At 49.2% G+C, this 57671-nt stretch carries 51 protein-coding genes and 1 riboswitch (1 of these 52 running past the window's edge); of the genes, 46 read left to right on the forward strand and 5 right to left on the reverse strand.

Annotated elements, in window-relative coordinates; translation table 11 throughout:
* From ACI4N7_RS02740 to ACI4N7_RS02780, 9 genes are all read left to right on the forward strand, one after another.
* Window positions 1–410 (forward strand): LysR substrate-binding domain-containing protein (locus ACI4N7_RS02740; RefSeq protein WP_439731841.1); only part of this gene is annotated, 410 nt, incomplete at its 5' end.
* Between the two features lie 308 nt (window positions 411–718).
* Window positions 719–2218 carry a trigger factor gene (tig, locus tag ACI4N7_RS02745; protein ID WP_439731842.1) on the forward strand — a complete coding sequence of 500 codons (1500 nt, stop codon included), beginning with the start codon at window positions 719–721 and terminating at the stop codon, window positions 2216–2218.
* 169 nt (window positions 2219–2387) lie between these two features.
* Window positions 2388–2993, forward strand: coding sequence for an ATP-dependent Clp endopeptidase proteolytic subunit ClpP (gene clpP, locus ACI4N7_RS02750; RefSeq protein ID WP_439731843.1), 606 nt, complete (start codon window positions 2388–2390; stop codon window positions 2991–2993).
* A gap of 12 nt (window positions 2994–3005) precedes the next feature.
* The gene (gene clpX / locus ACI4N7_RS02755) at window positions 3006–4241 is read left to right on the forward strand and encodes an ATP-dependent Clp protease ATP-binding subunit ClpX (RefSeq protein WP_439731844.1); all 1236 of its coding nucleotides are present in this window, start codon (window positions 3006–3008) and stop codon (window positions 4239–4241) included.
* A 140-nt stretch (window positions 4242–4381) separates the two neighbouring features.
* Window positions 4382–6715, forward strand: a complete 2334-nt coding sequence (lon, locus tag ACI4N7_RS02760; protein WP_439731845.1) for an endopeptidase La — start codon at window positions 4382–4384, stop codon at window positions 6713–6715.
* Window positions 6716–6808: 93 nt separating this feature from the next.
* Window positions 6809–7450, forward strand: a complete 642-nt coding sequence (yihA, locus tag ACI4N7_RS02765) for a ribosome biogenesis GTP-binding protein YihA/YsxC (protein WP_439731846.1) — start codon at window positions 6809–6811, stop codon at window positions 7448–7450.
* Entirely contained in the window at window positions 7443–7940 is a 498-nt protein-coding gene (locus tag ACI4N7_RS02770) for a hypothetical protein (RefSeq protein ID WP_439731847.1), read from the forward strand. The genes yihA and ACI4N7_RS02770 overlap by 8 nt, the downstream gene beginning before the upstream one ends.
* A gap of 227 nt (window positions 7941–8167) precedes the next feature.
* Complete coding sequence (locus ACI4N7_RS02775) at window positions 8168–9418, forward strand: pyridoxal phosphate-dependent aminotransferase (protein ID WP_439731848.1); 1251 nt, start codon at window positions 8168–8170, stop codon at window positions 9416–9418.
* A gap of 108 nt (window positions 9419–9526) precedes the next feature.
* Window positions 9527–11056, forward strand: coding sequence for an alanine/glycine:cation symporter family protein (locus tag ACI4N7_RS02780; protein ID WP_439731849.1), 1530 nt, complete (start codon window positions 9527–9529; stop codon window positions 11054–11056).
* A 67-nt stretch (window positions 11057–11123) separates the two neighbouring features.
* Here ACI4N7_RS02780 and ACI4N7_RS02785 read toward each other — a convergent pair whose 3' ends face one another.
* A complete protein-coding gene (locus tag ACI4N7_RS02785) occupies window positions 11124–11792 on the reverse strand; it encodes a DUF4405 domain-containing protein (RefSeq protein ID WP_439731850.1) in 669 nt (222 codons plus the stop codon).
* Window positions 11793–11958: 166 nt separating this feature from the next.
* Between ACI4N7_RS02785 and ACI4N7_RS02790 the strand changes: the two genes are divergently transcribed.
* The 9 genes from ACI4N7_RS02790 (at window position 11959) to ACI4N7_RS02830 (ending at window position 21596) form a co-directional block, all read left to right on the forward strand.
* Entirely contained in the window at window positions 11959–13182 is a 1224-nt protein-coding gene (locus ACI4N7_RS02790; protein WP_439731851.1) for an O-antigen ligase family protein, read from the forward strand.
* 501 nt (window positions 13183–13683) lie between these two features.
* A complete protein-coding gene (locus tag ACI4N7_RS02795; RefSeq protein ID WP_439731852.1) occupies window positions 13684–15231 on the forward strand; it encodes a succinate CoA transferase in 1548 nt (515 codons plus the stop codon).
* A 288-nt stretch (window positions 15232–15519) separates the two neighbouring features.
* Window positions 15520–17181, forward strand: coding sequence for an acyl-CoA mutase large subunit family protein (locus ACI4N7_RS02800; protein WP_439731853.1), 1662 nt, complete (start codon window positions 15520–15522; stop codon window positions 17179–17181).
* 64 nt (window positions 17182–17245) lie between these two features.
* Window positions 17246–17644, forward strand: a complete 399-nt coding sequence (locus tag ACI4N7_RS02805; RefSeq protein WP_439731854.1) for a cobalamin B12-binding domain-containing protein — start codon at window positions 17246–17248, stop codon at window positions 17642–17644.
* Window positions 17645–17763: 119 nt separating this feature from the next.
* Window positions 17764–18702, forward strand: coding sequence for a methylmalonyl Co-A mutase-associated GTPase MeaB (gene meaB / locus ACI4N7_RS02810; protein WP_439731855.1), 939 nt, complete (start codon window positions 17764–17766; stop codon window positions 18700–18702).
* Between the two features lie 19 nt (window positions 18703–18721).
* Complete coding sequence (locus ACI4N7_RS02815; protein WP_296958275.1) at window positions 18722–19174, forward strand: VOC family protein; 453 nt, start codon at window positions 18722–18724, stop codon at window positions 19172–19174.
* An 81-nt stretch (window positions 19175–19255) separates the two neighbouring features.
* Window positions 19256–20785 (forward strand): methylmalonyl-CoA decarboxylase subunit alpha, encoded by a 1530-nt coding sequence (gene mmdA / locus ACI4N7_RS02820; RefSeq protein WP_439731856.1) that lies wholly within the window; start codon window positions 19256–19258, stop codon window positions 20783–20785.
* Window positions 20786–20826: 41 nt separating this feature from the next.
* Window positions 20827–21141: a hypothetical protein gene (locus tag ACI4N7_RS02825; protein ID WP_439731857.1), complete on the forward strand. Its 315-nt coding sequence runs from the start codon at window positions 20827–20829 to the stop codon at window positions 21139–21141.
* Between the two features lie 38 nt (window positions 21142–21179).
* On the forward strand, window positions 21180–21596 hold the full coding sequence (locus ACI4N7_RS02830; protein WP_439731858.1) for a biotin/lipoyl-containing protein: 417 nt from the start codon (window positions 21180–21182) through the stop codon (window positions 21594–21596).
* A 250-nt stretch (window positions 21597–21846) separates the two neighbouring features.
* Here the strand turns inward: ACI4N7_RS02830 and ACI4N7_RS02835 are convergent, their stop codons facing one another.
* Window positions 21847–22326, reverse strand: a complete 480-nt coding sequence (locus ACI4N7_RS02835; RefSeq protein WP_439731859.1) for a hypothetical protein — start codon at window positions 22324–22326, stop codon at window positions 21847–21849.
* A gap of 201 nt (window positions 22327–22527) precedes the next feature.
* Window positions 22528–22699: riboswitch (cobalamin riboswitch) on the forward strand.
* A 159-nt stretch (window positions 22700–22858) separates the two neighbouring features.
* Here ACI4N7_RS02835 and ACI4N7_RS02840 point away from each other — a divergent pair.
* The 14 genes from ACI4N7_RS02840 (at window position 22859) to sucD (ending at window position 39383) form a co-directional block, all read left to right on the forward strand.
* Window positions 22859–25138: a methylmalonyl-CoA mutase family protein gene (locus ACI4N7_RS02840; protein WP_439731860.1), complete on the forward strand. Its 2280-nt coding sequence runs from the start codon at window positions 22859–22861 to the stop codon at window positions 25136–25138.
* A 1-nt stretch (window position 25139) separates the two neighbouring features.
* A complete protein-coding gene (gene scpA, locus ACI4N7_RS02845; RefSeq protein ID WP_439731861.1) occupies window positions 25140–27335 on the forward strand; it encodes a methylmalonyl-CoA mutase in 2196 nt (731 codons plus the stop codon).
* A gap of 11 nt (window positions 27336–27346) precedes the next feature.
* The gene (gene meaB, locus ACI4N7_RS02850) at window positions 27347–28522 is read left to right on the forward strand and encodes a methylmalonyl Co-A mutase-associated GTPase MeaB (RefSeq protein WP_439731862.1); all 1176 of its coding nucleotides are present in this window, start codon (window positions 27347–27349) and stop codon (window positions 28520–28522) included.
* A gap of 111 nt (window positions 28523–28633) precedes the next feature.
* Window positions 28634–29242: a peptide-methionine (S)-S-oxide reductase gene (locus tag ACI4N7_RS02855; RefSeq protein ID WP_439731863.1), complete on the forward strand. Its 609-nt coding sequence runs from the start codon at window positions 28634–28636 to the stop codon at window positions 29240–29242.
* A 188-nt stretch (window positions 29243–29430) separates the two neighbouring features.
* Window positions 29431–30186: a 5-oxoprolinase subunit PxpA gene (gene pxpA / locus ACI4N7_RS02860; protein WP_439731864.1), complete on the forward strand. Its 756-nt coding sequence runs from the start codon at window positions 29431–29433 to the stop codon at window positions 30184–30186.
* 89 nt (window positions 30187–30275) lie between these two features.
* Window positions 30276–31478 carry an NRAMP family divalent metal transporter gene (locus ACI4N7_RS02865; RefSeq protein ID WP_439731865.1) on the forward strand — a complete coding sequence of 401 codons (1203 nt, stop codon included), beginning with the start codon at window positions 30276–30278 and terminating at the stop codon, window positions 31476–31478.
* Between the two features lie 15 nt (window positions 31479–31493).
* Complete coding sequence (pxpB, locus tag ACI4N7_RS02870) at window positions 31494–32207, forward strand: 5-oxoprolinase subunit PxpB (RefSeq protein WP_439731866.1); 714 nt, start codon at window positions 31494–31496, stop codon at window positions 32205–32207.
* Window positions 32204–33208 carry a biotin-dependent carboxyltransferase family protein gene (locus ACI4N7_RS02875; RefSeq protein ID WP_439731867.1) on the forward strand — a complete coding sequence of 335 codons (1005 nt, stop codon included), beginning with the start codon at window positions 32204–32206 and terminating at the stop codon, window positions 33206–33208. The genes pxpB and ACI4N7_RS02875 overlap by 4 nt, the downstream gene beginning before the upstream one ends.
* A 2-nt stretch (window positions 33209–33210) precedes the next feature.
* Complete coding sequence (locus tag ACI4N7_RS02880; RefSeq protein WP_439731868.1) at window positions 33211–33633, forward strand: acetyl-CoA carboxylase biotin carboxyl carrier protein; 423 nt, start codon at window positions 33211–33213, stop codon at window positions 33631–33633.
* Window positions 33633–35006: an acetyl-CoA carboxylase biotin carboxylase subunit gene (locus ACI4N7_RS02885; protein WP_439731869.1), complete on the forward strand. Its 1374-nt coding sequence runs from the start codon at window positions 33633–33635 to the stop codon at window positions 35004–35006. The genes ACI4N7_RS02880 and ACI4N7_RS02885 overlap by 1 nt, the downstream gene beginning before the upstream one ends.
* Window positions 35007–35018: 12 nt before the next feature.
* The gene (locus ACI4N7_RS02890; protein WP_439731870.1) at window positions 35019–35807 is read left to right on the forward strand and encodes a putative hydro-lyase; all 789 of its coding nucleotides are present in this window, start codon (window positions 35019–35021) and stop codon (window positions 35805–35807) included.
* Between the two features lie 264 nt (window positions 35808–36071).
* Window positions 36072–36740 carry a TerC family protein gene (locus tag ACI4N7_RS02895; protein WP_439731871.1) on the forward strand — a complete coding sequence of 223 codons (669 nt, stop codon included), beginning with the start codon at window positions 36072–36074 and terminating at the stop codon, window positions 36738–36740.
* Window positions 36741–37271: 531 nt separating this feature from the next.
* Window positions 37272–38468 carry an ADP-forming succinate--CoA ligase subunit beta gene (gene sucC, locus ACI4N7_RS02900; RefSeq protein WP_439731872.1) on the forward strand — a complete coding sequence of 399 codons (1197 nt, stop codon included), beginning with the start codon at window positions 37272–37274 and terminating at the stop codon, window positions 38466–38468.
* Between the two features lie 12 nt (window positions 38469–38480).
* The gene (gene sucD / locus ACI4N7_RS02905) at window positions 38481–39383 is read left to right on the forward strand and encodes a succinate--CoA ligase subunit alpha (protein WP_439731873.1); all 903 of its coding nucleotides are present in this window, start codon (window positions 38481–38483) and stop codon (window positions 39381–39383) included.
* Window positions 39384–39516: 133 nt separating this feature from the next.
* On the opposite strand, the gene ACI4N7_RS02910 is transcribed toward sucD, so the two are convergent.
* Window positions 39517–40902: a PLP-dependent aminotransferase family protein gene (locus ACI4N7_RS02910; protein WP_439731874.1), complete on the reverse strand. Its 1386-nt coding sequence runs from the start codon at window positions 40900–40902 to the stop codon at window positions 39517–39519.
* Between the two features lie 164 nt (window positions 40903–41066).
* On the opposite strand from ACI4N7_RS02910, the gene ACI4N7_RS02915 reads away from it, so the two are divergent.
* On the forward strand, window positions 41067–41858 hold the full coding sequence (locus ACI4N7_RS02915) for a PhzF family phenazine biosynthesis protein (RefSeq protein ID WP_439731875.1): 792 nt from the start codon (window positions 41067–41069) through the stop codon (window positions 41856–41858).
* 100 nt (window positions 41859–41958) lie between these two features.
* On the forward strand, window positions 41959–42189 hold the full coding sequence (locus ACI4N7_RS02920) for an RNA helicase (RefSeq protein ID WP_439731876.1): 231 nt from the start codon (window positions 41959–41961) through the stop codon (window positions 42187–42189).
* Between the two features lie 79 nt (window positions 42190–42268).
* On the opposite strand, the gene ACI4N7_RS02925 is transcribed toward ACI4N7_RS02920, so the two are convergent.
* Entirely contained in the window at window positions 42269–42958 is a 690-nt protein-coding gene (locus ACI4N7_RS02925; RefSeq protein ID WP_439731877.1) for a hypothetical protein, read from the reverse strand.
* A gap of 264 nt (window positions 42959–43222) precedes the next feature.
* On the opposite strand from ACI4N7_RS02925, the gene ACI4N7_RS02930 reads away from it, so the two are divergent.
* The 9 genes from ACI4N7_RS02930 (at window position 43223) to ACI4N7_RS02970 (ending at window position 50438) form a co-directional block, all read left to right on the forward strand.
* Window positions 43223–43810, forward strand: a complete 588-nt coding sequence (locus ACI4N7_RS02930; RefSeq protein ID WP_439731878.1) for a phosphatase PAP2 family protein — start codon at window positions 43223–43225, stop codon at window positions 43808–43810.
* A 38-nt stretch (window positions 43811–43848) separates the two neighbouring features.
* A complete protein-coding gene (locus ACI4N7_RS02935) occupies window positions 43849–44859 on the forward strand; it encodes a helix-turn-helix transcriptional regulator (RefSeq protein ID WP_439731879.1) in 1011 nt (336 codons plus the stop codon).
* Entirely contained in the window at window positions 44835–45611 is a 777-nt protein-coding gene (locus tag ACI4N7_RS02940; RefSeq protein WP_439731880.1) for a hypothetical protein, read from the forward strand. The genes ACI4N7_RS02935 and ACI4N7_RS02940 overlap by 25 nt, the downstream gene beginning before the upstream one ends.
* Window positions 45604–46026, forward strand: a complete 423-nt coding sequence (locus ACI4N7_RS02945; protein ID WP_439731881.1) for a GerW family sporulation protein — start codon at window positions 45604–45606, stop codon at window positions 46024–46026. The genes ACI4N7_RS02940 and ACI4N7_RS02945 overlap by 8 nt, the downstream gene beginning before the upstream one ends.
* Window positions 46027–46148: 122 nt before the next feature.
* Window positions 46149–46565, forward strand: a complete 417-nt coding sequence (locus tag ACI4N7_RS02950; protein ID WP_439731882.1) for an OmpH family outer membrane protein — start codon at window positions 46149–46151, stop codon at window positions 46563–46565.
* 350 nt (window positions 46566–46915) lie between these two features.
* Entirely contained in the window at window positions 46916–47431 is a 516-nt protein-coding gene (locus ACI4N7_RS02955; RefSeq protein WP_439731883.1) for an HD domain-containing protein, read from the forward strand.
* Complete coding sequence (locus ACI4N7_RS02960) at window positions 47428–47898, forward strand: 8-oxo-dGTP diphosphatase (protein WP_439731884.1); 471 nt, start codon at window positions 47428–47430, stop codon at window positions 47896–47898. The genes ACI4N7_RS02955 and ACI4N7_RS02960 overlap by 4 nt, the downstream gene beginning before the upstream one ends.
* Window positions 47898–48950: an A/G-specific adenine glycosylase gene (gene mutY, locus ACI4N7_RS02965; protein ID WP_439731885.1), complete on the forward strand. Its 1053-nt coding sequence runs from the start codon at window positions 47898–47900 to the stop codon at window positions 48948–48950. The genes ACI4N7_RS02960 and mutY overlap by 1 nt, the downstream gene beginning before the upstream one ends.
* A 360-nt stretch (window positions 48951–49310) precedes the next feature.
* A complete protein-coding gene (locus ACI4N7_RS02970; RefSeq protein ID WP_439731886.1) occupies window positions 49311–50438 on the forward strand; it encodes a metallophosphoesterase in 1128 nt (375 codons plus the stop codon).
* 63 nt (window positions 50439–50501) lie between these two features.
* Here ACI4N7_RS02970 and ACI4N7_RS02975 read toward each other — a convergent pair whose 3' ends face one another.
* Window positions 50502–51011: a succinate dehydrogenase gene (locus ACI4N7_RS02975; protein ID WP_439731887.1), complete on the reverse strand. Its 510-nt coding sequence runs from the start codon at window positions 51009–51011 to the stop codon at window positions 50502–50504.
* Between the two features lie 321 nt (window positions 51012–51332).
* Here ACI4N7_RS02975 and gyrA point away from each other — a divergent pair, with 321 nt between their 5' ends.
* From gyrA to ACI4N7_RS02990, 3 genes are all read left to right on the forward strand, one after another.
* Window positions 51333–53801, forward strand: a complete 2469-nt coding sequence (gyrA, locus tag ACI4N7_RS02980; RefSeq protein WP_439731888.1) for a DNA gyrase subunit A — start codon at window positions 51333–51335, stop codon at window positions 53799–53801.
* Window positions 53802–54117: 316 nt separating this feature from the next.
* On the forward strand, window positions 54118–56040 hold the full coding sequence (locus tag ACI4N7_RS02985) for an adenosylcobalamin-dependent ribonucleoside-diphosphate reductase (protein WP_439731889.1): 1923 nt from the start codon (window positions 54118–54120) through the stop codon (window positions 56038–56040).
* A 162-nt stretch (window positions 56041–56202) separates the two neighbouring features.
* Window positions 56203–57671: the start of a DNA polymerase III subunit alpha gene (locus tag ACI4N7_RS02990; RefSeq protein WP_439731890.1), read on the forward strand. 1954 nt of this gene lie beyond the right edge of the window; 1469 of the gene's 3423 nt are visible here — the first part of the coding sequence; its start codon is at window positions 56203–56205; its stop codon lies beyond the right edge, outside the window.

A 57671-nucleotide genomic window follows, 5' to 3' on the forward strand; every position in this document is an offset into this window, starting at 1 on the left:
TGGACCTGGTTTCCCTGGGGGAAACATGTATGGGAGCAGGATTCCTGGCAGAGGAATTTCCGCAGTGCGGGGTAAAGGATATTTGTCTGAAAGATCTTATGCATGTGCCAGTAATTTTGTATCGGAGATGGGAAAAAATCATACTGGCCGAATGTGAGAAGGAAAAATTCCGTCCGGATATTTACTGTGTGGCCGATGATGCCAGAACCTGCAGGGAATTGGCGGAGGCCGGTCTGGGAGCGGCGCTGGCGCCGCTGACCGTCCTGACAAAGAGCAGAGAGCTTTCTCTGGGGAGATTGAAGGAAGAGGCACTGAAATCTTCTCTTTACCTGGCTTGCCGCAAAGGAGAAGGCAGGGCGCAGAGCGCAGTCCTCTTTCTCCGGCTGGCGCAGTCTCTGGAAAAGTACTGACTCACCCTTCTTCAGATTTTTATCTCTGCATTTTCATGCAAGAAGGAATTGAGGGAAATCCGAAACGCAGCATGCCTGTACCCTTTCATCCTGCAGGAAATCCTGCTTCTCCGGACTGAGAAAGGGACAGGAGGAAAAAGAAACAGCCTATGTCTTGGAGACTATGCCTTTTATTTTTAGAATCTTTATCGAGAAATTTGTTTTTTTAGACCTTTTATGCTAAAATATAACTTGCGATTTATCGTACATTGAAAGAACCAAAACAGGTATCATTTGTCGGTAAGCCGACTTAAGGAGGAATATTTTTTATGAACGTAAAAGTAGAGGCACTGGATCAGCACAAGGTTTCTGTGGGCATTGAACTGCCGGCTGAAGTTGTACAGAAAGGATTTAAAAGAGCGGTAGCACGGATTGCCAATCAGGTAAGAATCCCTGGATTCCGTAAAGGCAAGGCAAACCGCAAGATCCTCGAAATGCATTTCGGCAAAGAAGCTATTGAAGCAGAAGCTAAGGACATTGTCATCAATGAAGCTGTTGAACAGGCTCTCAGCCAGGAAAAACTGATTCCCGTTACTGCTCCTGATGTCAAGGAAGACAAATTCTCCGAAGCAGAAGGTGCCGCTTTCACCGCTACTTTTGTAAAACGTCCGGAAGTAGAACTGGGCGAATATAAAAATCTGGAAGCCAAAAGGGAAAATCCGGAAATTTCCGATGACCAGGTCATGGCACAGCTCAAAGGCGCTGCTGAACAGAATGCAAGACTGGAAAAAGCAGAAGACGGCGCTGAACTGAAGAAAGGTGACTTCGCAGTCATTGATTTCAAAGGCACCGTTGACGGCAAACCCTTTGAAGGCGGCGAAGGAAAGACCTATCCTCTGGAAATTGGTTCCCAGAGCTTCATCCCCGGCTTTGAAGATCAGCTGGAAGGTCATAAGGCAGGAGACGATGTAACGGTTAAGGTAACTTTCCCGGACAACTATTTCGTCGATGCCCTGAAAGGCAAAGAAGCTGAATTTAAGGTTCATATCAGTGACGTAAAACGCAAACAGCTTCCTGAACTGAATGATGATTTTGCTAAATCCATCAGCCAGTTTGAAACCATGGATGAACTGAAAGCTGCTGTAAAACAGCAGATGCAGCTGCAGGCTATTCAGCAGGCAGAAGAAGCTTATCATGAAGCACTTGTCAACCAGGCTGTAGCCAATGCAAAAGTAGATATCCCCCAGGAAATGATCGAACAGCGCATTGATGAAATCGTTGACGAAATCAAACTGAATATGGAATCCAGAAACTCCACCATGGATGACTACCTGAAGAACATCGGACAGACCATGGAACAGCTCCGCAAGAACTATGAAAAGATGGCAGCTGACCAGGTTCGTCAGGGACTGGTTCTTGAAACCATTGCAGATAAGGAAGGACTCAATGTAACCAACAATGATCTTTCCATGGAAGTATACAGCATGGCTCACCAGTTCAATGCAGATCCGAAGGATGTCATGAAGATCATCCGGGATGAAAACCGCGTAGGCATGCTGGTGAACTCCGTACTCCGCAAGAAGGCAGCTGCATTCATTTATGGCGCTGCAAAGAAAGCAGAAGAAGACAAGAAAGAAGCTCCGGCTGAAGAAAAGGCAGAAGAAGCTCCGAAAGCAGCTGAAGAAGCTGAAGCTAAAAAGGATGACGGCTTTGAATCCATGACAGTAAAGGACCTGAAGGCCTATGCTGCTGAAAAGGGAATTGCTCTGGAATCCAAAGCTAAAAAAGCTGAAATCATTGAAACCATCCGTAAGGCAGAATCCAAATAATCTGTCTGCAGGATGCAGAAAAAGCTTGTGAATTCAATATCAGGAAACTGATGGTTTGCAGAAAAGAGACGCGGGGGTAACCGGCGTCTCTTTCGACCATCTAGCAAATGGCATGATTTTTCCGATTTCGTTGGAAATCGGAATGTATCCGAGAAAGGGTGTTACCAATATGGCATATGTACCGATCGTAGTGGAACAGACAGCACAGGGAGAACGATCCTATGATATTTACTCCCGCCTTCTGAAAGACCGCATTATTTTTCTGGACGGCCAGATTGAAGACCATATGGCTAATGTCATCATTGCCCAGCTTCTCTTCCTGGAAGCAGAAGATCCGTCCAAAGACATTCATCTTTATATCAACAGCCCCGGCGGTGTAGTCACTGCAGGTTTGGCTATTTATGATACCATGCAGTATATCCGGCCTGATGTATCTACCATCTGCATCGGTTCCTGCGCCAGCATGGCGGCAGTGCTTCTCACTGCCGGCGCAGCCGGAAAGAGATATGCCCTGCCCCATTCCAATATTATGATTCACCAGCCGCTGGGCGGTGTGCAGGGACAGGCTACAGAAATTGAAATCCATGCCCGTGAAATTCTGCGTCTGAGAGAAGAACTGAACGGCATTCTTTCCAAACACAGCGGGCAGCCTCTGGAAACAATTGCAAAGGATACGGAAAGAGATAATTTCATGACTGCTGAAATGGCTAAGAATTATGGACTTATCGACAAAATCCTGACCCGCAATGATTTGCAGAAAATGACTGCTGAATAAAGGAGGTTTCCATTGAACAGAAAAAATGAAGGAACTCCGGTCTGCAGCTTCTGCGGCCGGTCCGGGGACGAAGTGGAGAAACTGATTGCCGGCCCGGGCGTGTATATCTGCAATGAATGCATCGAAGTATGCTCCAATATACTGCGGGAGGAACTGAAGGCCGATAAGAAAAAGGCAGTTCCCCACTTCAAACTTCCAACTCCGGAAGAAATTAAAAAGTATATGGACCAGTATGTCATAGAGCAGGATGAAGCCAAAGTGGCCCTGGCTGTGGCAGTGTACAATCATTACAAGAGGATTGAGCATGAAGGGGAAGATGATGGTGTAGAACTGCAGAAGTCGAATATCATCATGCTGGGACCCACAGGCAGCGGTAAAACGCTTCTGGCCCAGACCCTGGCCCGTTTTCTTGATGTTCCCTTTGCCATTTCCGATGCGACTACGCTTACGGAAGCAGGCTATGTAGGGGAAGATGTGGAAAATATTCTTCTCCGTCTGATTCAGGCAGCAGACTATGATATTGACAAGGCGGAACGGGGCATCGTTTATATCGATGAAATCGATAAGATTGCCAGAAAGTCGGAAAATCCTTCTATAACGAGGGATGTATCCGGTGAAGGCGTTCAGCAGGCACTTCTCAAAATCCTTGAAGGTACGGTGGCCAGTGTACCGCCGCAGGGAGGCAGAAAGCATCCGAACCAGGAAATGATCCAGATCGATACCAGTAATATTCTCTTTATCTGCGGAGGTGCTTTTGCCGGCATTGATAAGGTCATTGACCGGAGACTCACCAAGAGCGTCATGGGCTTTGGAGCCGATATCGAAAAGAAGGATGAGAAGGACATGGCAGAGCTTCTGCAGAAGGTACAGCCGGAGGATCTCCTGAAATTCGGGCTGATTCCCGAATTTATCGGACGTCTTCCCGTTATCGTTCCTCTGCATCCGCTGAATGAGGAAGCCCTCGTCAAGATTCTTACGGAACCGAAGAATGCCCTTGTGAGACAGTACCAGAAACTTCTGGCCATGGATCACGTGGACCTGGAATTTGATGACGGCGCCATTCATGCCATTGCCCGTCAGGCGATTGAAAGAAATACCGGAGCCAGAGGACTTCGTGCCATTATTGAGAAAATCATGCAGCACGTCATGTACGAAATCCCCAGCATGAAAGACGTCATTAAATGTACGGTTACAGAAGATGTGGTCAAGAATCATTCCGAACCGATTCTTACAAGAGCATCCAACTGATTTTCAGCTGTAAAAGCCGGAGCCTGAGAGCTCCGGCTTTTGTGACCGATAAATCAAAATAAAAAACTCATTTTCCTTTTAGAAAATAAGGAATTCATACTCTTCCATGTGTTACAATATTTAGTATGGAGGAATCATATATGACTGAACAGAAAACAGAAACCGGTGGACTTACCCTTCCCCTGGTACCACTGAGAGACATTGCGATTTACCCCAAAATGACGGTAAATCTTGATATAGGAAGAAAAGAATCGGCCGATGCAGTACGGATGGCAAGTAAAGATGACCGCTACATCGTTACGGTTATGCAGAAAAAAGCAAATGTAGAAGCCAATAGCATGGATGATGTATACACGGTAGGCACGGTGGTCAGAATCAGCCAGATGCTTCAGCTGCCCGGCGGACTGATCCGCGTGCTGGCGGAAGGGGTATCCCGCGTGAAAATCCTTTCTGTTTATAAAGGCAGCCGATGCCTGATGGCGGAAGTGGATGACCTGGCAGAAACAGTGCCGGAAAATGAAATGAAAGCAGAAGCCTACCGCAGGATCATCCTGAAGGAATTCTTTGAATGGCTCCGGAATACCAAGCAGGGATTGCCTGATGATCAGATGGAACAGCTGAAGCTGATAACCGATGCCGGAGAAACAGCAGATTTTCTGGCATCCCAGCTGCTGATACCGCCCCGCCGCCGTCAGGATGTTCTGGAGGAAACAGACATCATGGACCGGCTCAGGCTGGTGCACCGCCTGCTGGATCAGGAAATCCAGATCGGAAAGCTGGAAGCGGAAATCAATGGGGATGTCCGCACCAAAATGGATAAAGAGCAGCAGGACTATTATCTGCGCCAGAAGATCAAGAGTATCCATGACCGGCTGGGAGATACAGTCAGCCAGGAGAAGGAAGCGGACGAATACCGTCAGAAGCTGAAGGAATCCGGAATTCCGGAAGAATATAAGGCCAAGCTGGAAAAGGAAATCGACCACCTGGCAGCCATGCCGCCTATGATGGCGGAAACGGCAGTAGCCCGGAACTATCTGGACTGGATTTTCAGCCTTCCCTGGACAACGGAGAGCCAGGACAAGCTGGACCTGAAAGCAGCCAAAAAGGTACTGGATCATGACCACTATGGTCTGGAGAAAATTAAGGAACGGATTCTGGAGTATCTGGCAGTCCGTGTACTGGCGCCGGATGCCAAAGCGCCGATTATCTGTTTTGTGGGACCGCCAGGAGTGGGCAAGACTTCGCTGGCGCAGTCCATTGCCAATGCCATGGGAAGAAAATTTGCCAGAATTTCTCTGGGCGGCATTCATGATGAAGCAGAAATCCGCGGGCACCGCCGTACTTATATCGGCGCCATGCCGGGACGCTTTATTGAAGCCATCGGACAGGCCAAGACAAAAAATCCGCTGATTCTTTTGGATGAAATCGATAAGGTGGGCGCAGATTTCCGGGGAGACCCCGCTTCTGCCCTGCTGGAAGCACTGGATCCGGAACAGAATAAAGCATTTCATGATAATTATATCGATATTCCCTTTGACCTTTCGCGGGTCTTCTTCCTGGCTACGGCCAATACAGTATCTACCATTCCACCGGCACTTCTGGACCGTATGGAACTGATTGAACTGACCGGTTATACGGAAGAAGAGAAGGTAAAAATTGCCAGACAGTATCTGATTCCTCGTCAGATCGAACGAAACGGGCTGAAGGCGAAGGATATCCATTTCACGGATCTTCTTATCCGGCGCATTATTGAGGGATATACGCGGGAAGCAGGAGTCAGGGAACTGGAAAGAACCATTGGCGCTCTCTGCCGCAAGGTAGGAAAGAAAAAGGTGCTGGAGGATGAAAGCCTTCCTGCTCTTTCCGCCAAGACCCTGGAAAAATATCTGGGACCGGTCAAATTCATGCCTATGGCGGAAGAGCATCCCGATGCCGTGGGGAGAGTGAATGGACTGGCCTGGACCATGGCCGGCGGAGAAGTGCTGGATACGGAAGCCGTGACCATTAAGGGCAAGGGACATCTTATCCTTACAGGTCAGCTGGGGGACGTGATGAAGGAGTCCGCCGAAACGGCCTACACCTATATCCGGAGCCGGGCCAAGGAGCTGGGGCTGAAAGACGATTTCTATGAATCGCTGGATACCCATATCCATCTGCCGGAAGGGGCTGTGCCCAAGGACGGTCCTTCTGCCGGTGTGACCATGGCGACAGCTATGGCTTCTGCCTACACAGGAAGAAAGGTGAGGGGCGATACCGCCATGACCGGTGAAATTACCCTGACCGGCGAAGTGCTTCCTATCGGCGGAGTGAAAGAAAAAGTTCTTGCGGCCAACCAGTTCGGCATCAAACAGATTCTTCTTCCTGAAAAGAACAAGCGGGATCTGGAAGAACTGCCTGCGTCGGTGCGGGAAAAGCTTCATTTCGTATATGTGAAAAATGTGGACGATGTACTGAACCATGCCCTGGTGAAATAGCAGGATCTGTTCATCAGCTGCAGGAGACTGCCTGAACCGGCATTTTCCCTGTCCTGGTATGGAGAGACCGTCCGGCGGTAAGGAGGTATCCCCTTGTCAGAAATAAAAAAAATGGATGAATTTCATATTTTTTCCTCGGCCTATTTCAGTGCTGCCGTAAACCGAAGCCAGTATGTGAAGGACGGTAAAAAGGAAATTGCCTTTATCGGCCGGTCCAATGTAGGAAAGTCGTCTCTCATCAACTCCCTCTGCGGCAGGAAGAAGCTGGCCTTTGTCAGCAGAGAGCCTGGAAAGACCAGGACCATTAACTACTATGCCATCCAGTCCAGGAGGATGGAGGGGGAGGAAGAAAAACGGCAGGACTGGTATCTGGTGGACCTTCCGGGATATGGCTTTGCCAAAACCAGCCAGCAGAATAAGGACAGCTGGTCCCAGTTTATCGGAGACTATCTGGAAAATTCCCCAAGTCTTCAGATGATCGGGCTTCTCATCGATCTGCGCCATCCCGGACTTCCCATAGACATGAAGGCTTACGAGTGGCTCCGCCGAATCGCCCCTTCGCTCCAGATCATCGGCACCAAAGGGGATAAACTGAAGCGGAATGAACTGGTCAAAAATAAAAAGCTGCTGGAAAAATTTTTCCCGGCAGACTATCCGCCCATTGCCTATTCCTCCCTTACGGGAGAGGGCAGGGAAGAACTGCTTCAGGTATTAGAAAGAAAGATCTGTGACTGATATGAAGAAAGCCCTGTTTTTAACCGTCTGCTTTGCATCGCTGACACTGACGGGATTTGCCTACAATGTGTATGCCCCCAATTCTTTTGATCCCGTGAATCCCAAATCCTGGGACTATCAGACCGTGCAGTCTCTCTGCCGCGAAGGAAAGGCACCCTCCTATACGAACGATTTCTTTTCCCGAGGCAGCGTGACACGCTATGAGCTGGCCAGTGTGATCAAGGATATGCTGGAACATCATCAGACGGGGGACGCAGACCATGCGGCCCTGATGAAACTGAAAAAGGAATATGCCCGGGAGCTGGAGGCGCTGGGGTACAAGGAAGAGAAGAAGATTCCTGAGGGCAAGCCGATTCTGGAAATGTCCGGCGACGGAAGAATCCGTTACAGCAGCGACGGCAGGGTAGATGGCAGAGTCCGCACAGGAGGCACCTGGCATCTGGGCGATTCCACAGACGTGACAGCCGGAGGAGATGCGGAAATCAGATGAGGCTGCAGATAAAAACATTTCCCTGCCTTTTCAGGGCAGGGAGGAATGCTTTATTTTTTCTCAGTCATGCATTATAATAGTATCGTCAATTTTATAGAAAAATGGGCAACGAAGCCTGCAGCATAGTTTTGCTGTGGGCTTTTTGTGCAACCGGTCCTGTTTTTCAGTTGTAGGGAAGGGGATCAGCATAGGAGGATTCCTGTTCCGGTTTCAAGGGAGGATTTTTTATGTTCAGTATTGCAGCACCTCATGCGAAAGGGAAAAGTGCAGAAGATAATATTTTTGCAGCGAATAACAGAGCCATTGCATTGGCTGATAAAATCGGCAATGACAAAGTAGTGAACGGAACAGTAGGTTCTATTCTTGATGAGGACGGCAATCTGGTGGTTCTGGATGTGGTGAAGGATGCATTTTCCAGACTGAGCCCGAAGGAAATCTGTGCCTATGCACCTATTCAGGGATATCGTAAATTTCTGGATGACTGCATTGACCAGTGCTTTGGCGAATCCCGTCCTGAAGGGTATGTGGATGCCTGCTCTACACCTGGGGGAACCGGCGTGCTTCATCATGTGGTTCACAATTATTCGGAACCGGGAGATGAAGTGCTGATTACAGACTGGCACTGGGGCGCCTATGACAGCCTGATTGATGATAACAACCGCAGGGTGAGAAGCTTTTCGTTCCTTACAGAAGACGGCCATTTCAATGCTCCTGCCTTTAAGGAAGCAGTGACGGATATTCTGAAAAAACAGGATAATATTGTCATTATCCTGAACGGCATTGCCAACAATCCGACGGGCTACTGCATGTCGCCAGCAGAATGGCAGATGGCTGTGGATGTACTGAAGGAAGCTGTATCCGGCAGAGAAAAGAACGCCATTCTGGTTCCTGATGTGGCTTACCTTGACTACAGCGGTGAAAAACAGGAATGCAGGAAATTCTTCAAGGTATTTGGCGGCCTTCCGAAAAATATTCTGGTTATCTGTGCTTACACTCTTTCCAAGGGATTTACCATGTATGGCCAGCGCATGGGCGCCATGATCGGTATTTCCTCCGATAAGGACGTTATTAAGGAATTTGTGGATATCAACCAGTACAGCAGCCGTGCAACCTGGTCCAACTGCAACAGTGCAGCCCAGAATGTGATGATCCACATTTGTGAGGATCCGGAGAAGATCAGGCAGCTGGATGAGGAAAGAGCGCGCTATTTCAAGCTGATTCAGGAAAGAGCTGCTATCTTCATGAAAGAAGCAAAAGAAGAAGGCGTAAAGTTTGTACCTTACATTTCCGGGTTCTTCATTACCATTCCGGTAACCAACTCCCAGGCTGTATGCGATGACCTGGAAAAACAGAATGTATTCCTGGTACCGCTGAAGAAAGGAATCCGTCTGGCTGTGTGCTCTGTATCCAAGACCAAAATGAAAGGTCTGGCTCATAAGCTGGCACTGGCTATCCAGGCAGCAGGGGCAAAGCAGTAATCGGAAACATCTGTCCTGCCGAAGGGTAAAATTTTATAAGCATCAACGGCCGGCCATGGTCTTATCTATCATGACCGGCCGTTGTATACAAGGAAGGGAGAGAGGAATATGGAAAACTTATTTGCTGCGCTGAATGCAGTACTGAGCTTTGTCACTCCGGTTTCTGACTTCTTCTGGGATTTTCCGAAAATGTTCGGTTTCTGGAAAAATATTCCTGTATTGGGGTCGTTTTCGCTGGCCATTATTGTGCTGGTCGGTTCAGGCATCTATTTTACCATTCGGCTGGGATTCATCCAGGTGAGAATGTTTGCCACCGGTGTCCATACACTGGCGTCCAAAAGGAGCATTAAAACAGGAATATCGCCGCTGGCAGCCTTTCTGCTGAGTACGGCCATGCGTGTCGGGCCGGGGAATATGATCGGCGTTACGGGAGCGATTGCCGCCGGCGGTCCGGGCGCCCTGTTCTGGATGTGGGTTTCCGCCTTCTTCGGTATGGCTACCGCATTCACTGAAGGGACACTGGCCCAGCTCTTTAAAGAAAAGAGAGGGAATACATTTGTAGGCGGCCTTCCCTTTTATGCAAGAATTCTCTGTGGAAATAAAGTATGGGTGGGGACGATTCTGTCTCTGGTGTATATCGTTTACGCCCTCATGTGCCTTCCCGCCCAGGGGTTCAATGTTGTTACTTCCGTAGGGGCTATTGCCGGACTGATTGAAAATATTCAGATTCCGGTACAGTCTACTTTCTATTATGTAGTTTCCGTACTGGTTATCTTTCTGGTGGCATTCATGGCCTTCGGCGGCATCCGCCGTGTTTCCCACTGGGCGGATATCCTGGTACCGGTGATGGCGGTTATTTATGTGGTTACCGCCATTCTGCTCATTCTTTTCAACCTGGACAGCGTTCCCTATTTCTTTAAAGCTGTTTTCACAGGTGCCTTTAAGCCGGAAGCCATCTTTGGCGGTTTTCTGGGCACGGCTCTCCTCCAGGGCGTGAAGAGAGGACTGATGTCCAATGAGGCAGGCCAGGGCACGATTACCATGGCTGCCGCTTCAGCTGAAGCCAATCATCCCTGCGAACAGGGAATTATTTCCGCTCTGGGCGTATTCCTGGATACCCATGTCATCTGCACGATGACCGGATTTATCATTGTTATGGCCCATGAATGGGCGCTTGATCCGGAGGCATGGAAGGCAGCCGGCACCTACAGCAAATTCCTTTTTTCCGTCAATGGACTGGCACCGGAGATGCTGCAGGTCCTGGTGCAGATCATGGTTTCCCTGTGCTTCTGCCTGTTTGCCTATACCTGTGTCATCGGTTTTGTTTCCTTTTCGGAAATTTCGGCCAATCGTATTTCTTCCTCCAAAGGCTTTATCAACTTTATCCGCGGGCTCTGCATTTTCGTGGCAGCTTTCGGCATTGCCTGCAACATTGCAGGGTATGATCTTTCCAACCTCTGGGCTTTCTCCGATCTGGGCAATATCATTATGGTATACTGCAACGTGCCCATGCTTTATCTGGGCCTCAAATATGTCATCAAAGCGGCTGCCCATTATTCCCGGGACAGCAGTGCGCCCTTTGATTCGGAAAAGGTTCTGGGAATCAGGACTTCTTACTGGAACGGGGACAAAAAATAATAATAATGATTTTCCCATCAAAAAACAGGAACGGATACATCCGCTCCTGTTTTTCAATGGGAAAATTTTATGTGCGGGAAGATTTTCTTTTTGAAGGACGCAATAATTTCTGTACATAGTAAGCGCCGGCAGCATACAGGGAGATAATGAGAAGATGGCCGAAAGTGAATGTCCAAAGCGTTACCGGCATGCTTCTGGCGCTGGGAATGCGGAGAAGCAGGAGCCGGCTTCCGATACTGTAATAGAAGGAAAAGTAAATACCGCCGGCGGCCAGGAGGCAGAGAAGGATTTTGTACAGCAGGGAAAGATGGGGAATCTTCCGAAGTCCAATTCCCCTTTCCAGACGGGGAAGTATGGCATTCCAGTGAAGCCCCAGATGAAAGCCCAGAGCAATGACCATGACATACCCTGCCACGTGATGAATCTGATGGGCCAGAAGGGGCGCTTTCTCCATGCCGGTGGGAAGAGTATGGGAAATGAGCAGGCCGCTTCCCATGACGGCACCAAAGGATCCCAGAAGCAGGATGTCAGAAAGAAAGGTAAGCTTCCTGTCCGTATTCCACCGTCCCCGAGGCAGGGAAGCATACCACTGCCTGTTAAACCAGGTGTGCAGAAGGAAAAGAAGAAAGAAAACAACCGCCAGTGCTTCATGTCCCGTATTCCGCACCAGGCGGTAATCCAGAAGGACCAGAAAGGACAGAAGCATTCCCACATCTACAAGGATTCGTCTGTTCATAATAACCTCCTTTGGGGAAATTCCGTAAATAATCTTATCTTCCCTTATCTTATCATAGAAAGGGAATAAAAATCTTTCTTTCCGCTGCCATTGCCCCGGGACAGCGGCTCCTATATAATAAATGTAATAAGTTTTTATCATTGTGCAGTTTCACAGGGAGGATAAAATGGGGTCCGGTTCCACAGATGGTATCTGTTCGAGAAAGCATATTCTCTATCTGCTTTATCTTACTCTTTTTCTGCTGCCCTTAAATCCCTTTTTCTTTTATGTGACTTTGACGCCTGCCGTGGCTGCATGGGCAGTCAACTGCCGGTGGAAAAAGGAAATTTCCTTTGTGCTTCCGCCCTGGTGGCAGTTGGGAGCCGTTTTTCTTTTCTGCTCTTTTCTATCGGCCTTCGTATCACCGAAAACGGGATTTTCCCTCATGAACTGGGTTATGCAGCCCTGCATGTATGCCTTGATATATCTTCTGATATATACCACCGTTTCTTCTGAAAAAGAGAAGGAAACGGCCTTGTATGCCTTTCTGGCAGGTGCTGTGGTGACAGCAGCTTATGGCTTTTTTCAGTATGCCAATGCAGCAGGTATGGCCGCTGATATGGAAGCCCAGAGCTGGGTGGATCCGGAGCGCTTTCCTCTGCTTCGGCGGAGAATGTATTCCACTCTGGAAAATCCGAACCTTTTCGGCGCCTATCTTCTTATGATCATCAGTATACTGACATCCTTCTTCCTGCGGGAAAAAGCGGTGAAACGGAAGACTGCCTTTGCCTTTATTCTGCTGGCTCTTCTGCTCTGCCTGGCTCTTACCTACTCCCGCGGCGCCTGGGTGAGCCTGGCAGCTATCGTGCTGGGGCTCACGCTGTTTTACGATAAACGTTTCGGCCTTTTATTTCTTCTGGTACCGGTCATACTGGCACTGCACCACGGCCAGATTGTGGAAAGATTTCTATCTCTTTTCTCCGGAGAGGATACATCGGTGGACCTTCGCTTTGCCCTGTGGGAAAGCACCCTGGCCATGATTGAGGAGCATCCTCTTCTGGGAGTGGGCTGGGGTTCCTATTTCCTGGCATATCCTGACTATAATTTCTTTATCCAGGAAGAGGGTGTGCTGATTTTCCATGCTCATAACATGTACCTGAATATGCCGGCGGAAGTGGGGATTCCCGGAGGCCTGGCTTTCCTGGGCGCTTTTTTTGCCCAGGGAGTTCTGTCCTGGAGAATTTACCGCGGCGGGAAAGACAGCTTTGCTCAGTCCATGGGCCTGGGCGGTGTCCTCATGGTGATGGCCCTGGCAGTCATCAGCATGGGGGATCATGTACTTTTCAGCCGATCCGTGTCCTTCTGCTTCTGGAGCCTTGCAGCGCTCTGTGTGTCCTGCGGAAAAAAATGAATCGGCAGAATCTTTTCATATACCAGACTGAATTTTAGCAGAATTCATAAATTTCTATATACAGGTTATGAAAGGCTATAAACTGACCTTAGGAAATAAAATTTCAGTCAATTAATAAAGGCATTTGTAAATAAAGGGTTATGGGTCACGTAATTCATAATTTGTCTAATAGGAATTATCTATAACAGGTAAAAAGGATTTTGAAAGGCTATCAGCCTATTTAGGGGGTTTTCACAGGAGAAAGTGTGTTATAATAATACTGGTGATTGAATGAGCCAAAATGCAGTCAGCAAAATCTTACGATTGGAGGGTTTGGTCTTGTGATTATAGTATTACACTTTCTGGACATACATAATCTAAAGATAAACTCATACCATCATAGATTAGGCGGCTGTTTTTTTTGAGGGTAAAAAGTTCTGCGGCAATGCTGAAGTGAGAAATCAGGTTTTGCGGCTGCGGACTTTTATATAATTTATTTTTATTTTTGGGAGGATGATAGTAATGATCGACACCAATGATAGTGAATTCCTTAGCAGAATTGAAGACAAAGGTCTTCTCTCCAAGGTATGCGATGCCAAGACTGCAGCTAAAATGTTCAATCCTGGCGATATCATCGGTATTTCCGGATTTACGCCCTGCGGCTATCCGAAAATTACAATGCATGAACTCGCAGAACGCATGAAAGAAACTCCATTCCAGGTTGATATCTGGACCGGCGCATCCACCGGCTCTCAGATCGATACTGAACTGGTAGCAGTCAACGGCGTTAGAAACCGTATGCCTTACCAGACCAATGCCAACCTGAGAAAAGCTATCAATGCAGGCAAGGTAAACTACTACGATCTGCACCTGTCCCATGTTGCTCAGCAGGTACGTGCAGGCTTCTTCACCAATGTGAAGGGTGAACACGTAACCGGCCCGGATTTTGCAGTAGTTGAAGTCTGCAAGATCGGACCTAACGGCGAACTTTATCCGACAACCGCCATCGGCAACTCCCCGGTATATGTTGATACCGCAAAGAAGGTTATCGTAGAAGTCAACACCACCCAGCCGCTGGATCTCGTTGGCATGGCTGATATTTACATGCGTAAGAATCCGCCATTCTGTGAACCGATTCCGATTCTCCACGCAGGCGACCGCATAGGTACTCCGTACATTCCGTGCGATCCCTCCAAGATCGTTGCTATCGTTCCCTGCGATATGCCTGATGTAACCCGTACACTGGCTCCGCTGGATGATGATGCTGAAGCTATGGGCAACAACCTGGTTGACTTCCTGAAGAACGAAGTTAAACACGGCAGACTTCCGGAAAACCTGCTGCCTCTGCAGTCCGGCGTAGGCAACGTTGCAAACGCTGTTATTCACGGCCTCGTTGAATCCGACTTCAGAAACCTCTCCGTATACACCGAAGTTATTCAGGATGGCATGTTCGACCTGATTGATAAAGACAAGATCGACATGATTTCCGGTACTTCCCTGTCCCCATCCCCGGATGGACTGAAACGCTTCTATGCTAACATTCAGAAATACAACAAGAAGATCGTTCTTCGTCCGCAGGAAATTTCCAACAACGGTGAAGTTGTTCGCCGTATCGGCGTTATCGGCATGAACACCGCTCTGGAAATGGATATTTACGGCCATGTAAACTCCACCCATATTACAGGCACCAAGCTGATGAACGGTATCGGCGGTTCCGGCGACTTCGCCCGCAACGCATTCCTGTCCTGCTTCTTCTGCCACAGCACCACAAAGGGCGGCAAGATTTCTGCTGTTGTTCCAATGTGCTCCCATGTTGACCACACCGAACATGATACCCATGTATTCATTTCCGAACAGGGTGTTGCAGATGTCCGCGGCCTGACCCCGAAGGAAAGAGCAAAGGTTATTATCAACAACGTTGCTCATCCGTCCTACAGAGATCAGCTCATGGATTACTATGAAAGAGCATGCGCTGCCTGCGGCAACAGCCAGACCCCGCATCTCCTCAAAGAAGCTTTCAAGTTCCATGAAAGCCTGGCTGAAACCGGAGATATGCATTTCAAGAAATAATTTAACTTTTCAAGAAGTGTTTTAATACTTTACAAATAATCTGAATATTGTATAATTACCTATGGTGATAGCTGTCAATGACAGTGTCATATACATGGGTCTCGCAAGAGTCCGAAAGCTGCTGCAAGAAGATTCAAAGAACGCTGCAGCAGCGAAAGGCTTTGCGGAACCCTGACGGAAGTTTTCCCTGGTAATGGAACAAGAAGAGCACAAAGCCGCGGTTCCCATGAAAAAAGGACAAACTTCCAGATAGTTACATACTTACTTTTTTAGGAGGAAGATGAACTCATGTCTAACGAATCCCTGAAAGCTAAACTTGATGCCTACAATGCAGAATATGCAAAACAGGTTGCAAAACATCCGGAAAGAGTTGGTCTGAAACACAAGAATCTGTACACACCACTCGATCTTGAAGGTTTCGATTATGAAAGAGACCTCGGTTTCCCGGGCGAATATCCATATACCCGTGGCGTACAGCCCACCATGTATCGTGGCCGTCTCTGGACCATGCGTATGTACGCTGGCTTCTCCACCGCTGAAGAATCCAACAAACGTTATAAATACCTGATTGCTAACGGCGGCACCGGCCTGTCCGTTGCATTCGACCTTCCGACCCAGATCGGCTATGACTCCGATGATAAAATGTCCGCTGGCGAAGTTGGTAAAGTAGGCGTAGCTATTGACTCCCTCTATGATATGGAAAGACTGTTCGATGGCATTGATCTTGGCAAGGTTTCCACTTCCATGACCATCAACGCACCAGCTTCCATCCTGCTGGCTATGTACATCGCTGTAGCTGAAAAACAGGGCGTTCCGGCAGCTGCTCTCCGCGGCACCATTCAGAACGATATCCTCAAGGAATACGCAGCACGCGGCACCTACATTTTCCCGGTTAAACCGTCCATGCGTCTGATTACCGATATCTTCGAATACTGCTCTGCAAACGTACCGAAGTGGAACACCATTTCCATTTCCGGCTACCATATCCGTGAAGCTGGTTCCACCGCTGCTCAGGAAGTTGCATTCACCATTGCTGATGGTATTGCTTACATCGAAGCAGCTCTGAAAGCAGGCATGAAGATTGATGAATTCGCTCCACGTCTGTCCTTCTTCTGGAACGCTCACAACAACGTACTCGAAGAAGTTGCTAAATTCCGTGCTTCCCGTCGTATCTGGGCTAGAATCCTGAAAGAAAGATTCCATGCTGAAAACCCGAAGTCCATGAAACTCCGTTTCCACACCCAGACCGCAGGCTCCATGCTGACAGCTCAGCAGCCGAACAACAACATCGTTCGTGTTGCTCTGCAGACCGCAGCAGCTGTTATGGGCGGCACCCAGTCCCTGCACACCAACTCCCGCGATGAAGCTCTGGCTCTTCCGACCACTGAATCCGTAACCATCGCTCTTCGTACCCAGCAGATCGTTGCATACGAATCCGGCCTGGCTGATGTAGTTGACCCGCTCGGCGGCTCCTACTATGTTGAAGCTCTGACCAACGCTATCGAAGAAGAAGTTATGCAGTACATCAAGAAGATTGATGAAATGGGCGGCGCTGTAGAAGCTATTGATAAAGGCTATATCCAGAAAGAAATTCAGGATTCCGCTTATGCTTGGCAGATGGCTGTTGAATCCGGCGAAAAGACAATTGTCGGCGTCAACAAGTTCACCATGGAAGAACCGCCGGTTACCGGCCTGCTGAAGATTGATGCTTCCGTTGGCGAAAGAAAGAAAGCTCAGCTCGCTAAAGATAAGGAAAACCGTGACCAGGCTAAAGTTGCTGAAGAACTGGCTAAACTTGAAAAAGCAGCTCAGACTCCGGCTGAAGGCCCAGACCATGTTAACCTTATGCCAGTCATCCTCGACTGCGTACGTGCTTACTGCACCGAAGGCGAAATCTGCGGCGTTCTCCGCAAAGTATTCGGCGAATACAAACCGCACAACACCCTTTAATTTTAGGGCAGCCTGAAGCAAGAGAATATTACATTACTCAACATATTTCTGGAGGTAATTTACAATGGCAGACAAACGTATCAGAGTACTCGTAGCTAAACCGGGTCTTGATGGACACGATCGTGGTGCAAAAGTTATTGCCCGTGCACTTCGCGACGCAGGCATGGAAGTTATTTACACCGGTCTTCGTCAGACTGTTGAACAGATTGTTGAAGCAGCAGACGCAGAAGACGTTGATGTAGTAGCTCTGTCCCTGCTCTCCGGCGCTCACAACACCCTTTTCCCGGAAGTTGTAGAAGCACTGAAAGCTAAAGGAATGGGCGATGTTCTGGTTATCGGCGGCGGCGTAATCCCCGAAGACGATATCCCTGGCCTCGAAAAAGCTGGCGTAAAAGCTATCTTCACACCTGGCACCCCAACAAAGAAAGTTATTGACTACATCAAAGAAAACGTTAAGAAATAATCGGTCTCTGACTATTACTATTGACGTTCATTAGTGTAATTTAGCTGCACGGGACTGGGAGGATTCCCAGCCCCGGCAACTATATTATTCTATTTACTCTTCGAAAAGGCGGTTTATCCATGGAATTCTCAATGAAAGATTTTTGGAATGGAAACAGACGTGCCTTAGCGAGAGCAATTACCATCGTTGAAGACGAACGGGATGGCTTTGAAGATATCATGAAAGATATCTATCATCATACCGGTCGTGCACAGGTCATCGGTATCACTGGTGCACCTGGTGCGGGTAAGAGCACACTGTCAGACGCCCTGATCAAGAAGTATCGCGAACAGGGTAAAACAGTAGGTATCGTAGCAGTCGATCCTACCAGTCCGTTCTCCGGCGGCGCCATTCTTGGCGATCGTATCAGAATGAATGATCTGACCTTGGATAAGGGTGTTTATATCCGTAGTATGGGCACGCGCGGCAGCCTTGGCGGACTTTCCCGCAAAACTGCTGATGCGGTAAAACTGATGGATGCTTTCGGTCTCGATGTGATTTTTATCGAAACAGTAGGCGTAGGACAGTCAGAAGTCGATATCGTCAAAAATGCGGATACAACACTTGTTGTGCTCGTACCTGGACTTGGTGACGATATTCAGGCTATAAAAGCAGGTATCCTTGAAATTGGTGATGTATTCGTCATCAACAAATGTGACCGTGATGGCGCTGATCGTCTGAACGTAGAAATCGAAATGATGCTTGATCTGGGTGAAGCTCAGAACTGGCGTCCACCGATTGAACGGACGATTGCGAACAAGGACCAGGGTGTAGATGATGTAGTAGCAGCTCTGGGCGATCACCGCAAGTACTTGGAAGAATCCGGCGTTCTTGAAGAAAGAAGACGCGACCGGGCTCGTTCTGAAATGCTTGAGATGATTCACGACCGCATTTCCCGTCATATTGAAGAAAATATCTCCAAGACGGGTGAATTTAGTGACTACGTGGAACAGGTCTTTGAACGGAAAACTGATCCGTTTACAGTCGTTGATTCCATTGTGGGCAAAATATTCAAATAATTTTAAAGGAGGAGTTATTATGGCATTCAAAGTTTTAACTGTCGATCATGTTGGCGTAGCTGTTAAAGATCTTGCAAAGATTAAACAGCAGATGAAAGACATTTTCGGACTTGAACCATCTCTGCCGGATGAAACTGTTGAAGAACAGCATGTAACAACAAGCTTCTTCAAACCGTCCGCTCAGACCGAAGCTTGCGAACTCGAATTCCTGGGTTCCACAACTCCGGACGGCCCGATTGCTCGTTTCATTGAAAAAGCTAATGGCGGCAAGAACGGCTTCCAGCATGTTGCTCTCCGTGTTGATGACATTGAAGCAGCTCTGGCTGATCTGCAGGCTAAAGAAGTTCCGCTCATCGACAAGAAGTTCCGTGTTGGTGCAGGTGGCTGTCATATTGCATTCTTGCATCCAAAGGCAACTGGCCTTCTGCTTGAACTGACAGAACGCCCCGGCGGCCCATCCTTCAAGAAATAATTTGAACGATGGCATATGACTTGCCCTGATGGGCAAGTCATCCCCCCTGTGGGGGACCCTAAAATTTTTGGAGGTGTAAGAATGGCAACTGTTGAAGAAAGAATTGAACTTCTCCATAAAAACCTCGCTCATGTAGAGGCTATGGGTGGCGAAAAACGTGTTGAAAAACAGCATGCAAAAGGCAAACTGACTGCTCGTGAAAGACTTGCTCTTCTGTTTGATGAAGGCACTTTCGTAGAAGTCAATGCTCTTGTAAAATCCCGCTGCCACAACTTCGGCCAGGAAAAGAAAGATCTCCCTGGTGAAGGTGTAGTAACAGGTTACGGCACTGTTGATGGAAGACTTGTATTTGCATTCGCTCAGGACTTCACCGTAGAAGGCGGCTCCCTTGGTGAAATGCATGCAGCTAAAATCGTTCACGTAAATGAACTGGCTCTCAAAGTCGGTGCACCTTGCGTAGGCCTGAACGATTCTGGCGGAGCTCGTATTCAGGAAGCTGTCGATGCCCTCTCCGGCTATGGCAAGATTTTCTGGTGCAACACCATTGCATCCGGCGTTATTCCTCAGATTTCCGCAATCATGGGACCATCTGCAGGCGGCGCTGTATACTCCCCGGCTCTGACCGACTTCATTTACATGGTTAAGAAGACATCCCAGATGTTCCTGACCGGCCCGGCTGTAGTTAAATCTGTAACCGGCGAAGAAATTACAGCAGAAGCTCTCGGCGGCGCAATGACCCATAACCGTACTTCCGGTGTTGCTCAGTTCGCAGCTGAAAACGACGAAGACTGCATTAAACAGATTCGTTACCTGCTTTCCTTCCTGCCGTCCAACAACATGGAAGATGCTCCTATCGTTGAAACCGGTGATGATCCCACCAGAACCGATCCGGCACTCGACACCATTATGCCTGAAAGCTCCAATGCTCCATATAACATGTACGATGTTATTAAATCCATTGTAGATAACGGCGAATACTACGATGTAGCTAAGGAATTTGCAAAGAACATCATCACCTGCTTCGCTCGTATGGACGGACAGACTGTTGGTATCATTGCTAACCAGCCGGCATTCATGGCAGGCTGCCTTGACTACAACGCATCTGATAAAGCAGCTCGTTTCATTCGTTTCTGCGACTGCTTCAACATTCCGGTTCTTAACATCGTCGACGTACCAGGCTTCCTGCCCGGCAAACAGCAGGAATATGCCGGCGTAATTCGTCACGGTGCTAAGATGCTGTTCGCTTACTGCGAAGCTACCGTTCCGAAGATCACCATGATTCTCCGTAAAGCATACGGCGGCTCCTACATCGCTATGTGCTCCCGTGAACAGGGCGCTGACCAGGTATTTGCTTGGCCGACCGCTGAAATCGCTGTTATGGGACCTGCAGGCGCAGCTAACATCATCTTCAAGAAAGACCCGAACAAAGAACAGCGTACAAAGGAATATGTGGAAGAATTCGCTACTCCTTACAAAGCTGCAGAACGCGGCTATGTAGATGCAGTTATTGATCCGCATAATACTCGTCCAACAATTATTAATGCTCTGAAGATGCTTGCTTCCAAGCACGAAGTACACCCGGCAAAGAAACACGGAAACATTCCGCTCTAATATTTGCCGCTTAAATACTCTAATTGAAAGGATGGGTACAGATGGATAACAGTACAGTTATGTATATCGCGGTATTTGCTGCTGTTGTTGCAGTAATTGCCCTGATCATGATCTGGCAGGTACGTTCATCTCTCAATCAGTCCGCAGCACCGGCACCGGCCGCAGCTCCCAAGAGAGCAGCTGCAGCTCCAGCAGCAGCTCCTAAGGCCGCTGACAATGGTGCAGTCGTAGCAGCTATTGCTGCTGCTATCGTTGCTATGGGTGGCGGCGAAATCGTCTCCATCCGTCCGGCAGCTAGACCTGGCTGGACCACCGCAGCCCGCATTGCAGGCGTTTCCGGCAACCAGCAGTTCTAATTGAAAGTTGAAAGTACAATCATTTAGGAGGAAAGACAATGAGAAAATTTACTGTAACAGTTAACGGCCAGGATTACGATGTAGTAGTTAAAGATGGCGGCGCTGCAGCAGCAGCTCCGGCTCCGGCAGCAGCTCCGAAAGCAGCTCCAGCTCCGGCAGCAGCTCCGGCTCCGGCAGCAGCTCCGGCACCGGCTCCGGCACCGGCTCCGGCTCCGGCTCCCGCAGCAGCTCCTGCAGGTGCAGGTGAATCCGTAGAAGCTCCGATGCCTGGTAAAGTTCTCCGCATTGAAAAACATGTTGGCGATGCTGTAGCAGCAGGCGATGAAGTTCTGGTTCTCGAAGCTATGAAGATGGGCAACCCGATCATGGCTCCATGCGATGGCAAAGTTACCTCTATGCAGGTTTCTGAAGGCCAGAGCGTACAGGGCGGCGATCCGCTGTTCACCGTTGGTTAATTCCAGCCTGAATTACGCATAAAAAAGGCAGTGCTTCGGCACTGTCTTTTTTTATGTTTCATTTGCAATGCTGTCTCATTCCATCAGCGATGAAAATAGAAGTCATGTATCTCACGTGTTTTCTTCTATTCATTGCAGTCTGTAAGAGGATTCTGAAAGGATTTATGTAAACTTCATTTTTCAGTGGTTCCACTTTATCAGAACAGCAGCTTCAGTGGCAGAGGTAGTATTTTAAACCTGAATCCGTATTTTACTGTTCTTCTTCACTCTGTTCTTCCGCATTGAGAAGACCGAGCATGGTAAGGCTGGCCTGATCCAGTGGATAGTCCCTGGGAAATACGGCTGCTACACCATAACGGAATAAAGGCTCTTTTTCTTTTTCTTCTCCCTGGTGGACGGCAATGAGGATGTCATCCCGTCCCAGCAGGGTGAGTGCTCTTTCCAATTCAATGACAAGCTTCGTTTTCTGCGGACTGTCCGAGGTATAAAAAATAAAGTGTACGTCATTATCGGAGGCACTCTGGGCTGTATCTTCCGGCGATTCTAAAGAGCCCACATCCACATCCCAGCCTGCATCGGCAAAGGTGGTGGCCGCCAGTTTTCGCTCTTCCTGGGAACCGTCTTCTTCCATTTCTGCTATGTACATTCTTGGACGGCGGCCTTCTTTTTCAGCAAATTGACGGCTCATTTCTACGGACTTCTGTCTTTCCTCTTCCTGTTTTCGATTCATGGGTTTCCTCCTTAGGAAAAGATATTATTTTTATCCAATGAATTATTTATGCTTAACTCATTATACTTCTTTTATTCTTTTTTATCCAATAAGTATTTATTTTAAATTCAAAAATACATGAAATAAATTAATATAAAATAGTAAAAGAATAATTGACACTTAGAAAATAATGAATTATACTGTGAATGTAGTCTTTTAGACAATTTCATATTTCTGACAGATGCGTAAGCATAAAAGAGAATCCGGTATAAGCCGGAGCGGTCCCGCCACTGTAGGGAAGAGTTTCTGCTCATAATGTCACTGGGGAAACCTGGGAAGGCGAGCGGAAATGAGGATTCCAAGCCAGGAGAACTATCTGTCAATGAATCACCGTTAAACCTGCGAGCGATGGGGAGGGGATTTGGGGCATTGGATCCCATTTACCGGCTGCCATCAATAGGTGCCGGCTTTTTTAATGCATAACAGACCTTTGAAGGAGGTGAACCCCTGCGAATCGTGGAATTGTCTAAAGTTATCAAAGGAGGATATTTTCATGGATGAACAGAAATCCCAGGAACCAGTAAAACAGCTGACTGATAAAGAGCTGGAAGCAATCCTTAAAAAATCTGAAGGAAAAACTGATTTCCCGGCAGTCAAATTTGATGAATTTACACCACCCACATGGGACGAATGGGTTGAAGCATGCAACGTTCTTCTGAAAGGCAAGCCTTTCGATAAACTCATGTATACCAAAACCTATGAAGGCATTACTTTTGATCCGATTTACACCCTGCGTACAGGCCCCGTAGCCATGGATAAAGATCTGCCCACTGATGATTATCCGGGCATGGGTGACTATCTCCGCGGTGCTACGGTGAATGGGTACAAGGAAGCTCCCTGGGGAATTGCTCAGGCCTGTGATGAGACTCTGCCGAAAGAGAATAATGAGCTTCTCAAACATGAAATTGATAAAGGTTCTACTGTGTACAATGTTAGGCTTGACAGCGCGTCCACTGACGGAATCGATGTGAAGGATGCCAAAAAGCCCGGTGACACAGGGGTATCGATAACGACTCTGGAGGATATGGCCCAGCTTCTTGACGGTCTGGATCTGGAAAAATATCCGTTTATGATGTACTGCGGTCCGTCTTCCGTCCGTATGATTGCGCTGGTAGCTGCTGCATTGAAAGCCAAGGGAAAAGATACCAGCAAACTTCACGGCGTTATCGGAGCCAATCCGTTAGCTCAGCTGGTTAAGAACGGAAGCCTTCCGAAACCTCTTTCCGCCTGCTATGACGATATGGCAGAAACCATCCGCTGGACAAGAAAGAATGCACCGGAACTCCGTACTATTATGCCGAGAAGTGAAGTATTCTCCAGAGGCGGTGCCAATGCGGTGCAGGAAGTAGCCTACACCTTTGCCATGGCAGTGGAATATATCCGTGAAATGGAAAAACGAGGAATTTCCATTCATGATATTGCAAAGTCCATCAATTTCGGCTTTAACGTAGGTACTATTTTCTTCATTGAAATTGCCAAACTCCGTGCTGCCCGTGAAGTATGGGCCAACATTATGAAAGCCTTCGGCGCTGATGAAGCGGACAGAAGCTGCCGCATCCATTCCCGCCCGGCCTTTTTCTACCGCACCATTTTTGATGCAGGCGTTAACATGCTCCGCAACACGACTGCCATGTTCTCTGCCGTGGTAGGCGGTGTTGATACCTATGAAAACGAACCCTATGATGAAACAGTGAGAAAAGGGGATGAATTCTCCCGCCGTATCGCCAGAAATGCGCATATCATTCTGCAGGAAGAATTCGGCATGCTCCGCCCCATTGATCCATCCGGCGGCTCCTGGGCATTGGAACATCTGACCAAAGAAATGGCAGAAAAAATCTGGGCAGAATTCCAGAAGATTGAATCCATGGGCGGCTTCACCAAGGCACTTGAAGCGGAATATCCGCAGGAACAGATTCTTGCCATCCTGAAACAGCGCTTTAAGGCACTGGATTTCCGTAAGGACAGAGCGGTAGGCAATAACATGTATCCGAACATGGCAGAAGAGCTGATCGAACCGAGACCGGAGGATACGGAAACCTTAAAGAAGCAGCTTGTTAAATCCATGGAAGATTACAGGAAGGATATAGATAAAGAATATCTGGGCAAAACACTGGAAGAACTGGAAGCAGCACCTGCTGATGAAAAGATCGATAAAGCCATTGCTGCATTCTCTGCCGGTGCTACCCAGAATGAAGTATACAAAGCCATTACTCCGGACGGAGAATCGGAAAAGGTACGGATTATTACAGAGCATCGCTGGACAGAACGGTTTGAACGTCTCCGCTTTGATACGGAAAACTATAAGAAGGAAACCGGAAAGAATGTGGAAGTCTTCCTGGCCAATATGGGACGTATTCCTCAGCATAAGGCAAGAGCTGATTTCTCCACTTCCTTCCTGCAGGTAGGCGAATTCAATGTTCATTTGAACAACGGCTTCCAGGATGATGAAGGAAAACCGGGCTCCCGCTGGGATAAATGCGTGGAAGCATTGAAAGCGGGCTGTGATGACAAGGGAACTCCTTATGACTGCGCTGTTATCTGCTCCAAGGATGACACGTATCCGGAAGATGTACCGGCTCTGGCACCCCGGCTGAAGGAAGTTCTTGGCAAAGGAAAACTGTTCCTGGCCGGAGCAGCTCCCAAGGATCTGGAACAGACCTACCGCGATGCCGGTATTGACGATTTCATCAGCGTCAAAGCAAACTGCTATGAGATCATCCGCGATCTTCAGAGAGCAAAAGGCATGAAGATTACGGAAGAGGAGGTAAAATAATATGGCAATGAATCCTGATTTCACAAAACTTAATCTGGATGCCCATCCATCCTGCGATTACAATGCCTGGAAGGATGGACTGGAAAAGACGACAGGCAAGTCCTACGATGATTTATATGACACTACGCTGGAACGTATTCCTGTAGCTCCTCTCTATACCAAGGATGTGTATAAAGAATGCAACCACCTGGATTTCATGAGCGGCATTCCTCCATTCCTGAGAGGACCGTATTCCACCATGTATGTATTCCGTCCATGGACCGTTCGTCAGTACGCCGGTTTCTCCACTGCCGAAGAATCCAATGCTTTCTATAAGAGAAACCTGGCTGCTGGACAGAAAGGGCTGTCCATCGCCTTTGACCTTCCGACCCACCGCGGCTATGATGCGGATAACCCCCGTGTAGTTGGCGATGTTGGTAAGGCAGGCGTATCTGTATGCTCCATGCTGGATATGAACATCCTCTTTGACGGTATTCCGCTGGATCAGATGTCCGTATCCATGACCATGAACGGCGCCGTTCTCCCGATTCTGGCCTTCTTCATCTGTGCAGGCATTGAACAGGGGGTAGACAGAAAGATTCTCCAGGGCACCATTCAGAATGATATTCTGAAGGAATTCATGGTCCGTAATACCTACATTTACCCGCCGGCCATGTCTATGCGCATTATCGGTGATATTTTCGAATATACCACCAAGTACATGCCGAAATTCAACTCCATTTCCATTTCCGGCTATCATATCCAGGAATGCGGTGCTACCTGCGATCTGGAACTGGGCTATACTCTGGCAGACGGCATGGAATACATTCGCTGCGGCGAAAAAGCAGGTCTTCCGGTGGATGCCTTTGCAAAACGTCTGTCCTTCTTCTGGGACCAGGGCAAGAACTACTTCATGGAAGTGGCAAAGATGAGAGCTGCCCGCGTACTGTGGGCAAAGATCCTGAAAGGATTCGGCGCAAAGAACCCGAAGTCCATGGCTCTCCGTACCCACTCCCAGACCTCCGGCTGGTCCCTTACGGAACAGGATCCGTTCAACAACATTACCAGGACCTGTATGGAAGCTATGTCTGCTGCTCTCGGCCATACCCAGTCGCTTCACACCAACGCGCTGGATGAAGCCATCGCACTGCCTACGGACTTCTCCGCCCGCCTGGCCCGCAATACACAGCTGTATATCCAGGATGAAACCAAGGTCTGCAAAATCATTGATCCGTGGGGCGGTTCTTATTATCTGGAATACCTGACCAATGAAATGATCAAACGGTCCTGGGCTCATATCCAGGAAGTCGAATCTCTGGGCGGCATGGCCAAAGCTATTGCTACGGGCCTTCCGAAGATGCGTATTGAAGAATGCGCTGCCCGTCGTCAGGCAGATATCGATTCCGGCAGAGAAACCATTGTAGGTCTGAATAAGTATCGTCTGGCCAAGGAAGATCCGCTGAACGTTCTCTCCATTGATAATACGGCCGTACGTAATGCACAGATTAAACGTCTGGAAAAACTCCGTTCTATCCGCGATCCGGAAAAAGTACGCCGTGATCTGGAGCACATCACCAAATGTGCCGAAAGCCGCGAAAACGGCAACCTTCTGGATGCCGCTGTACAGGCAGCTCATGACCGCTGCTCCCTCGGTGAAATTTCCGACGCAGTAGAAAAAGTATCCGGCCGTTATAATGCCACCATTCATACCGTATCCGGTGTTTATTCCAGTGAATTCCAGGATAACGGTCAGTTTGAAAAGGCTAAGAAGCTGATTGAGGAATTTGATCAGCTGGAAGGCCGTCGTCCCCGTATCTTCTTCTGCAAGATGGGACAGGATGGCCACGACAGAGGCCAGAAGGTACTGGCATCCTCCTTCGCCGATATGGGCTGGGATGTAGATGTGGGACCCCTCTTCCAGACACCGGAAGAAGCAGCACAGGATGCCGTAGATAACGATGTTCATATTGTTGGTTTCTCCTCTTTGGCAGCAGGCCACAAGACACTGCTCCCCGCACTGGTGGAAGAACTTAAGAAACGGGGCCGTGATGATATCCTCGTCTGCATCGGCGGCGTTATTCCTCCACAGGACTATCAGTTCCTCTATGATCATGGCGCAACTGCCATCTTTGGACCTGGCACCAATATTCCAAAGTGCTGCATCGAACTTCTGCAGATTCTTGTAGACCGCGCTAAAGCTGAAGCCAAGGAAGGTTAAGGTATGCGCATATGCCTGAAAAGGATGATGACTTAAGACCCAGCTGGGTACCGAAAGAAAAGAACCCTGAATTCGCCTGCAGCGTTATGCGGGGAATTGACAGCGCTGTGAACAGCGTAACCAATGCCAAATATTACCCCAAGGAAAATCTCCGCCGGGTACCGCTTCGAAAGAAGATGACGGTGGAGGAATACGTGGAAGGCGTAAAACGGGGGGACCGCATGATCCTGGCCAAAGCGATTACTCTCATTGAAAGCAATGCTCCCAAGGATTTTGAAAAGGCCCAGCGCGTATTGCAGGCACTGCTCCCCAGAACCGGTCATTCCCTTCGCATCGGAATCACCGGTGTTCCGGGGGCGGGTAAAAGTACATTCATCGAAGCTTTTGGACAGCTTCTCTGTCAGCAGGGCTACAAAGTGGCAGTACTGGCAGTGGATCCTACCAGTTCCATTACAGGAGGATCCATCCTGGGGGATAAGACCAGAATGCAGAAACTGTCCCGTGAACCGAACTGCTTCATTCGTCCTTCACCCTCCGGCGGCACGCTGGGCGGTGTAGCAAGGAAGAGCCGTGAAACCATGATGCTCTGCGAAGCAGCGGGCTGTGATGTGATTCTGGTGGAAACTGTGGGTGTCGGGCAGTCTGAAACCACGGTTCGTTCCATGGTAGATTTCTTTATGCTTGTGGTCCTTACCGGTGCCGGCGATGATCTGCAGGGTATCAAGAAAGGCATCATGGAACTGGCGGATGCCATTGTGGTCAATAAAGCGGATGGCGATAACCTGGAAAGGGCGAAAGTCACCCAGGGGGAATACGAACGGATGGTGGAATTTATCCGGCCGGCTACGGAAGGCTGGAAGACCCATGCCTACCGCTGTTCCGCTTTAAAGAAAACAGGGCTTCTTGAACTGTGGGCAGTGATGCGCGAGTTTGAAAAAGTGACGAAGAAATCCGGCGCTTTTGAAAACCGGCGTCAGCGTCAGATCATTGCCTGGGTCAAGACCATGATTGATGAGCACCTGCATAATCTCTTCTATGAGGATCCGGTCATCAAGGGCAGGATCCCGGAAGTGCGGGCAGCAGTGCTGGCGGGAGTGGTATCACCCAGCCAGGCTGTGGCGGAACTGATCAAAACCTTTGATATCGACCGGGCCGCCGCCCGTCATCTGGACCCATCGGAAACATAGTCATTATCAGAAAGGGGGCTGCCTTCTACCGTGGCAGCTCCCTTTTTATTTTATGGAAATGCAGCAGGGAAACGGATTTGTTTTTACCGGTCTGCCCTGCAAGGAGGAATCATGTATATTGATGGAGCTTTCATGAAAGAACTGTATCTGGCGGGAGGCCCCTACTACGGACTGCAGGAAGTGTTTTCCAGAATCAGAGGTGTAGCCCGGGTAAGGGCGGGATTTGCCAACTGCAGCAGTGCTCACCCTTCCAAGGAAGATATATACAGCGGAAAGGCAGAAGGCAGGGAATGCATACAGGTTATTTACAATCCCAAGAAAATCGATATTGTCAGTCTCCTTTCTCTCTTTTTTACAATTATCAATCCCTACACCGACGGTATTCAGGGGAAGGCTGTAGGCCCCCAGTTCAGGAGCGGGGTTTATTATACCAGTCATGAGGATACGATGCAGATCAGCTACTACCTGATTTTCCTGCAGAACCGGGGCCAGACCCGACGCATGACCGATGCGTCCATTGTATTCAATGAATTTGAAGGAGAAGGCGGACGCCGTCCGAAAATCCGGACAGAAATGAAACCGCTTGTCAATTTCTACGAAGCACCGGAGGAAGAGCAGTACTATTTAAGGAAACATCCGGATACCTATACACCTATCAATATTCCTCTGCTGGAAGAACTGGGCACCATAGGAAAGGCTCCGGAAACACTGCAGGAGTAGGAATCCCGGAGAAGGAAAATGATTTGCAAATATGAATTGACAAAAATGAATGTATAATATATACTAATAGTCAATTAAATATACAGCAACGAAGCGGCAGGGAGAAAGGTTCCCTGCCCTTTTGTGCTCACAGGACAAAGAAGGCTTCCATTCGGAAGCCTTTTTGTGTTTGGAAGAGGGGGATGGGAATGAGAATTGATTTAAACAGTGACTTGGGAGAAAGCTTTGGAGCCTATACGATTGGCTGTGATGAGGAGGTACTGAAATATGTATCATCCGCCAATGTGGCCTGCGGATTTCACGCCGGAGATCCGAAGGTGATGCTGAAAACGGTACGGCTGGCAAAGGAAAGAGGCGTATCCATCGGCGCCCATCCGGGGCTTCCGGATCTTGTGGGATTTGGACGAAGGAAGATGGCGGTGACGGCAGAGGAGGCTTACACCATGGTGGTTTACCAGCTGGGAGCCCTCATGGCTATGGCCCGTACCCAGGGAATGAAGCTCTGTCATGTGAAACCTCATGGAGCGCTCTATAATATGGCAGCTAAAGATAAGGCACTGGCGGAAGCCATTGCCAAAGCTGTTCATGACGTGGATAAAGGGCTGGTCCTTTACGGGCTGGCAGGCAGTGAAATCATCAGGGCAGGAGAAAAAGAAGGACTCCTTACTGCCAGCGAAGTCTTTGCAGACAGAACGTATCAGCCTGATGGTTCTCTGACCCCCAGAAGCCAGCCGGGAGCCATGATTACAGATGAAGATAAGTCTCTTTCCCAGGTGCTGTCCATGGTGAAAGAAGGAAAAGTAACAGCTTTGGACGGCAGTGTAATCTCTGTGAAGGCGGAAACCATATGCGTGCACGGGGACGGTCCCAAAGCACTGGCCTTTACCAGCAGGATCAGGGAAACACTGGAAAAAGAGGGAATAGATATCGGCCCTTTGAAGTAGGTATGTATCGAGGAGCGTACGGAAGGATTAGATGCCGGATGTAACGGGCGCTTCTTCAAAAAGAATTATCACAGGGGAGGGGAATCCTTATGGGAGACAAAAAATCAGCACAGTGGAAAGTTCTTTTAGGCGCAGCCTTTCTGATGGCTACATCTTCTATCGGACCGGGCTTTCTGACACAGACGACTGTATTTACCCAGAAACTGGGAGCCAGCTTCGGGTTTGTCATTCTGTTTACCATTATCCTGGATGTGATCGCCCAGATGAATGTATGGCGCATTATCGGGATTTCCGGCAAGCGGGGCCAGGACATTGCAAACATGGTTTTCCCTGGCCTGGGATATCTGGTAGCCCTTCTCATCGTAGCCGGCGGCCTGGCTTTTAATATTGGCAATGTGGCCGGGGCCGGGCTGGGGCTGAATGTACTTTTCGGCGTGGATGCCAAGGTGGGGGCCGTTATCAGTGCGGCTATTGCAGTCATTGTATTTACGGTGAAGGAAGCAGGAAAGGTGATGGATAAGCTCACTGCTCTGGCAGGAGGCGTTATGATTCTCCTTACTCTTTATGTAGCAGTCACCTCGAATCCGCCGGTAGGAGAAGCGGTGCTTCGTACCGTGGATCCCGCCACTGTAGATTTCATGGCTATTGTTACTATCGTAGGCGGCACCGTAGGCGGATACATTACCTTTTCCGGCGGCCACCGTCTCATTGACGCAGGTATTACAGGGAAGGAAAATCTGGGGCAGATTACAAGAAGCGCTACCACCGGTGTCCTGGTTACCGGTATCATGCGGGTACTCCTGTTTCTGGCTACTTTGGGTGTAGTAGCGGCAGGCCTGGCACTGGATCCCAAGAATCCTCCGGCTTCCGTATTCCAGCTGGCGGCAGGGGTGGTAGGATATAAGATTTTCGGTATTGTCCTTTTCTTTGCGGGCATTACCTCCGTTATCGGGGCTGCCTATACTTCTGTGTCCTTCCTCCGCTCCTTCAGCCATACCATTGATATGAATTACCAGAAATTCATTATTGCGTTCATTGTTTTCTCTACGATTGTCTTTGCTGTTATCGGCAGACCGGTGGCAGTGCTGGTCATCGTCGGTACCTTGAACGGGCTCATCCTTCCGGTTACCCTAGGTGTTATCCTTCTGGGGGCTTATAACAGAAAGATCGTAGGCGATTATCATCACCCCTACTGGATGACCATTCTTGGAGTCGTGGTGGTTGTCATGACGGCCTATATGGGAATCATGACGGTAGTGAATAACCTGCCGAAGATTATAGCTGCCTTATAAAATGCAGGTGATGATATGGACTATGAAATAAGAAATGTAGGGGAAGCTGCGGTGCTGGTGGTCTTCGGTCATACCATCAGCCCGGATATCCAGAGAAAGATACAGAGTCTGGAAGAATATACAGAAGCACATCCCTTTGATGGATTTGAAGAATGCGTGGCGTCTTATACAGGCCTGACAGTTTATTACAATCCCTGGAAGGTCTTTGAGGCCTATCCTGACAAGAGACCGGGAGATACCATGCGGGAACTGATATCTTCCTATGTCCACTCGGCGGAAATGATCAGTCCTTCTGCTCCGAGGCAGGTGGAAATCCCCGTATGCTACGGCGGTGTTTACGGTCCGGATCTTTCCTATGTGGCGGAGTTCCATCATATGACCCAGGAAGAAGTGGTGAAAATTCACACGGCGCCGGAGTACCTGGTATACATGCTGGGCTTCTGTCCCGGATTTCCCTATATGGGCGGTATGGACAGGAGAATTGCTACACCTCGCCGCGCTTCTCCCCGGCTGGCTATACCGGCGGGAAGCATAGGCATAGCCGGAGAGCAGACCGGCGGCTATCCTCTTTCTACACCGGGCGGATGGCAGCTCATCGGGCGCACGCCGGTGGACATGTTCCGGCCGGATAACCAGGAAGAACCTACCCTTTTGAAAGCCGGGGACCATGTCCGTTTCCGCGCTGTATCAGAGGAAGAATACAAACGGATTCGGGGTGAGAAATCATGATTCATATAGCCAGCCACAGTCTGGTCACCACTATCCAGGATCTGGGCAGAATCGGGTACCAGAAATATGGAATCAATGTGTCCGGTGCCATGGATCCCCTGTCCCTCAGGGCGGCCAATCTTCTGGTGGGAAACAGGGAAGATGCAGGGGCCATTGAAATGACACTGATAGGTCCGGATATGACTTTTGAGGAGGATACACTCCTGTCCCTGACTGGAGCAGATCTGAGTCCCAATATTCATGGGATACCGGTTCCCATGTACCGGCCGGTGGCAGTGAAGGCAGGCACCGTACTTTCCTTCGGAAGACCCCGTCTGGGAGTGAGGGGATATATGGCAGTCGCAGGAGGTTTCGACGTGCCCTGTGTCATGGGAAGCCAAAGCTCCTATGCCAGAGCCGGCATTGGCGGCTTTGAAGGGAGGCCCATCCGGGCCGGTGATTCCATTCCTACAGGGAAGCCATCAGAAAAAGTAAAAAAATATATGCAGAATCTTTTGGGAAAGGGGAAAAAATTCGCCTGGCCTTCCTGGTTTGCAGGAAACTTTTACATGAATGAAAAAAGCCTGCGGGAACCTGTCCGCTACACGGAAGGACTGCAGTATGACTCTTTTACCGATAAGAGCCACCAGCTTCTGGAGGAAGGACACTTTATTGTTACTGCCAATTCAGACCGCATGGGATACCGCTTAAGCGGACCCAAGCTGGGGCTGACGGCGCCGCTGGAAATGATTTCTGAAATGTGTGCCCTGGGAACCATCCAGGTTCCGCCGGAAGGGAATCCTATTATCCTTATGGCGGAACACCAGAGCTGTGCCGGCTACCCGGAAATCGGGCAGGCTGCTCTGGTGGATATAGGACGCATTGCCCAGAAAGGACCGAAAGATACGCTCTGCTTTAAGAAAATCAGCAGAGAAGAAGCAGAAGATGAATATATTTTTATGGAGAAAAAAATGAGGGAAATCAGAGAAGGGATTTCCTATAGAACCGGCTGGGGGGAATAGGAATGGATACAGAACACTTAAAATCACTGGAAGAGATCATCCGTCTCTTCAATGAAGGGGGACTTTCCAAAATGAAGGTTTCCCTGGAAGGAATGTCGGTGGAGCTGGAAAAGGAAGGGACTCCTGCCATTCCGGCCGCCCTGCCTGAGAAACAGGAAAAGATGAAGGAGGAAACGGGCGCTCTCATCACGGTGACGGCACCGCTGGTAGGTGTTTTCTATGCTTCTCCCAGTCCCGATGATCCGCCTTATGTGTCCCTGGGGGACAGGGTGTCGGAAAACAGTACACTCTGCCTCATTGAATCGATGAAGGTTTTCACAGAAATTCCGGCGGGAGTTTCCGGCGTGGTGGAAGAAATTCTTGTCCATTCCGGTGACTATGTGGAATATGACCAGCCCTTGTTCAAAATCAGGACCGTGAAATAATGCTGAGAAGAGTAAACCGGGTTTTGATAGCCAACCGCGGGGAAATTGCTCTCCGTATTATCAAAGCCTGCAGAAATACGGGAAAAACATCTATTCTGGCTTATTCCAAGGCTGACAGGAATACCATTCCCGTGGAAGAAGCGGATGAATCCATCTGCATCGGGCCCCCGCCGGCACAGCAGAGCTATCTGTCCATTCCCGCCCTTTTGACAGCTGCCCGCCTGACCATGGCTGACGGCATCCATCCAGGCTACGGCTTCCTCTCGGAAAACGGCACCTTTGCCCGGCTCTGCGAGGAAAGAGGGCTCATCTTTATTGGGCCCCGGGCGGAATCCATATGGGAAATGGGGGATAAGGCCAGAGCCAGAGAGCTGATGAAAACAGCCGGAGTACCGGTGATACCGGGAAGCGACGGTATTATTCATTCAGAGGAAGAAGGAACAGCTGCCGCTGCCCGCATCGGTTATCCTGTCCTTATTAAAGCCTCCGCCGGCGGTGGAGGAAAAGGCATGCGGGAAGCCGATAATGAGGAAGAACTGAAAAAGAACATGAAAGAAGCTTCCACAGAAGCATTGAAGGCTTTTGGCAATGGAGATATTTATCTGGAGCGCTTCTTCCGACAGGTTCATCATGTGGAAATCCAGATCATGACTGACCGCTATGGCCATGTGGCAGCCCTGGGCGAAAGAGACTGCTCTTCCCAGAGAAATCATCAGAAGATGATTGAGGAATCTCCTTCCCCGCTGATGGATGAAGCACTCCGCCGAAAAATGGAAGAAGCAGCCAGAAAGGCAGCTCTTGCTTCCCATTATGTCGGCGCCGGTACTGTAGAATTTATTGTGACGCCGGAAAAAGATTTCTATTTCATGGAAATGAACACAAGAATCCAGGTAGAACATGGTGTGACCGAGGAAGCAACAGGTACGGAACTGGTGGAAACCATGATACGCATTGCCGACGGAGAAACACTTCCCTGGAAAGAGGACATTCTGCCTCGGGGCTGGACCATGGAATGCCGTATTAATGCGGAAAATCCCTTCCGCGGGTTTGCCCCTTCTCCGGGACGGCTTCTCACCTTTGAAATACCCCGGGGAAAAGGGATCCGGGTTGATACAGCAATGAGGCAGGGATCGGAAATTTCCCCGTTCTATGATTCCATGATAGCCAAGCTTATTGTCCATGACGAGACAAGAGAAAAGACGAGGCTGAAAATGAAAGAAGCCCTGGATGCCTTTCATATTGAAGGCGTGTCTACCAATATACCGCTCCAGAAAGCGGTAATATCTTCCAAAGCTTTTGCAGAAGGCCGGGTCAATACCACCTATGTGGAAAAGCATCTGGATGAATTGCTGCAATCCGCGGAAAACGGATAGAAAGGAAAAAGCATGGACTACGGAAACTGGAAACCAAAAGATGTCAGGAAATTAATCAGAGAAGGAAAGATTACCGGACAGACCAGCGGTATGTGCAACGGCTATGCCCAGGCTAATCTGGCCATTCTTCCCAAAAGTTTGGCCTTCGACTTTCTTCTCTTTACCCAGAGAAACAGGAAACCCTGTCCCCTGCTGGATGTGACGGAAGCAGGAAGTCCGGAACCGAAGCTGGCGGCGCCGGGAGCGGATATCCGATATGACATACCGAAGTACCGTATCTATAAAAAGGGGGTCCTTACCGATGAAGTGACAGACCTTTCGGGCTTCTGGAAGGATGACTATGTGGCTTTCCTTCTGGGCTGCAGCTTTTCCTTTGAAAGCCCCATGATTGAAGACGGTCTGGATGTGCGGCACATTACCGATCACCACAACGTGCCCATGTATATCACCAACATTCCCTGCGTTCCGGCGGGCGTCTTCCACGGACCCATGGTGGTTTCCATGCGCCCCATGAAACCGGCTGACGCCATCCGTGCTGTGCAGATTACCACCCGCATGCCCTTCGTCCATGGAGCACCCATCCACCTGGGAGATCCGGCGGCCATCGGCATCAAAGACATAGATAAACCGGATTTCGGGGATCCCTCGGAAATCAAAGAAGGGGAAATTCCCGTATTCTGGGCCTGTGGCGTCACACCTCAGGCAGCTGCTATGACCGTAAAGCCGGATATCATGATTACCCATGCTCCGGGCCACATGTTCATCACGGATATACTGAACTCCAAGCTGGCTATTATGTGAGGAAGGGAAAAGCTTCTGCCTTTTGAGGTACTTATTTCCGGTATATAAGGCTTCCGGTTGGTTATTTTTCAAGGCGGCCTGAATGACGACGGATAAGCAGAAGGAATTTATGAAGCTTGATGTCTGATGGCCAGCGTCTGACTTCTATCACCTTACTGATTTGACACAAAAAGAAGAACGGATATAATAATATACTGATATATTTTGTTGCAAGAAACGGCGGTCAATGATGGCCGTTTCTTTTCTGTAAGGGGTTAAAAAAGGATGGAAATATTTACACTGCAGTTCTGGCTCAGCGTCGGGGCCATTATATTGATGGATTTATCTCTGGGAGGAGACAATGCGGTGGTGATTGCCATGGCGTCCAACCGGCTTCCCCACAGGGAAAGGAAGAAAGCCATTCTGATCGGTACCATCGGAGCGGTCGGACTTCGCATGGCTCTCACCTTTGCGGCCGTGTGGCTCCTCACCATTCCCTACCTTCAGGTCCTGGGCGGCATTCTCCTTATTCCTATTGCCGTTCATCTTCTGGCACCGGGAGATGAAAATCCTCATATTCAGGCTGCCGATAACCTGTGGACTGCAGTGAAAACTATTATCCTGGCGGATTTCCTCATGTCCATTGACAATATCCTCTCTGTGGCCGGTGCAGCCAATGGAGATTTCCTGCTGGTGGTTTTCGGCCTCATGGTGAGTATCCCCATCATCGTCATGGGAAGCCAGCTCATCGGAAAAGTACTGGACCGCTTCCCGGTTCTCATGTATGCCGGTGCAGCCATGATCGGCTGGACTTCAGGCACCATGTTTCTTCATGATAAGGCGCTGGGACCGGTGATTACCGGTGCCTGCGGCAGCTGGATCGAATATGCCCTGCCGGCTTTTCTGGCGGCAGGCGTCTGCGTTCTGGGATACAGGAAAAGTCACGGAAAATAAAGAATCCATCCACGGCAAAAAGGCTTCACAGCTGTCTGTGAAGCCTTTTTGCATAAAAAGAAAGATACAGCTCACATGGGAAGAATGCAGGACCCGTTTGCATCCTTTGACCGAAGTATCATCTTTTTGCTTTTCAGTGCACTGAAGCAGGAGCACCGCATTCTGTCGCATCTTTCCTCCCTCCTGTTCCATGGATGGGCGCCGGCAGGATTTCCGAAGAAAGTGATGACGGAAGAAATGCCTCTGTTTATATAGTCCTGGAGCGGAAGACGATGTCTCAGAAATGGATGTATGTACGGGTAAACGAAACCGCTGCTTCTTCTTGGCTCCAGTATCCGCATCATGGTCGGACTATCCCTTTTTCTCACAATACTCTATATAGGCTATGCTAATTTTGCAAAGAGTACATTATTCAGCCTTATCTATCTTTTTTGCGGATACATAAAGTGATATGATAGATGTTGTAATTTTATCATGGAACTGCAGGAGCGTTGCAAAAACGGCTCTTTCCTTTTGAAAAGGGGGATGGGTATGAATATACATGAATATCAGAGCAAGGCCATTATGAAGGAATATGGCATTCACGTGCCGGAAGGCTATCCGGCTTTTACAGTGGAAGATGCAGTGGCTGCTGCGAAACGAATCGGCACACCGGTGGTAGTGGTGAAAGCCCAGATCCACGCAGGCGGCCGCGGAGAAGCAGGGGGCGTGAAACTGGCTCATTCGCTGGAGGAAGTTCGAAAATATGCAAAGGAGCTTCTTGGCAGTACCCTGGTGACCCGTCAGACCGGGCCTCAGGGAAAGAAAGTGAACCGTCTTCTCATTGAAGCGGGAGCCCATATTAAAAAGGAATATTATATTTCCTTTGTGGTGGACAGAGAGTCCCGATGCGTGGTGATGATGGCTTCAGAGTCCGGTGGTATGTCTATCGAGGATGTGGCTGCGGAAAATCCCGATGCTATCCTGAAGGAATATATCGATCCGGCCATCGGTCTGGCTGATTTCCAGGCTGTCCGCATGGCCTATGCCCTTCATATGGAACAGGCAGTGGTACCGAAGGCAAAGACCTTTATGAAATATCTGTACAAGCTCTTTGTGGATAAGGACTGCTCTCTGGCGGAGTGCAACCCTCTGGTGGTGACGGAAGAAAATGAAGTGCTGGCACTGGATGCAAAGCTGAATTTTGATGACAGCACCCTGTCCCGGCATCCGGAAATCGTGGCGCTTCGTGATATTACGGAGGAGGACCAGAAGGAAAGGGAAGCTGCGGCAGAAGGACTGAATTATGTAAATCTGGGCGGCGATGTGGCCTGCATGGTAAACGGAGCCGGCCTGGCTATGGCTACGGTGGATATTATCAAGGAAAACGGCGGAGAACCGGCCAATTTCCTGGACGTAGGAGGAGATTCCACACCGGAAAAAATCGTGGCAGCCTTTAAAATCATGCTGGAAGATGACCAGGTTCATGGCATATTGATTAATATTTTCGGCGGCATCAATAAATGCGATGTGATTGCCCAGGGCATTGTGGAGGCGGCAGCACTTCTTTCCGGCGGAAAGGAAGAATTCCCGATTCCGGTAGTGGTACGTCTGGAAGGCAGGAACGTAGAAAGAGGACGGGATATTCTGCATAAAGCAAATATTGTCAATCTCTTCCCCGCTTCTTCCATGGATGAAGGCGCTAAGAAAGTGATCCGTCTGGCAAAAGAACAGCGGGAAAAGAAATAAGGAGGGCTGGTCATGAGTATATTAATCCATAAAGATACAAAGGTCATTGTACAGGGCATTACCGGCAGGGCAGCCCGTTTCCATACGGAGCAGATGCAGGCTTACGGTACCAGAGTCGTCGGCGGTACGGCACCTGGGAAAGCAGGCCAGGTGTGCTGCGGTGTGCCGGTATTCAATACCATGAGGGATGCAGTGGCAGTCACCGGAGCTACGGCTTCCGTTATTTTCGTTCCTGCACCCTTTGCAGCTGATGCCATTCTGGAAGCAGTAGAAGCAGGGCTGGATCTGGTAGTCTGCATTACGGAACATATTCCGGTGGAAGATATGGTAAAAGTGCATCGATACATGGAAGGGAAAAAGACACGGCTCATCGGGCCGAACTGCCCGGGCATCATTTCCGTTGATGAGGCCAATATCGGTATCATTCCTTCCCAGATTTATAAAAAAGGTCATGTAGGTGTAGTGTCCAAGTCAGGCACTCTTACCTATGAAGCCACCTACCAGCTTACACAGGCAGGCATCGGCCAGACTACGGCTATCGGTATCGGCGGGGATCCTATCAAAGGCATGGACTTCATTGATACGCTTACCCTTTTCAATGAGGATCCTGAAACGGAAGCGGTGCTTATGATCGGTGAAATCGGAGGAAATGCAGAAGAAAGAGCGGCGGCATGGATCAAGGAACATATGAAAAAGCCGGTGGCTGCTTTCATTGCCGGACGGATGGCACCTCCCGGAAAGCGTATGGGCCATGCGGGAGCCATTATTTCCGGCGGCAAGGGAACGGCTGCAGAAAAGATTGCAGCCTTGAACGCCGTAGGGATTCCGGTGGCCAGAACAGTGGCAGATATTGGTGAAACAGTGATTCAGCTGCTGAAGGAGAAGGGCATTTACGAAGACTGCCACACCTGCTGAGCGGAAAACGCTCTGTCCTTTGCATCCGGCGTGGCAGACAGGACAGCGCCGGATGCGCGCAAAGACCGGAAATGGCAGGAAAGCACCGGTAGAATTATGGAATCTGATTTTATAATTCTACCGGTGCTTTTTATTATGATTTTATGTAGTTCCGGATGATTGAAAGTCCCTTTCGCAGTCGGGCAGAATTTCCGGCGGAACAGAGAGATACACGAAGAAAACTGCTTTCTTCATGAGATGCGGTCAGGAAGCGTCCGGAGTGATAAACGTGGATGCCCTGCGTAAGGAGTTCACTTTCTACCTGCTCAAAAGAACGATGGCCGGGAATAGGGAGCCAGCGGAAATAGCTGGAAGGCTGCGGAGATACATGCGGGAAAAGGGAATCAAACAGAGCACAGCTCTTTTGGGCAAGGACTGCCTTTTGATGCAGCAGCTTTGCGGCAGCACCGGACGTGAGCATTTCATTTATGATTTCAGCATCCAGAGAGGATGTCTTGATACTGATGCTGGAAAAGCCTTCCTTCATGGTATCTTTTATATCATCAGTCAGAGCACCGTAGGCTATTCGGAGACCGGGGCAGAGGCATTTGGTCAGACTGGCGATATAGAAGGAGCGGCACCCCACCAGGTCATGAAGGGATATCATGTCTTTCCCTTCCTCTGCCCGGAGCCAGGCATACAGGTCATCTTCGATCAGCGTCAGATGATTCTTTTTTATCACATAAGCCAGTTCCTCTTTTCTGGCAGGAGAAATCATGACATTGGATGGATTGGAACAGGAGGGCATGAGATAAATACCCTGAATTTTTAATTTCCTGCAGATCCGGTCAAGTTCATCTGCAAGCATACCTTCTCTGTCACCGGCCACAGGGACGAGTGTCAGTCCCTTCATTTTGGCAAGGAGTATAAAGTTGGAGTAGGTATAAACATCAACGGCAATACGGTCACCCGGATGGAAAAGGGAGAAAAGGGCGGTGGTCAGTGCATTTTCTGCTCCCTGAAATATGATGATATGTTCCATGTCGGTATGAACGCCGAGAAGGGAAAGCCAGTCTGCCGCCTGCAGGCGCTGGTGAGGGAATCCGAAGGGGTGTTCATAGGACAGGAGATTTCGAACATAGCCCTGATGAAGCACTTTCTCCATAGCGGTTTCTACCGGCGCCGTAATTTCCGGGAATCCGCTGATAAATCCCATTTCTATGCAGGTCATTGGCGAGGAAGGGTGTTCAATCATAATAGACGCCACGGCATGGGGTGAGACGAAGGTACCACGGCCTGTGACACCGTAGATCAGCCCCCTGTGACGGCAGTAATTATAAACTCTTGTAATCGTGGAATAGTTCAGGTCCAGATAGTCTGCCAGTTCACGCTGCGGCGGGAGCCTGGTTCCTTCCGGGAGTTCTCCGTCAAGAATTTTCTGCTCAAGGTCCTGAGTCAGAGAAAGGTAATAGGGCCTTGAAAGTTTTGATAAATTCGGTTTCCAGGAGAGAGGATAGTGATCAAAAGAATTAACGGGCATGGCATTTTCCTTTTACAGCAGGGAATCATAATCAGTATTCCCATTAAATTGTTATACATACAATTTTGAAATTGCCTTCATAATATGCCAGCGTTATGATGTTGTCAATGGATAGACTGTGCAGATGACAGTGAATATTTGCGGAAAAGAAAGGACGGAAGACGATGAAACAGTATATGGCTGATGCATTTACGGATGAAATTTTCAAGGGAAACCAGGCTGCAGTATGTGTCATGGAGAAATGGATTTCCGATGAAATCATGATGGCAGTGGCGGAAGAAAATCATTTTTCCGAAACGGCCTTCATGGTGAAGGAAAAAGAAGGGCGCTACCATCTGCGCTGGTTTACTCCCGGCGGGGAAATCGACCTTTGTGGTCATGCAACCCTGGCTTCAGGATATATTCTTTTCCGATTCTATGAAAAGGATAAGAGACAGGTGGTTTTTGATACCATGAGCGGCCCATTGACGGTGGAAAGAAGAGGGGATCTTTATGTAATGGATTTCCCTGCGTACCGGCTTACCCCTGTGCCGGTCAGTGATGCCATGGAAGAGGCCATCGGCACGAGGCCTCTGGAAGCATGGATGGGACGGGATCTGCTCTGCGTGCTGCCGGATGAATCTTCCGTTAGAGAGGCAAAGCCTGATTTGGAAAAGGTAAAGGCACTGGACGGACTGCTTCTCCATATTACGGCAAAGGGACAGGATACGGACTGTGTATCCCGTTCCTTTGCGCCGAAACTGATGGTAGATGAAGATCCGGTATGTGGAAGCGGCCACTGCCATATCATCCCCTACTGGGCTAAAAAGCTGGGAAAGAATGATATTATTGCCTGGCAGGCTTCTGCCCGGGGCGGGATGATTTACGGGCATACGGATGGAGAACGTATCCGTCTGGCCGGGAAGGCAGCCCTTTACGGGATGGCGGAAATCGCAGATACAGTGAAAGGACTGTGACTCTATGCCCTGCTTCTTCGGATGCCGGATTCCCGCACTTGACGAAGCTTCTGATTTTCGCTATTGTAAGGGTATATTCGGAAAGCGGAGGAAAGGCAGCATGTTTTCAAAATTTCAGGATTTTCTTCTGGTAGTGGTTCTTTTTTATTCTATTTACCGTATTGGCTTTGGAGAAGGAGTAACCACGGTGAATCTCTTTATCCTCCTCTGCGCAGTGGTAGCAGTCATTTCCATGGCACTCAGGCGGAGCGGTGCCTATGACAGGGCCCATGCGCAGCGAGAGGAAGCAATGAAGGAAAAAGAGAAAGATAAAAATGAAAAAGAGCCCTGAGGGCTCTTTTTTCGTGGATAATATTGGGTGTATCATACCGCTTTGGGGGCGGTTTTGTCATATATCAGCCAGTGGGATATCACATGCCTTGTGTACTCTCTTTTTCTGCCATTTCTGCAAAGGGGATTCCTTTTGTATCCTGCTTATGGTCAGAGAGGAAAAGTGTGAGCACTGTCGTATCTTCTTTTTCCATCACCACGGCCGTGATGTAGACAAGCTGGGTCATTCCGCCTCCGGTGAGGAGAAAATCGGCGGTCCCCTGACGGCAGGGTATACCGTGTTCATCAGATATTTCCTCCCAGCCTGTAAAATGGCGGAGACGAATGTGCGAGGATTCGCTGTTTGTCATGGATTCCAGACGGTCTGCTGACAGACTGCTGTTCCATCTTCCTTTCCAGAGCCGTGCCTGATCGGCAGGAATGGAAAGGCGGATGCGGTATCCTCCGTAGTAATGGCGCCCCTGACAGCGTACCTGCTCCAGGGAAGCTTCCTGCCCGGCGGCAACAGCCTGCGATGCAAGCTCCTCATGCCAGTCATGATGGCCGGGGAAAAGAGGAAGCGCATCCAGTTCATTGGTCAGCTTCTCTTTCAATTCATCCCGGGCAAAGAACTCTTTCATTTTTTGTCCGAGAAATGAACTGTCGGCGGCGGTTATGGTAATGGAAGTTTCCATTATCCGGGCATAGCGCCCTGAAAAGGTGAGGGCGTTGAGCAGGATAATGCCGATAACTGCTGCGAGGGAGGCTATAGTAATCAGTACTTTTTTCATGAAAATCCCTTTCTGTGGTTTCATTATAGCATGGGGAGCCATGGGTTTGAGAGAAATGGTCCGTATCGTAGTGACAGGTTCATTCCCACCTGCCGGTATTTATTGCTGCCTGTAAAACTCACCGCCCTTAGGCGATACCACAATCCTCAGGCCTTTTTGTCAAACAGAGGGGATTATGATAAAATTAAAATCATAAACAGGAAACTCCATCCAGGGAGCTTTCAGGGCCGGAATGGCCTGAAATCATGGGAAGAGGTGTTTTTCATGAATCCTGATTTGGATATAGTACGAAAAATTAACAGTCTGGCAGGAAGGGTGCGCCCTTTTGACCTGATGATGGATCTGATTACCCGATACGGTCATTGGGCCTTTGTAATTTATGGACTGCTTCTCTGGTTTTCCCCGGGAAAGGATCGGCAGGAAAACCGGCGCTGCTGTATTCTGGCTTTCTTTGGCGTTTGTCTGGCATCCATTATTTCCTTTGTGATTGGAAAAATATGGTTTAGGAAACGGCCTTTTACCAGGGACTACAGAATCTGGAATTTTACGGGACACAAGGCCAACGCTTCTTTCCCGAGCAATCATACCATGAACGGGGCAGTGGTGGTTCTGCAGCTCCTTTCCATGCACAGGAAGGGGTCCGGGATTATGACCGTTATGGCTTTTATCCTTGCCTTTTCACGGCTCTTTTCCGGAGTCCATTATCCCAGCGACCTTCTCGGAGGGACTGCCGTGGCAGTGCTGGTGCACCGTGTGCTGAATCATGAAGCACTGGCTCCGTTTTTCCGTTTCCTGACCGTCATTTTTTCCTTTATCAGTGATGAAGCGGTCCGGAAAATCAGAGGGCGGTGAGCAATGTGGCAGGGGAACGCAGTGATACGGGAAGCAAAATGTCAATCATGCGGATTGTGCAGGTGCTTCTTCGTGAGTCGGACAGGGAACACCCGCTGACACAGCAGGAAATTCTTGATTTCATGGAGAAAAAGTATGGCATGACAGTGAACCGGAAGTCCATCGGAAGAAATCTGAACCGTCTGAAGGAGGCGGGACTTCCTGTCATGTGCCGTGAAGTGACCCGGGTGGTCAACGGGAAGGAAACGTCCCTGTCTCTGGACTGGTACTGGGACCATGTGCTCTCTCAGGAAGAGCTGAAAATGCTCATAGACCTGCTTTATTTCTCTCACCTGCCGGCCCAGCAGATACGGCAGATGGCGGAGAAACTGAAGTACCTGCAGAGCCGTACCTTTTCTGAAGGAAAGGAAAATGTGAAGAATCTGCCGGCTCCCGGAAGACCTTCGGAACCGGAGGAAACGCTGGCGGTTATCTCCCGTGCCTGCAGCCAGAAGAAGAAGATTTCCTTTTATTATGACCATTATGAGGCGGACGGAAAACGGCATCATGGCCGGACTCTTTCCGGAGAAGACCGGCTGTATCGGGTCAGCCCCTATCAGATCATTGCTTCGGATGACCGGTATTTTCTCCTCTGCAATGAGGAGGATCGCGAAGGCATATCCGTATTCAAGGTGGACATGATGGCTGGAGCTTCCCTGCTTGAGGAACCGATGAGACCGCAGAAATCCCTGGAGGGAATGGAACAGGGAGAAAAAATTTCCGATTTCCTCTTTGCCCGTCATGGGGTTTATACAGGACAGCCTGTTTCCTGCAGCTTTGAAGCGGACTGGCATCTCATGAGCGATATTATGGATGACTTCGGCAAGGCGGCCCACCTGGTATCTGCCCGCCAGAATCTGGTAACCGTAGAGGTGACTCTTCCGCCGTCTGCCATGAAAGCGTGGGCTCTGGAGCATGCGCCTTTTGTCAAAGTGACGGCGCCGTCATACCTGGTAAAGGAGGTCAAGGAGGCGGCAGATGAGCTGTGCCGGCTCTATGGAGCACCATGATGATTCTTGAAATCGCAGGATGTATCCTCTGCCTTTTCTTTCTTGCACTGCTTCTTCCGATAACCTACCGGATTTCCTTTGCGGCGTGGAAGCTGGAAATTCGGGTTTCTGCTCTGGGCGGGCTTCTGTCAAAGAAAAAATCCTTCTCCTTCCATAAGGAAAAGACGATGAAAGAGGAGAAAGAGGAAGAAAAAGAAAACATTTCTTCAGAGTCTGCCCGCGAGGAATTGAACAGGGTGCTGGATGAATGGGAAGACAATCAGTCTTCGAAAGAAAAGGATGATGAAGATAAAAAAGCAGCTGAAGTCAAAAGGCAGGAGACAGCAGAAGAAGAGGAAAAATTACCTTCCGCCGATGACAGCGGAAAAGTGCCATTAAAAAAAGAGAGAACCCATCCTTCCTATGCAGCACAGCTCTGCTTTGCCCTGGACAACGGCCTGGCAGAACGATGTCTGAAAGGGGCGCTTCGAATAGCAGCTCACGGTTTTCCCGGCAGATATCATATAGAAGGAGACCTGGGGCTTGGCGAACCTATGCATACCGGTATTCTATGCGGGCTGGTTTATACCTTTTTCCCAAAGGCGGCTGAGGATATTCAATGGAATTATGTGGACAGGGTATGTACGCTTTCCGGAAGAGCCGGAGGGCGGCTGATTCCCCTGTACCTGCTTTATATACTTTTGACTCTTGCCCTGTCAAAACCGGCAAGAGAGTTCTGGCATTTCAGACAAGGGGGAAATGAAAATGGATGATGAAGTAAGAAAACAGATTTTTGAGGATTTTAAAAAGATGATTACTACGGAATCAGTGGTAGGCGAACCGATTTACCTGGGAGATGCCACCATCGTTCCGTTTGTGGATATATCTTTCGGCTTCGGCAGCGGTGCTCACGGCAGCAGTGCTGCCGGCGGCGCAGGAGGCGGAAAGGTAACACCAACGGCAGTTCTTATTCTGAAGGGAGAACGGGTGGAGCTTTTCTCCATCAAGAATGCGGCAGCCAACAATACCATTGATAAGGTAATCAATATGGTGCCGGAAGTCATTTCCCATTTCACAAAGAAGAAGGAAAAGAAGGAAGAAGTACGGGAAGCAGCTTTGAAGGAAGCAAAGGAAGCCATGGCGGAAGAAGCGGAAACAGCAGCTTTGGAGGCGAAGGGAAATCAGTGAGTTTTCCGGGATTCCTTTGTAAAATACCGGTTAGGCCATTGACACATGTCGATTCTTTGATTAAAATTAAGCTATGCTTACTTGAGGCTCCCGCCTTTGGGGAGCACAGTTAGGAGGACACTATGAAAATGAATAAAGCAGTAGCAGCTGCAGCTGCTGGTATGATCGCATTTGGCGCTATGTTTTCCGTTTCCGCTGCAGGAATCGGTTTTGTTAATTCCAATGCTCTTCTCCAGGCTCATCCGAAGATGCAGAAGGCACAGCTGGATATGAGAACGGCTGCCCAGAAAGCAGAAGAAAGCTTCAAGAGCCGTTCTGCCGGCAAGACTGACCAGGAAAAGCAGCAGATTGCTACCGAACTGCAGAAAGAAATGGATCAGAAGGAAAGAGCTGCTATGCAGCCGATTCTCTCCGACATCATGAAAGCTATCCAGCAGGTCCGTCAGGAAAAAGGACTGGATATCATTCTTGAACAGGGTGCTGTCGTTGACGGCGGTGTAGATGTAACCTCTGCCGTAGCCCAGAAACTGGCTAAATAATGACGGAAGCCAAACGGTGTGATAGTTTTCTATCACACCGTTTTTTTATTTTGACAATTCCGATATAATGGGACTAGGGAAGCACAGATTATTTTATAGAGTCTGCTTTCATAATCTTTTATGCACTGCTGTGTCATGGGATTCCTTAAACAGCTTGCTGTACGCATCATTCCATTTCCTGCATTGCATAAAATTCAGTAATGAAAACAGACAAGGATTGCATCAGCACTTCCCCCGGCAGGCTGGTAAACCGGTGGATCAGGGAAAAGCATTGACGCAGCGTCAGGCGGAACCTGAAGCACAGAGCCTGAAAACCGGAAACAGGAAACTTTTTATAAAAAGGAGAGTCTATGATGGATAAACTGACTGCTTTATGCAAAGCAATGATTACCTATGATAAAGGGGATCCCCGCAGGATCCACCATTTCCTGAAGGTGCATGCCTTTGCCGTCCAGATCGGCAGGGAAGAGGGGCTGGATGAGAGGACCCTGTTCCGGCTGGAGGCGGCGGCTTATGTGCACGATATCGGCATTCATGAGGGAGAAAGGCGTTTTGGAAGAAATGACGGGCAGATCCAGCAGGAACTGGGGCCCGATGAGGCACGGCCCATGCTGGAATCCCTGGGATTTGACAGGGATGATGTGGAACGTATCTGCTGGCTGGTGGCCCATCACCATTCTTATGGAAGTATCGATGGCCCGGATGCCCAGATTCTGGCAGAGGCAGATATGCTGGTAAACCAGTACGAAGACGGCGCACCTCTGAAACAGAATGAAGCCCTGTACCACCGTTTGTACAAGACCGAATCGGGAAAGAGAATGTTCCAGGAGCTTTATTTTGATACTTATGAAGGAATAAAGAAGTGAGAGATACATCCCTGGTATACCCCGTGAGGGAGGACGGAAGCATCCTTCTGGGGCGCAAGAGACGGGGCATGGGATATGGAAAATGGAACGGGTTCGGCGGGAAAATTGAACCGGGCGAAACCATGCGTGAATGCGCCTGTCGGGAGCTTTTTGAGGAATGCGGTCTGGTGATGGATCCGGATCAACTGGATATGGCAGCTGATTTATATTTCCATCAGCCCTCGGACCCTGTCTGGTCTCATGCGGGGATTGTGTATTTTGCCCGGGGCTGGAGCGGCATTCCTCATCTATCTGACGAGATGGAGCCCCGGTGGTTCCGTCCTGAAAAATTTCCCTATGAAAATATGTGGATGGCGGATAAAGTGTGGCTGCCCATGATTCTGGCAGGAAGGAAAATCAGAGGAACCATCTATTTCGCAGAAGACGGGGAAACTGTTTATGATTATGATTTCCGGGAGATGAACTGATGAAGAAGGACATACCGGGGAAAGACTGGCCGAAGACACTTCTTTCCTGGTTTGACAGAAATGGAAGGGAGCTTCCCTGGCGGGAAGACAAGCCGCGGAATCCCTATCATGTATGGATTTCGGAAATCATGCTTCAGCAGACAAGAACAGAAGCAGTGAAGCCCTATTTCAACAGCTGGATGGAACGGTTTCCCACCATTCATGATCTGGCCCGGGCAGAAGAGTCAGAAGTGCTGCATCAGTGGCAGGGGCTTGGGTATTACAGCCGGGCCCGGAATATTCATAAAGCTGCCAGGGAAATAGAGGAAAAGTACGGAGGCACTCTTCCGGACCGGAAGGAAGCTGTCCTTTCTCTGCCCGGCATAGGGAACTATACGGCCGGAGCCATTCTATCCATGGCTTATGGAAAAAAGGAAGGCGCTGTAGATGGCAATGTGCTTCGAGTATATGCCCGCCTGTATGAGGTGGAGGAAGATATCCTGAAGAGCAGTGGTAGAAAAGAAATCGAAAAGCTGGTGGAAAGCACCCTGCCGGAAAGGGCCGGCGACTTTAATGAAGCTCTTATGGATCTGGGAGCGGAAATCTGCATTCCCAGAAATCCGAGGTGCGAAAGCTGTCCTCTTTCTTCGGAATGCCGTGCCCTTCTTCATGGCAGGGAAAAGGAACTGCCGATTCGCAGTGCCAAAAAGGCACCGAAAGAAGAGCAGGCGGCCTGCGGCGTGTGGATCAGGGAAGGCCGCGTGCTGCTCCATAAAAGACCGTCTAAGGGGATGCTGGCATCCATGTGGGAATTTCCCATGGCTCTTGCTTCTTCTGCGGAAGAGGCAAGACAGGGGCTGGAAAAGCTCCTTCTCGGTACGGCGGGGGACTCCATGTGGCATTACCGCCATGTCTTCACCCATCGCATATGGCATATGAATGCGTATCAGATGAAAGAGGCCCGGGTGCCGGACGGGGAGTACCGCTGGTTTACCCCGGAAGAATACAGGGAAATTCCTTTGGCAGGCCCTCACGCAAGGCTGGCCGCTTTCGTGGAGAAACTGGTAGATTAGCGGGATAGGGATAGTGGCTGGTTGATGCCACCATCGGCATGCACCCTTTGGGGAATACAGTTACTCTTCTTTATCGTCATTTTGACTGCAGCAAAGCGGAGTGGAGAAATCTCTTCGAAGACTGGTATGTATTGCGATTGCTTCATATGCAGCGTGCAGGGAGATTCTTCGCTGACGATCAGAATGCATGAGTCGGGCGGGAAGACCAGTATGTAACGCTGACTATAAAACTTACGCCCCACAGGACGCTGCCATAATTCCCAGACCGAAGGCTTGTCAATCTTTAAAACACTTGTACTTTCCGGGCGCTCCTCTGAATCCTTTTGAACCCGGGCCGCAAAACGGTCCCAAGGAGGTGGAATGATGTTTGAACGGATGATATTGATGATTTTTTCCTTCCTGGGAATTTTGAACGGCATCTTTGGAGCCATTATTTTCCGGAGAAGAAGGTTTTATTTTTATCTGGCCGGAAGCTGGCTTCTGAGCTTTCTTTCTGCTGGCTATTTCCTCTGGTATGCCCGGGGGTATGATGGACTGGGCCTGTGGTCTCTCTGGCTGGGGTATCTGGCCTGCGGGCTTATGGTGGCGGAAATCATAGCACTTCCCTGCCTGTTTTTTCTCGCCCTTCTCTCCATTCCCCGAAAGCTGCAGAAGGGAACCCGTGCCCTGACGCTGGCAGTTTTGTTCCTCGCAGCCGGTATAGGAGTGTATGGAGCCATTGACGGCAATACCAGTGAGAAAGTGGAACATCTTGATGTATATGTGGACGGACTTCCCGCTGCTTTTGACGGATATCGGGCAGCCCAGATGACCGATACCCATATCGGACCCTATTTCCGCTACGGAGACCTTCCGGGAGAAATAGAAAGGGCCCGGCAGGAAGGGGCGCAGGTTCTTTTATTTACAGGGGATCTTATTGATGATATCAGACATATGCCAGAAGCAGCTCATACACTGGCAGAAAAGCAGGGGGAATTCCCTGACGGTATTATTTATGTATGGGGTAATCATGAATATTATCGGGGAAAAGACTATATTGAAAGTGAACTGGTGAAGACGCCGGTAAAGCTTCTGGTTAATGAACACACAGCCATTACCCGCGGCGGATCATCCATTTATGTGGCCGGTGTGGATTATCCCTGGGCCAGAGGGGACGCCATGAAGAAGGAAATGGATGATATGACGGAAGAGGCCTGGCAGGGGATTCCCCAGGGGGCTCCTGTCATCTTTCTGGCTCATCATTCCGCTTTTATTGATGAGGGATTCCGCAAAGGTGCGGCAGTCACTTTGACCGGCCACACTCACGGTACCCAGTTCGGGCTGTTTGGCAGGCCCATAATTACGCCCTTTACCTATACCCGGGGGCTTTACAGTGATGGCAGGACTGTTGGCTACGTTTCCAGAGGCGATGCCAGCTGGTTCCCCTTCCGGTTCAGCTGCCCCCGCGAACTGGTGATTATTACGCTTCATCGAAAACAGCCGGCCTGAACCGGTATCATTAGAAAAAACTGCTGAAAAAATCCTGCGGATGAATGATTCCGCAGGATTTTTTCAGCTCTTGGAAGAGGAAAGAGTAGTATCGATTTTGTTTTCCGGTTTCTGGGATATCTGGACAATCTCACTTCGGATCTGTTCCATTTCATCATTATTGTCCGGAGTAAGGGACTGCAGTGTAACTGCCGTCTTATCCGCATTGGTCAGAGGTGTTTCTATGGACTTGGACAGGGTGTTGTAGGAAAGGACAGCTTCTTTTCCGCCTTTAGCAGGAGTAATTACAAGACGCCCGCCGTCTACGGTGCCGGTACCGGAAAGGGAGCCGTTCACTTCCTTGCTTCCCTGCTGCACTTTATGCTCTACAGTAATGGTTTTGTCATCATTCTTGGTGAAAGTGACTGTCTCAAGGTTGCGTATGTGATCGCCGGACCAGTTGACTCCCGCATCCTGCACGCCCCACCAGGTGCCCTGCCAGGGGCCGCCGCTGATAAAGTGCACATAGGCGAAGAATCCGCCTCCTGCTATCAGTACGATGGCAATCACCATGGCTGCCAGGTATTTTTTCATTCTTCCACATCCTTCAGGTAAAAAAGAGTATATACCTTATTATATAAAAAAACAGGAATGAAAAAAAGAGAGATTTTTTTGAGAAATGGATTTTCAGAAAGGAAATAGGAAGAAATTTTTAAGAAATAAGAGAAAACAGGCTGCCAGGCGTTCAAACGGATATGTGAAATTGTGTAATAAAATAGAGAAAATGTCTATAAATGCGTTTAAATGGCTTTAGAAGGGCTTTTATGGTATAATACAGATAAGCAAAGTAAGTTCCCAAAGGACTGACAGGGCTTCCTGAGGTCCTTATTTTTATGCCTCAGTAAAGGAGGAACTATGGATTCTATCGAATGGAAGGAAGGTAAAATCATCAATACCCCGCTGGAGGGGCAGATGAAGAATTCCTACATTGATTATGCCATGTCCGTTATTGTAACCCGTGCGCTGCCTGATGTGCGGGACGGCTTGAAGCCGGTTCACCGCCGCATTCTCTATGCGATGAGTGAAGCCGGCATGCTTCCGAATAAACCTTATAAAAAGTCTGCCCGTATCGTAGGGGATGTACTTGGTAAATTTCATCCCCATGGAGATTCGGCAGTATATGAATCGGCAGTCCGCATGGCCCAGGATTTCTCCACCCGCTATCCCCTGGTAGACGGTCATGGTAATTTCGGCTCCGTGGATGGAGATTCCCCGGCAGCTATGCGTTACACGGAAATGCGCATGTCCAGGATTACACTGGAAATGCTCCGGGATATTGATAAGAACACGGTGGACTTCATGCCCAACTATGATGGCTCCCTGCAGGAACCGGTCGTTCTTCCGTCCCGTATTCCAAACCTTCTGGTTAATGGCTCCTACGGCATTGCCGTAGGCATGGCCACCAATATTCCGCCTCACAATCTTTCGGAAGTGGTAGACGGTCTCTGCGCCATGATTGATGATCCTGATATTACTATTGACGGCCTTATGAAATATATCAAAGGTCCTGATTTTCCGACTGCCGGCATTATCATGGGCCGGAGAGGCATTGATGATACATACCGCACGGGCCGGGGCTCCATTACCGTAAGGGCAAAAACTTCCATTGAAGATATGCAGAAGGGAAAACACCGCATTGTGGTGACGGAGCTTCCCTATCAGGTAAACAAGGCCCGCCTCATTGCTTCCATTGCAGATCTGCAGCGGCAGAAGGTACTGGACGGCATTACCATGCTGCGGGATGAATCAGACCGCTCGGGCATGCGGATTGCCATCGAACTCCGGGCGGATGTCAGTCCGGAAATCATGCTGAACAACCTGTTCAAGCATACCCAGATGCAGATTAACTTCGGTGCCATCATGCTGGCCCTGGTGGATGGACATCCCCGTATTCTCAACCTGAAGCAGATTCTCTATTATTATCTGAAGCATCAGGAAGAAGTCATTACAAGAAGAAGCCGTTTTGAACTGGATAAGGCGAAAGCCAAGGCCCATATTCTGGAAGGTCTGCTGATTGCACTGGATCACATTGATGAAGTGATCCGCACCATTCGTGAGTCCAGAACCGATGAAGTTGCCAAGAATGCATTGATGAGCCGCTTTGACCTGTCGGATAAACAGTCGACAGCTATCCTCGATATGCGTCTGCGCCGTCTTACCGGACTGGAACGGGATAAACTGGAGGCAGACTATAAGGATGTGAAAGAAACGATCGCATATCTGGAAGATCTTCTTTCCAGCAGGGACAAGATCATGAGCGTGGTCAAAGAAGAACTGCAGGATGAAAAGAAGAATTTCGGCGATGAAAGAAGAACGGAAATCACCGACGCACAGGAAGATTTCACTATTACCGACCTGGTGCCTGATGAACCGATGACCATCACGCTGACCAAACAGAATTATATCAAGCGCATGGATTCCGCTGATATCCGGGTACAGAGAAAGGGCGGCCGCGGCGTTTCCGGCATGAAGATGAAGGATGAGGATTATGTCTGGAAGATTCTGAATACCTCTACACATAACAGGATCCTCTTCTTCACCAATTACGGAAAGGTTTACATGAAGACAGCCATTGACCTGCCCAAGTCGGGAAGAACGGCAAGAGGAAGCGCCCTGATCAATTACATCCCCAGCCTGTCCAAGGGCGAAAGAGTAACGGAGCTTCTTGATATTGATGCAGCCGGAGAAGACACAAAGTACCTTCTCATGGTAACCAAGCGGGGCTATGTGAAGAAAACGGAAATCGCGGAATACCGGAATATTAATAAAAACGGCCTGATTGCCATTCGCCTCAACGAGGGGGATGAGCTGGTTACAGTTCTCCGGGTCAAAGGGGATGAGGATGTCATTCTGGGCACCCGGTTCGGTATGGCCATCCGTTTCTCCATCAATGACAGTGAAGTGAGAGCTATGGGAAGAGCTGCTGCCGGTGTTCACGGTATCCGTCTGTCCCAGGTCAACGGCGTGGAAGATGAAGTGGTAGGCGCAGTTATTGCTGCAGACAAGGACATCTTTACCATTTCTGCCGACGGCAATGCCAAGAGAAACAAGGCTGATGCCTACCGCATTCAGGGCAGAAACGGCATGGGCGTCCGCAACTTCAAGAAGGGCTTTGAAGTGGTAGCCCTGGTAGCTGCTGATGACAGCGATGAACTGGTAGGTGTTTCCGAACAGGGAATCACCATTAAGACAAAGGCCAGCCAGATTACCAGCAAGAAGGCCAAAGCCGGACAGGGCGTTATCCTTCAGAGACTGGAAGACGGCGACCGCATCGCTTCCATTGATGTTCTTTCTGAAGAGGATGACAGTACAGAAGAAGAATAAGGAAAGTAATACCGAAAAGGAAGAATCTCCTGCAGGATCCTTCCCGAGACACTTTTCCCGTTTATCAAAAAATGGCAAAGCCGGAATGAAGGCTTTGCCGTTTTTTGATGCAATGGAGAAAATCGTGGATTTTCCCGGCGGTTTAAGGGCGGAATTCATGAAAAGGCTTACCGGGATGCAGGCAGAGAAAGAGGACTGCTGAATTTCGATATTCCATGATAAACACAATATATAGTATGATTATATGATATTTGACACAATAGATTGTACATGATACCATGTGATTAATATCAATCAAGGGAAATGAGGGATTCGTATGAACCACTGGTATGACAATACAATCAGTCAGGGTATCCTGAAAGAAAAATACTATCATAAGGGAGAAAAGACCCCGGAGGAATTCATGGACCGGGTCAGCTCTATTTTTGATCCGGAACTGAAAAAGAGGGTGAGGGGATATCTGGAAGATACTTCTTTCTGCCCGGCAGGCCGGACACTCTATGCAGCAGGAGCCAAAGGAAAATTCAAGGTTTCCATGTCAAACTGCTATATTCTGCCTTCACCGGAAGATAATCTGGAATCCATTTTCCGTGCCAACTATGAAATTGCCCGCATTTTTTCCTATGGCGGCGGCATAGGTATCAATATTTCCAATCTCCGTCCAAAGGGGAGCGAGGTGCGCAATGTAGCCCGTACTTCTACGGGAGCCGTGTCTTTCCTCAAGATTTTCAATGTCACCGGCGAAGTCATCAGCCAGAACGGGCGCCGAGGCGCCATGATGGTGGGGCTGAACTGCAGTCATCCCGATATTTATGAATTTCTCCACATCAAACAGAACGAGGAAAAACTGTCCTCCATGAACATCAGCATCCTTTTTACTGACGAATTCATGGAAGCTGTACGGGACGACAAAGAATACACCCTCCGCTTTACCGTGAAAGCCACGGGGGAGAAAATCGAAAAAACCATAAAAGCCAGGGATTTCTTCAGGGAATTCTGTGAAACACAATGGGACTGGGGCGACCCCGGCGCCATCTTCATTGACCGGATGAACAAGAACCACCTCCTGGCAGGCTATGATGAATACAACATCGAAATCACAAATCCCTGCGGCGAATTCGGCGGCAACGCCTACAATGCCTGCAACCTGGGCAGCGTGAACCTGTACACCATGGTTGATGACAAGTTCAGTGCCCATCCGAAATTCAACGAAGAACGGTTCAAAAAGACTGTATACGACGGTATCACCGCTTTGGACGAAATCGTGGATTACGGCTATGAAGCACAGCCCCTGGATGCCAACAGAACCTGCATTGATGACTGGCGCTCCCTGGGCCTTGGCCTCTTCGGCGTAGCGGATGCCCTCATCGCCATGAAACTCACTTACGGCACCAAAGAAGCCAATGACTTCATGGGACATGTGATGAAAACCATGCTGCTCACCGCCCTCCGATCCTCCTGTGACAGAGCGAAGGAGAAAGGAACCTTCGGCCGTTACCGCTGGGAAGCCACCAGAAAATCTCCTGTCATGGAAATGGTAAAAGACCTGGATCCGGCTCTGTATGAAGATATTCATCAGCATGGCCTTCGCAACGGAACGCTTCTTGCCATTGCACCTACCGGTACTATTTCTCTCCTTATGGGAAGCTTTTCCGGCGGCTGCGAACCGCTCTACAAGATTTCCTATGAACGGACCACCCATAAAATGGAAGAAGCTCACGGCCATTTCAGGGTTTATGCCCACAGCATCAGAGACCTTTTGGAATACCACCATCTGCCACTCACCATTTCTGACGAAGAAATCGTGGCCCGCTTCCCCTGGGTCATCGAAAGCCATGAAGTGCCTTTCATGAACCGTGTCCGTATGCAGGCTGTTATGCAGAAGTATGTGGATAATTCTATTTCCAGTACGGTCAACCTGAAGAACAGTGCCACTCCTGAAGACATCTACCGTATCTACCTTGCTGCCTGGGAAAGCGGCTGCAAAGGCATCACTGTTTTCCGCGATGGCTGCCGCCGAGGAAACATCCTGGGCATAGATAAGGAAGATAAAAAGGAAATCGAAAAAGAAAGAAAAACGGAAGATAAGAAAGAGGACAGTCAGGAAAAGGCAGACACAATGACAATGAGACCTGCAGATAACACTCCTGAATGCCCCAAATGCCATTCCCACCACATCCACATAGAAGGCCACTGCAGCACCTGCGAGGAATGCGGCTGGTCCGCCTGCGGTCTGTGAAAATAAAATTTCAGCCAAATCCCGTCCGTATTCAGACGGGATTTTTTATGCTTTTGAGGAGAAGAAGAGAGAATCGGAGGGTGGGGCTTTTTTCTTGGCGGGACAGTTGTGTTACAATAAAAAAAATTGATTTTTCACAGAATATTGAATTCAGGAGGAACCATGGATCCATTTGTTCATCTTCATGTGCATACGGAATACAGTTTGTTTGACGGCACCTGCCGGATCAAGGAGCTGGTGTCTCATGTGAAGGAAATGGGACAGACAGCAGTGGCCATCACGGATCATGGTGTGATGTACGGGGCGGTGTATCTGTACAAGGAATGCATGGCTCAGGGCATTAAGCCCATTATCGGCTGTGAAGTATATGTGACCCGTGGAAGCCGGTTTGAGAAAAAGGTGGGTGGAGAGAAGGAAAAGCTGGCTCATTTGATTCTGCTGGCAGAAAATAATGAAGGCTATCGGAACCTGATTAAGATCTGCTCCAAGGCCTGGACGGAAGGATATTATTTCAAACCCCGGGTAGATCATGAGCTGCTGCAGGAATATCATGAGGGACTCATAGCTACTTCCGCCTGCGTAGGGGGCGAGCTGCCTCAGGCGATTCTGAACAGGGATATGGACAGGGCACGGAAAATTATCCGGTTCTATATAGATACCTTCGGGAAAGACAATTATTTTATCGAGCTGCAGAACCACGGCCTTCCGGAAGAAGCGGCGGTACGTCCGGCCCTGGCGGCACTGGCGGAAGAATATGGGCTGGGGCTTCTGGCAACCAATGATTTCCATTATACAAAAAAAGAGGATGCAGGAAGCCAGGAAATCAAGCTCTGCATTTCTACAGGAAAGACGCTGGATGATCCATACCATTTCCATTTTGCCAATAATGAATTTTACTGCAAAAGCGGAAAAGAAATGGAAGAGATTTTGGGACAGTATCCCGGTGCCATTGAAAATACGAGGAAGGTGGCGGATCGATGCAATGTGACGCTTACTTTTGGAGAGCATAAGCTGCCTTCTTTTGATGTGCCTGAAGGAGAGACATCCAAGTCCTATCTCAGAAAGCTCTGCGAAAAAGCACTGCCGGAACGGTATCCCCATCCGACAGGCAGAGAAAAGGAGCGCATGGACTATGAGCTGGGCGTTATTGAGCACATGGGATTTTCCGATTACTTCCTCATTGTCATGGATTTCATCCATTATGCCAAATCCCACGGCATTCCCATCGGTCCGGGACGCGGCAGTGCGGCAGGCAGTATTGTGGCCTATCTTCTTCATATTACAGAAATCGACCCGCTGCGCTTTGACCTGCTTTTTGAACGTTTCTTGAATCCGGAGCGGGTGTCCATGCCGGATATTGATACGGATCTCTGCTACCGCCGGCGGGGAGAGGTGATTGATTATCTGGCTCGGAAATACGGGAAGGACCAGGTGGCTCAGATCATCACCTTCGGCACCCTGGCCGCCCGGGCAGTCATCCGCGATGTAGGACGGGTGACCAACATGCCGCTTCGGGATGTTGATAAAATTGCCAAGATGGTGCCTTCCGGCCCCGGGGTGACACTGAAGAAGACGCTGGATGGTTCCCGGGAATTCAAGGATCTTTATGAATCCAATCCTCAGGTGCACAG

It is taken from the genome of Dialister sp. (genome assembly GCF_051885895.1).
In the GTDB taxonomy this organism is placed as follows: domain Bacteria; phylum Bacillota; class Negativicutes; order Veillonellales; family Dialisteraceae; genus Dialister.

Excerpts from the sequence above, each read along its gene's own strand:
- tig (WP_439731842.1), top strand. The coding sequence starts at position 719 with ATGAACGTAAAAGTAGAGGCACTGGATCAGCACAAGGTTTCTGTGGGC.
- clpP (WP_439731843.1), top strand. The coding sequence starts at position 2,388 with ATGGCATATGTACCGATCGTAGTGGAACAGACAGCACAGGGAGAACGA.
- lon (WP_439731845.1), top strand. The coding sequence starts at position 4,382 with ATGACTGAACAGAAAACAGAAACCGGTGGACTTACCCTTCCCCTGGTA.
- ACI4N7_RS02775 (WP_439731848.1), top strand. The coding sequence starts at position 8,168 with ATGTTCAGTATTGCAGCACCTCATGCGAAAGGGAAAAGTGCAGAAGAT.
- ACI4N7_RS02780 (WP_439731849.1), top strand. The coding sequence starts at position 9,527 with ATGGAAAACTTATTTGCTGCGCTGAATGCAGTACTGAGCTTTGTCACT.
- ACI4N7_RS02785 (WP_439731850.1), bottom strand. The coding sequence starts at position 11,792 with ATGAACAGACGAATCCTTGTAGATGTGGGAATGCTTCTGTCCTTTCTG.
- ACI4N7_RS02790 (WP_439731851.1), top strand. The coding sequence starts at position 11,959 with ATGGGGTCCGGTTCCACAGATGGTATCTGTTCGAGAAAGCATATTCTC.
- ACI4N7_RS02795 (WP_439731852.1), top strand. The coding sequence starts at position 13,684 with ATGATCGACACCAATGATAGTGAATTCCTTAGCAGAATTGAAGACAAA.
- ACI4N7_RS02800 (WP_439731853.1), top strand. The coding sequence starts at position 15,520 with ATGTCTAACGAATCCCTGAAAGCTAAACTTGATGCCTACAATGCAGAA.
- ACI4N7_RS02805 (WP_439731854.1), top strand. The coding sequence starts at position 17,246 with ATGGCAGACAAACGTATCAGAGTACTCGTAGCTAAACCGGGTCTTGAT.
- meaB (WP_439731855.1), top strand. The coding sequence starts at position 17,764 with ATGGAATTCTCAATGAAAGATTTTTGGAATGGAAACAGACGTGCCTTA.
- ACI4N7_RS02815 (WP_296958275.1), top strand. The coding sequence starts at position 18,722 with ATGGCATTCAAAGTTTTAACTGTCGATCATGTTGGCGTAGCTGTTAAA.
- mmdA (WP_439731856.1), top strand. The coding sequence starts at position 19,256 with ATGGCAACTGTTGAAGAAAGAATTGAACTTCTCCATAAAAACCTCGCT.
- ACI4N7_RS02825 (WP_439731857.1), top strand. The coding sequence starts at position 20,827 with ATGGATAACAGTACAGTTATGTATATCGCGGTATTTGCTGCTGTTGTT.
- ACI4N7_RS02830 (WP_439731858.1), top strand. The coding sequence starts at position 21,180 with ATGAGAAAATTTACTGTAACAGTTAACGGCCAGGATTACGATGTAGTA.
- ACI4N7_RS02835 (WP_439731859.1), bottom strand. The coding sequence starts at position 22,326 with ATGAATCGAAAACAGGAAGAGGAAAGACAGAAGTCCGTAGAAATGAGC.
- ACI4N7_RS02840 (WP_439731860.1), top strand. The coding sequence starts at position 22,859 with ATGGATGAACAGAAATCCCAGGAACCAGTAAAACAGCTGACTGATAAA.
- scpA (WP_439731861.1), top strand. The coding sequence starts at position 25,140 with ATGGCAATGAATCCTGATTTCACAAAACTTAATCTGGATGCCCATCCA.
- meaB (WP_439731862.1), top strand. The coding sequence starts at position 27,347 with ATGCCTGAAAAGGATGATGACTTAAGACCCAGCTGGGTACCGAAAGAA.
- ACI4N7_RS02855 (WP_439731863.1), top strand. The coding sequence starts at position 28,634 with ATGTATATTGATGGAGCTTTCATGAAAGAACTGTATCTGGCGGGAGGC.
- pxpA (WP_439731864.1), top strand. The coding sequence starts at position 29,431 with ATGAGAATTGATTTAAACAGTGACTTGGGAGAAAGCTTTGGAGCCTAT.
- ACI4N7_RS02865 (WP_439731865.1), top strand. The coding sequence starts at position 30,276 with ATGGGAGACAAAAAATCAGCACAGTGGAAAGTTCTTTTAGGCGCAGCC.
- pxpB (WP_439731866.1), top strand. The coding sequence starts at position 31,494 with ATGGACTATGAAATAAGAAATGTAGGGGAAGCTGCGGTGCTGGTGGTC.
- ACI4N7_RS02875 (WP_439731867.1), top strand. The coding sequence starts at position 32,204 with ATGATTCATATAGCCAGCCACAGTCTGGTCACCACTATCCAGGATCTG.
- ACI4N7_RS02880 (WP_439731868.1), top strand. The coding sequence starts at position 33,211 with ATGGATACAGAACACTTAAAATCACTGGAAGAGATCATCCGTCTCTTC.
- ACI4N7_RS02885 (WP_439731869.1), top strand. The coding sequence starts at position 33,633 with ATGCTGAGAAGAGTAAACCGGGTTTTGATAGCCAACCGCGGGGAAATT.
- ACI4N7_RS02890 (WP_439731870.1), top strand. The coding sequence starts at position 35,019 with ATGGACTACGGAAACTGGAAACCAAAAGATGTCAGGAAATTAATCAGA.
- ACI4N7_RS02895 (WP_439731871.1), top strand. The coding sequence starts at position 36,072 with ATGGAAATATTTACACTGCAGTTCTGGCTCAGCGTCGGGGCCATTATA.
- sucC (WP_439731872.1), top strand. The coding sequence starts at position 37,272 with ATGAATATACATGAATATCAGAGCAAGGCCATTATGAAGGAATATGGC.
- sucD (WP_439731873.1), top strand. The coding sequence starts at position 38,481 with ATGAGTATATTAATCCATAAAGATACAAAGGTCATTGTACAGGGCATT.
- ACI4N7_RS02910 (WP_439731874.1), bottom strand. The coding sequence starts at position 40,902 with ATGCCCGTTAATTCTTTTGATCACTATCCTCTCTCCTGGAAACCGAAT.
- ACI4N7_RS02915 (WP_439731875.1), top strand. The coding sequence starts at position 41,067 with ATGAAACAGTATATGGCTGATGCATTTACGGATGAAATTTTCAAGGGA.
- ACI4N7_RS02920 (WP_439731876.1), top strand. The coding sequence starts at position 41,959 with ATGTTTTCAAAATTTCAGGATTTTCTTCTGGTAGTGGTTCTTTTTTAT.
- ACI4N7_RS02925 (WP_439731877.1), bottom strand. The coding sequence starts at position 42,958 with ATGAAAAAAGTACTGATTACTATAGCCTCCCTCGCAGCAGTTATCGGC.
- ACI4N7_RS02930 (WP_439731878.1), top strand. The coding sequence starts at position 43,223 with ATGAATCCTGATTTGGATATAGTACGAAAAATTAACAGTCTGGCAGGA.
- ACI4N7_RS02935 (WP_439731879.1), top strand. The coding sequence starts at position 43,849 with ATGTCAATCATGCGGATTGTGCAGGTGCTTCTTCGTGAGTCGGACAGG.
- ACI4N7_RS02945 (WP_439731881.1), top strand. The coding sequence starts at position 45,604 with ATGGATGATGAAGTAAGAAAACAGATTTTTGAGGATTTTAAAAAGATG.
- ACI4N7_RS02950 (WP_439731882.1), top strand. The coding sequence starts at position 46,149 with ATGAAAATGAATAAAGCAGTAGCAGCTGCAGCTGCTGGTATGATCGCA.
- ACI4N7_RS02955 (WP_439731883.1), top strand. The coding sequence starts at position 46,916 with ATGATGGATAAACTGACTGCTTTATGCAAAGCAATGATTACCTATGAT.
- mutY (WP_439731885.1), top strand. The coding sequence starts at position 47,898 with ATGAAGAAGGACATACCGGGGAAAGACTGGCCGAAGACACTTCTTTCC.
- ACI4N7_RS02970 (WP_439731886.1), top strand. The coding sequence starts at position 49,311 with ATGATGTTTGAACGGATGATATTGATGATTTTTTCCTTCCTGGGAATT.
- ACI4N7_RS02975 (WP_439731887.1), bottom strand. The coding sequence starts at position 51,011 with ATGAAAAAATACCTGGCAGCCATGGTGATTGCCATCGTACTGATAGCA.
- gyrA (WP_439731888.1), top strand. The coding sequence starts at position 51,333 with ATGGATTCTATCGAATGGAAGGAAGGTAAAATCATCAATACCCCGCTG.
- ACI4N7_RS02985 (WP_439731889.1), top strand. The coding sequence starts at position 54,118 with ATGAACCACTGGTATGACAATACAATCAGTCAGGGTATCCTGAAAGAA.